Source organism: Kribbella sp. NPDC050459 (assembly GCF_040655315.1).
GTDB lineage: Bacteria > Actinomycetota > Actinomycetes > Propionibacteriales > Kribbellaceae > Kribbella.
The window spans coordinates 1-57,671 of the sequence record NZ_JBFAJQ010000020.1; the positions used below are offsets into that span (position 1 = coordinate 1).

The following is a 57,671-nucleotide window of genomic DNA, read 5'->3' on the forward strand; positions in this document are numbered from 1 at the left end:
AAAACGCTCGGCTGGGACACCCCAGCCGAGCGCTTACGTGATCTACTCACCACCTAGAAACCAAGGCGGTGTTGCGACGACCCCTTGAAACCGCCAACTGCCGGGGCCTTTCGGTGTCTGCGACCTACTTCCAGGGTGGGAGCAGGGTCTGGATGATGCCCGGCAGGTTGATCAGCGGTGTCGTCGGGAACGGCCACGGCCAGGACGGCGTGGTCGGCGTCAGTGAAGGCAGCACCGTGGGCGTCGCAATCGGCGAGTTTGACGACGACGGCTGGGGTGGCGTCTTCAGGTTGGTCGGTGGTGCGGTGGACTCGCCCACGATGGTGGTGTTCGGCACCTTCGTCGGCAGGGTGGACGGCTCCTGGGTGCTCGAGCCGACCGGTGCCGGGATCGTCGTCGACGCCTTCGGGCTCGACGACGCCTTGACCGGGTTGCTCGACTCGGCGCCGGTGCCGGGCGTGGTGCGGCCCGGCTTGGTGTTGCTCGTGGTGCCGGTGCCCGGCGCGCCGGCCGGTTTCGGTGACGCGCACTTCGGGCACGCCGCCGAGGTGAGCTGCGTCAGCTGCTCGATCGTGGCCAGCGCCTCGACACCGGACTTCAAGGACTCCGGCGGGAGGTTCGGCGTCGCCGCCACCAAAGCCTGGCGGGCACTGGTGATGAACGAGGTGATCGCGATGATCGAGCTCTCGTCGCCGTTCTGCTGGTACGAGGCGAGCAGTCTGGACACACCCTTGCGGGCCTGTGCCGAGAAGTCGTCCAGGGTCGCGTTGATCGTGCCCACGGACCCGCCGTTGCCGGCCAGCTCGCGGACTTCGGACAGTCGGGTCATCGCGTGCTCGAGATCGCGCCGGCCGCGGGAGTCGTCGCCGACCCCGACATTGGTCGCCACGTTCTCGATGCTGCGCTTCATGCCGTACAACGTGTCGCCGGGCATGGCCTGCTGCGCGGCGGCGGCCGAACCGATGCCACCTCCGAGCAGCACCAGCGCGGCGGTGCTGGCCACCAGGCGGATCCTCCGGCCCTGGCGGCGACGGATAGCTGTCACGGACGCGCCAACGTCCTCGCTCCCCGGCGGCTCGTCCGAGTCGTCCGGTGCGGTGTGCACCGTCAGTGGAGTCGCAGTGGTCGCCGCGCGCGCCGCCGCCTGCTCCAGCAGGCGGTGCCGCAGCTCGGCACTGAACTCCGGTCGCGGTGCAACTGCGCCGGCGGTCCTCAGCCGTCCGACCAGTTCCACAGCTTCCAGTAACTCGGGGTCGTCGCCCAGTCGCGTGGAGTGACGGGGCCCGTGATCGACGGCGTGCGCGAAGGTCTCCGCGCGCGCTCGAGCCCTGTGTAGGTCACTCATGAGTTCTCGTTCTCCTCAATGGCCAGTCGGGGTCACCGACAGGTCCTCACCAGGCAAACGAGGTAACTCCCTGACGGGTTACGAAAGACGTTCGTTGTCATCCGCCTCATCTCAAGTCCTTGGGGATAACCTTCGCCAAGTGCCGTACGGCTCTCAGTTGCAGTTGCTTGACGGCGCCTTCGGATTTCTCCAGCGCCTTGGCCGTCTCGGCGATCGACAGACCGGCGAAGAACCGCATCGTCAGGCAGTCGCGCTGCTCGTCCGGCAGGCCGGCGACCGCGTCCCGGAGTACCTCGGCGGTGGCCGCGGCCAGCACGTCGATCTCCGGACCCTCGGTCTGCCGGTCGTGGGTCTCGATCTCGTCCGTGACCACTTCGAGCCGGACCCGGCCGGACTTGTAGTGGTCGGTGATCAGGTTCCGGGCGATCGTCACCAGCCAGGCGCCGAAGTCCCGGCCCTGCCAGCGGAACGAGTCCAGTGCGCGCAGCGCCCGGACGAAGGTCTCGCTGGTCAGGTCCTCCGCGAGTGCCGACGACGACACCCGCGCGTAGATGTAGCGATAGACGGTGAGCGAGTACTCGTCGTACAGCTCGCCGAAGGCACCGACGTCCCCGGCCTGGGCGCGATCGACGAGCTCCGCACGTCGCATCCCGTCCGGGCTTGGTTCCGGCGTGGTCAAGTGTTCTCCCCGTTCAACTGACACGTCGTTCGACACATCCGCGAATGGCCACAGCGACTGGACAGCACCGAACGTTACTGCTCGGGCACGTACTGTCAACAGGCTGGGGCGTGCCGCCTTCCGTCCGGTCCGATGGTCACGAATGCGCCAGCGGACTGCCTCCATCGACGGAGCAGCCTGCTGTCGGGGGTGTTGCATCGCGCATGAGGTCCCCGCGCGGCCGGGTTTCTGCAGTGTGAGGTTCAGCAGAAGCGCGCCCGCGAAGTCACCTGTATATCGGTGGTTACGCTCCGCTGCAACCATTCTGGGTAAGACGGTCGGTCCCGGGCCGGATCCCCGGCGTGACAGACTCGCCTGGTGATGGTGAATTTCGCGGACATTCTTCGTGACACAGCGCAACGTCACGGCGAGCGTCCCGCGCTGGTCGACGGGGATCGGCGGCTGACCTGGGGCGAGCTCGACCAGGCCGTCGACCGGACCGCGCAGGGCCTCGCCGCGGCCGGCCTGGTGCCCGGGTACCGGGTCCTGCTGTTGGTGGCCAACAGCATCGAGTTCGTCACGTCCTACCTGGGCATTCTCCGCGCCGGGCTGGTCGCCGTGCCGCTGAACACCGGGCTCACCGAGGCTGAGCTGGCGACCGTGGCGGCGCACTCCGGGGCCCGGCTCGCGATCGCCGGACCGGGGCTCGCGGACCGTTTCGTGGGCATCCGGACGGTGGCACCCGACGAGCTCCAGGGTGACGCTCCGTTACTTCCGTCGATCGACCCCGAGACGCTCGCGGTGCTCCTCTACACCTCCGGAACCAGTGGAGATCCGCGCGCGGCGATGCTCACCCACCGGGCACTCGCGGCGAACGTGCGGAACCTCGGCGAGCTCGGCGAGGACCGGATGGGCCCCGACGACGTGGTGCTCGGCGTGCTGCCGATGTTCCACGCGTTCGGTCTGAACGCGGTCCTCGGCTGGGCGGTCGCGACCGGTGCCGCGCTCGTCGTCGAGCAGCGCTTCGACCCCGAGCAGACCCTCGACCTGATCCGCAGGTACGGCGTGACGCGGCTGCCGCTGGCTCCGCCGGCGCTGCACGCTTTGCTGACCCGGACCGATCTGCGCGACGCGCTCGAGACAGTCAAGGTCGTGCTGACCGGCGCGTCCACCCTGGACCGGACGCTCGCGGACCGCTTCGAGCAGGCCAGCGGCCACCATGTCCACCAGGGGTACGGCCTGACCGAGGCGTCCCCGGGGGTCACCACGACGCTGGGCGAGGCAGAGCCGAAGCCGGGCTCGGTCGGTCGCGCTTTGCCGAACGTCGAGATCCGCATCGCCGACGAGCAGGGCGAGGACGTGGAGGGCGACGACCCCGGCGAGATCCTGATCCGCGGCGGCAACCTGTTCTCCGGCTACTGGCCGGACGGCGTGGACGGCCCGGACGCGGAGGGCTGGTACCGGACCGGCGACGTCGGATTCCTGGACGGCGACGGCGACCTGTTCCTGGTGGACCGGTTGCGCGAGCTGATCATCGTGTCCGGGTTCAACGTCTTCCCCAGCGAGGTGGAGGACGTGCTGGTCGCGGCTCCGGGGGTCCGGGAGGCCGCGGTCATCGGCGTACCGTCCGAGGAGACCGGCGAGGCGGTGAAGGCGTTCGTGGTGCCGTTGCCGGACGCATCGGTCGACGTCGCAGCGGTCCGCGAGTACGCCGGGAGCCGGCTGGCGCGGTTCAAGTGCCCGGTCGAGATCGAGGTGGTGGAGAACCTGCCGCACTCGGTCACCGGCAAGGTCGCGAAGGGCCGGCTGCGGGGGGCGGAGCGATGAGCCGGGTGGTGATGTACGGAAAGCCGGGCTGTCATCTGTGCGACGACGCCCGGGAGATCATCCGGGCCGTCTGCGCCGAGACCGGTGTGGAGTGGAGCGAGGTCGACATCACCCAGGACGACCGTCTGTTCACGCAGTACGGCGAACAGATCCCGGTCACCTTCGTCGACGGCAAGCAGCACGACTTCTGGCGGGTAGACCCCGCCCGACTACGCAACGCCCTGATGAGCTAGCTCACTTCCACCGATTTTGTTCTCACGTTCACAAGCTCCTAGAGTAAGAGAGCCGCCGGCCGTCAGACCGCGGTGAACCAACCGCTCCCAGGAGAATTGTGACGCGTGCCAGCAGCCGTCGCCCCGGCCCGCCGACGAGAACCGAACGCGGCATCCCCGAGGCGACTGTCGCGCGCTTGCCGGTCTACCTGCGGGCCCTGACCGCGCTCTCGGACAGTGGCATCGCGACCGCGTCGAGCGAGGACCTGGCGACTGCCGCCGGCGTCAACTCGGCCAAGCTCCGCAAGGACCTGTCCTACCTGGGCTCCTACGGCACCCGCGGCGTCGGCTACGACGTGGAGTACCTGCGGTACCAGATCGCCCGCGAGATCGGCGTCACCCAGGACTGGGCCGTGGTCATCGTCGGGATCGGAAACCTGGGTCACGCGCTGGCCAACTACTCCGGCTTCGGCACCCGCGGCTTCCGGATCGTCGCCCTGCTCGACGCCGACCCGAACCTGGTCGGCGAGCGGATCGGCGACATGGAGGTCCGCGACTTCGCCCAGCTCGAGGAGATCGTCGAGGCCGACCGGGTCTCGATCGGGGTGATCACCACGCCCGCCGGTCCGGCGCAGGAGGTGTGCGACCGGCTGGTCGCCGCCGGCGTCACCAGCATCCTGAACTTCGCGCCGGTCGTGCTGTCCGTGCCCGACGGCGTCGACATCCGCAAGGTGGACCTCTCGATCGAGCTCCAGATCCTGGCGTACCACGAACAACGAAAGTCCGGAGAGGCGGCGCTCCCCCAGGTGCCCGAACTACCAGCGATGAACGGTCTGACGGATCTCCCGAGCGTCGGGGGAGGTGTCGGGGCATGAGCTACCTGGTGGTCGGCATCAGTCATCGTTCCGCTGCCATCGACGTGCTGGAGCGGGTCGCCCTCGACGCCGAGGCGGCCACCAAGCTCGCCCTCGCGGTCGGCAGTTCCACGTCCGTCGCGGAGTCGGCGGTGCTTGCCACCTGCAACCGCACCGAGGTGTACGCGACGGTCGACCGGTTCCACGCCGGGATGGACGAGGTCACCGCGATCCTGTCCGACATCACCGGCGTACCGCTGCTGGACCTGGCCGAGCACCTCTACGTGCACTTCGAGGAAGGCGCCGTCGCGCACCTGTTCCAGGTCGCGGTCGGGCTGGACTCGATGGTCGTCGGCGAGAGCCAGATCCTCGGCCAGGTGAAGGAGACGCTGCGCGTCGGCCAGGACCTGGAGACCGTCAGCACCGACCTGAACGCCCTGTTCCAGCACGCGTTGCGGGTCGGCAAGCGGGCCCGCACCGAGACCGGGATCGACGCGGCCGGCCGCTCGGTGGTCTCGGCCGGCCTGGACGCGGTCGGCGGCTTCGAGGGCCGCCGGGCGCTGATCGTCGGCGCCGGCTCGATGGCCTCCCTCGCCGCGCAGACCCTGGCGAACGGCGGCGCCCGCAGCGTGACCGTTGCCAACCGCAATTACGACCGCGCGGTCGCGCTCGCGGACCGGATCGGCGGTACGGCGGTCCGCCTGGCCGATGTACCGGCCGCGCTGCACGACGCCGACCTGGTCGTGTCCTGCACCGGCGCGCGCGGCGTCGTCCTGACCGAGGAGATGATCCGCTCCGCCGCGGACGGCCGGCCGCTCGGCGTGCTGGACGTCGCGCTGCCGCGGGACGTCGCCCCTGAGGCGGCCCGGATCCCGGGCGTCACCCTGATCACCCTGGCCGACCTGATCGGTACGGCGGGCGGCAGCCAGGCCGACATCGACGAAGTCCGCCGGATCGTCGGCGAGGAGACCGGTGCGTTCGAGGCGACCCGCCGGGCCGCCTCGGTGGCGCCGACCGTGGTCGCGCTGCGGGCGATGGCGAGTTCGCTGGTCGACGCCGAGCTGGCCCGCCTCGAGCGGCGGCTGCCCGGCCTCGACGAGCACGAGCGGCACGAGGTCGAGCGGACCATCCGCCGCGTCGTCGACAAGGTGCTGCACAACCCGACCGTCCGGGTGAAGGAGCTCGGCGGCGATCCGGGCGGACCGACGTACGCCGACGCGCTGCGGCAGCTGTTCGCGCTCGACCAGGCGACTGTGGAAGCCGTCACCACGCCGAAGGGGAGTGAGCAGGCATGATCCGCCTCGGTACCCGCCGCTCCAAGCTGGCGACCGCGCAGTCGACCATCGTCGCCGACCAGCTGCGGGCCCTCGGCCACGAGGTCGAGCTCGTGCTGATCACGACCACCGGCGACGTCAACCGCGCACCGGTCGAGCAGATCGGCGGCACCGGCATCTTCGTCAGCGCCTTGCGGGACGCCTTGCTGGCGCACGAGATCGACATCGCGGTGCACTCCTTGAAGGACCTGCCGACCCAGCCGGTCGACGGCCTGACGCTCGGCGCGATCCCGGTCCGCGAGGACCCGCGCGACGTCCTCGTCGCCCGCGACGGCCTGACCCTCGGCGAGCTGCCGCACGGCGCCCTGATCGGCACCGGCGCGGCCCGCCGGGTCGCCCAGATCGACGCGCTCGGCCTCGGGGTCGAGTGCACCGGGATCCGCGGCAACGTGGACACCCGGATCGGGCTGGTCACCGACGGCAAGCTGGACGCGGTGGTGATCGCGCGGGCGGGGCTGGCCCGGCTGGGACGGCTCGGCGAGGTGACCGAGACGCTGGACCCGATCCAGGTGCTGCCCGCCCCGGGGCAGGGCGCGCTGGCGATCGAGTGCCGCGCGGGCGACACCGGCGTACTGGCTGCGCTGGCTCCGCTGGAGGACCCGGCCACCCGCGCGGCGGTGACGGCCGAACGGCAGCTGCTGGCCACTCTCGAGGCAGGGTGCACGGCTCCGGTCGGCGCGCTCGCCGAGGTGGTCGAGGGTGAGGACGGCCCCGAGTTGTGGCTGCGGGGCGCGCTCGGCCAGGACGACGGCGTACGGCGGCTCAGCGCCAACGGGCCGGTGGACGACCCGGCGTCTCTCGGCAAGGCGCTGGCGAACGAGTTGCTGGAGCGAACATGACACCGGCACAGGGCACGAGTACTGCGGCCCATCAGGCGGCCAAGAAGACGGCCCACAGGACGAGCAGGAAAACGACGAGGGCGAAGGCAGACGTGAGCGCGAAGACAGCCGCCACCGCGGCACCGCAGAAGGCCGCGACCAGTACCGTCAAGCAGACCAAACCGCTCGGCCACGTGACATTCGTCGGCGTCGGTCCCGGTGACCCGGCACTGCTGACGCTGGCCGGCCGCGACGTGCTCGCGAACGCCGACGCGGTCGTCGTCGAGGGCCCCGAGCACGACGCGTTCCTGAGCTACTGCAGGGCGGGCGTCGAGGTCGTGGACGGCTCCGGCGCCGAGGGCAGCCGCGCGCTGCGCGTCGCCGCCCGGGCCCGGCTGGTCGTGAAGACCGCCAAGTCCGCGGCGAACGTCGTCCGGCTGCTGAGCGGCGACCCGTTCACCTTCTCCAGCGGCGCCGAGGAGGCGGCCGCCTGCAAGAAGGCGGGCATCGCCTTCAACGTCGTCCCGGGTGTCAGCGAGGTGAGCGCGGTCCCGACGTACGCCGGGATCCCGCTGACCATGAAGGGCGACCGCGAGGTCACCGTCGTCGACCTCGCCGAGAACAAGCTCGACCTGACCCGCCTGCAGCCGAAGCAGACGCTCGTCCTGCTGAACGCGATGGACGTCCTGAAGGAGACCGTCGGCGCGCTGGTCGAGGCCGGCTTCGACGCTGCCACGCCGGTCGCCCTGACCGTCGGCGGTACGACGACGTCGCAGACCAGCGTGGTCGGAACGCTCGAGACCATCGTCGCCGACCTGCGCGCGGCGAAGGTGACCGGCGAGGCCGTGGTGGTGGTCGGCGCGGTCGTCGAGCAGCGCGAGGCGCTGTCGTGGTTCGAGACCAAGCCGCTGTTCGGCTGGCGGATCCTGGTGCCGCGCACCAAGGACCAGGCCGGTCCGCTGATGGACCGCCTGCGCCGGTACGGCGCGATGCCGGAAGAGGTCCCGACGATCTCGGTCGAGCCGCCGCGCAACCCGCAGCAGATGGACAAGGCGATCCGCGGCCTGGTCGAGGGACGCTACGAATGGGTCGCGTTCACGTCGGTCAACGCGGTCAAGGCGGTCCGGGAGAAGTTCGACGAGTACGGGCTGGACGCGCGGGCGTTCTCCGGGCTGAAGATCGCGGCGGTCGGCGACAAGACCGCCGAGGCGATCGGTGCCTGGGGCATCCGTCCGGACCTGGTCCCGTCCGGTGAGCAGTCGGCCGCCGGGCTGGTCGAGGACTGGCCGCCGTTCGACGAGGTGCTGGACCCGATCAACCGGGTCTTCCTGCCGCGCGCCGACATCGCCACCGAGACCCTGGTCGCGGGCCTGACCGATCTCGGCTGGGAGGTCGACGACGTCACGGCGTACCGGACCGTGCGGGCCGCCCCGCCGCCCGCGCCGACCCGTGAGGCGATCAAGTCCGGCAAGTTCGACGCGGTCGTGTTCACCTCGTCCTCGACGGTGCGCAACCTGGTGGGCATCGCCGGCAAGCCGCACGCGTCGACGGTGATCGCAGTGATCGGCCCGGCGACGCTGAAGACCGCCGAGGAGCACGGCCTGCGGGTCGACGCGATGGCCGAGACGCCGTCCGTCGAGGAGCTAGCCGACGCTCTCGCCCGGTTCGGCGCCGACCGGCGTGACACCATGGTGGAGGCCGGGGAGCCGGTCACCCGTCCGTCCGAGCGTCGCCCGGGTTCTCGTAGGAAGAGCTGATTCTGTGCCTGGTTTCCCGGAAGTGAGGCCCCGGCGGCTCCGGTCGTCGGCGGCGGTGCGCAGGCTGGTCGCGGAGACCACGCTCGAACCGCGGCAGCTGATCCTGCCGATGTTCGTCCGGGAAGACGCCCGCGAGCCGATCGCGATCAGCTCGATGCCGGGCGTCGTGCAGCACACCCGGGACACCGCCCGCAAGGCGATCGCGGAGGCGGCGCAACTCGGCCTCGGCGGCGTGATGCTGTTCGGCGTACCGTCCTCGAAGGACCCTGTCGGCTCCGGTGCACTTGATCCCGACGGGATCCTCAACGTCGCGATCCGCGACGCGGTGTCCGAGGTCGGCGACGCACTGCTGATCATGTCCGACCTCTGCCTGGACGAGTTCACGTCACACGGACACTGCGGCGTCCTCGACTCCGCAGGACGCGTGGACAACGACGCAACCCTGAAGATCTACGCCGAGATGGGCGTCGCACAGGCCTCCGCCGGCGCGCACGTCGTGGGCACGTCCGGCTGTATGGACGGTCAGGTCGGCGTTGTGCGGTCGGCGCTCGACGCGGCCGGGCACCTGGACACGATCATCCTGGCGTACGCCGTCAAGTACGCCTCTGCCTTCTACGGCCCGTTCCGCGAGGCGGTCGACTCTTCGCTGACCGGCGATCGGAAGACGTACCAGCAGGACAATGCGAACGCCCGTGAGGCAATCCGCGAGGTCGACCTGGACCTTGCCGAAGGTGCCGACATCGTCATGGTGAAGCCGGCCCTCGCCTATCTGGACATCATCCGCCAGGTCCGCGACCACGTGAACGTGCCTGTTGCCGCCTACAACATCTCCGGCGAGTACGCGATGGTCGAGGCCGCCGCCGCCAACGGCTGGATCGACCGCGACCGGGCGATCCTGGAAACCCTGACAAGCATCCACCGTGCCGGCGCCGACATCATCCTCACCTACTGGGCCGCAGAGGCTGTCCACCTCCTCGGCGGTCGCTGAGACGAGCCGGCTCTCACAGGTCAATGGAATGCTGGATGCTGACCCGCGTGGCGTCGGCGACCGTTTCCAGGAACTCGATCGGCGCGCCCCCTGCGTAGTAGGAGATGCGCTCGACCGCAAGCGCGGGTGCCCCCTTCGGCAGTTGCAGGGCCTTACGTTCGGCATCCGCGGCGGGCCGTGACCGGACGGTCTCGACGGCACGCGTGACCCTGTGGCCGATTTCGCGGAGTACGGCGTACGTGCCCTCCGGCATCATGACCGGCCCGGCCAACCGGGTGCCATCGGCGATTCTGGCGGGGATCCACGAGACTGACAGTGCCGCGGGCTGGCCGTCGGCGGACATCAGTCGGTCGCGCCGGATCATCTCCTCGCTGAAGACCTCAGCGACATACTCCGGCAGGTCGGTCACTCGCACCACTCGAAGCAACTTCACGGTCGGGGACATACCGGCATTGGCTACGGCGACCGACCACGGTCCGCCGGCCTTGGCGCCACGGGCAGCAGCGGAGTGGCGACTGGTGTGCAGCAGGATCGGGCGCGAGTCACGGGTGACGGTCCCATGACCCCTGACGCGTGTGACGAAGCCCTGACTGGCCAGGTGCTGCAGCGCTTGGGCGACGGTCATCTTGGCGACGCCGTACGACTCGGCCAGGTCAGCTTCCGCTGGCATAGGACTGCCCGGAGGTAGCGATTGGAGATCGGCGTGAATCGTCTCCGCAAGCTGTTGCCATCGCGCTTGGGCCATCTTACCTCCGTAAACCTAGGTTTGCGTTGACAGCCCGAGAGTGCTCGGGCACACTCGGAACTACCAGTGCAACCCTAGGCTTTCACAAGCCGCAGCCCAAGGTTTGGAGGGGACCGCGCCGGAGTCGACGCTGCTCGAAAACCGACCCGCGGACAGCCTGCGGAGCACCCGTGTCCAGGTCTGGTTCGGATCGCACATCGTCTGCAACAACCGTGCACGGGCGCGGCGGCCGGACCATCATCGACTGGACCGACAGAGTACCGACCGACTGCGCGACCGACTCCGAGATCGAAATCATCGACGGCGCGATCTGGCTGCACTAGTTGGCCGCTGAAGCCGCGTCCGGTCCGCCCTTCCACCGACACCGCCGCGCCGCGGACCTCGTCCGCCGGTGAGCCGGTTTGTTCTCGAGGCCGCACCCGCTCTACGTCCCGCACGCCTACCGGGTGCGGCCGCCGCCCACGTGCCAGATCGGAGTACAAGCCGATGTCCTCAGTACAGGAACGTAAGAACAAGCTCACCAAGAGATTCACCCGGGCCCGGAAGCCTGCGAATGCTCTGGTGCTCGTCGCATTGCTTGTACCGACAGCCAAGGCTTGCGCTGCCGACAACCCGCCGCCTGGTTCCGGCTCGCACACTGTGCATTCCTGCTCGCCGAACTACACCGACGAGAACAAGCTCGGACGGCTATCCATCCAGCAGAAGGGCCCGGCGACGTCCATCCAATGGGGCACATACCCAAGGCTTCCGGCCGATCGCTACATCGTGAGCATCTACGTCGGTGCCAAGAAAGTCGACGGCAAGAAACAGAGCTATCCGCCGCACGGATCACTGCCGGCCCGGACGTGGGACAAATCCAAGAATCGCTACGTGCCGACGTACAAGTCCGGTCAGATCTTCAAAATCACCGGCACGTCTTACGACACCAAAGGGACGGTCGTGCAGAAGTTCTATATCAGGTGCAAACTTGTCTGACCGACGACCTGGGAGCTGTTGATGGGCACCTCGACCGAGAACGGCACGAACGCGGCGAAGGAGTTCGTTGCCGAGCGGCTGAACGCCGACTTCGCAGGCACTGGGCTGCAACAGGTCGAGATCCGTGAGGTGGCTGCCTGGACGGGGACGCCCGGCGATGATCTCATCCTGATCGCCGGTGGACACGAGTTTCCGCTAGAGCTCGGACAGGGCGGAGCAGAGCAGGCATGTGCCTACGCTGCGTACCAATTGCAGTCCGACGCGATGGGCGAACTGAACCGCCCTTGGCCCGAGGTGATCACCTCAACCGGTGAGTCCGCGGGTGTCCTCATCGCACCGTCCGAGACCGCAGGCGTCGCGATCTGGGAGCTTTCCGGCAGGCCGTTCTGTGCCATCGGACACCTGCACAGAGCCGTCGAAGCTGCCGGGCTGCGGATCAAATAACCGTCCCTTCTTCGTTGTCGCGTCTTCCCGCCATCTCTTTGCCGGTCAGGGCCGGCACTCGCGCTCCTGGACATCCGGTTGGTCCGCGACCACAACCGGCGCCGACAGGATCCTCTCCGACTGGCGCGCCCTGGCCGTTTGCCTCCTGAACACCGGGAGTTTCGCGTCGCGCTCACCCGTGCCATCGTGGATGTGGGGGTGGGATTGATGAGGCGGCTTGTGGAGTTTCCGCTGGACCAGGGTGGGACGGTCCTGGTCGAGGTGGACGAGGGCGGGCCGGTGATGCGCGGGATCGCGAAGGATCGGGCGGCGCTGGTCGAGGAGGCGAACCGGACCTTCGAGGCCGCGACGTCGGTGGTGGCGCCGGCTGCGCGGAGTTTGATTGCCCGGCTGCGGGGGATGGACGACGCGCCGGACGAGGTCGGTATCGAGTTCGGGTTGCAGCTCAGCGCACAGACCGGGGCGTTCATCGCGTCGGCCGCGGCGCAGGCCAACTTCAAGATCACCGTGACCTGGCGGAGCCGCGAGGGCTGAGGTCGTGCAAGCGCTGCTGAACTTCGACCTGGCGATCGAGGCCCGGGCGGACGGATACCGCGCCAGGGTGATGGCCTCACCGGCCGGTGAGGCGGAAGGCAGCTTCGAGCTTCCGTTCTCGGAGAAGGATCTGCAGATCCTGGTCCTGAAGGTCATCGGATCGGTCGGACGGAGGCGTCGCAAGCTCCGGCGCTTCGAGTCGGTGGAACGCCGGATGCTGGAGGACTTCGGCGGTCAGCTGTTCCAGGCTGTGTTCGCGGGCAGCGTGCGCAGCTGTCTGGAGCGCAGCCTCGCGGCCGCTGAAGGTGAAGATGCCGGGCTGCGCATCCGTCTGCGGTTGGCGCCGTCGCTGGAGAACGTCCCGTGGGAGTACCTCTACGACCGGGACTACGGGTTCCTGTGCTTGTCCCCGGAGACGCCGCTGGTGCGGTACGTCGAGATCCCGCGGCCGGTGCGGCCCTTCCCGGTCCGTCCGCCGTTGCGGATCCTGGCGATGATCGCCGCGCCCACCGACGTACAGGCACTCCAGAACGAGGAGGAGTGGAACAAGCTCAACGGTTCGCTCGGTGAGCTGATCGAGCGGGGGATGGTTCAGCTCGACCGGTTGCCGGTCGGGTCGCTCGCGGCATTGCAGCGTCCGTTGCGGCAGCGGGAGTACCACGTGCTGCACTTCGTCGGGCATGGGCTGTACGACGAGGACGCCGAGGACGGGGCGCTCGTACTCGAGGACGAGAGCGGGCAGGGGCGGCTGGTGACGGGCCGCGATCTCGGCACGATGCTTCGTGGTCATCGGTCGCTGCGTCTGGTTGTGCTGAATGCTTGTGAGGGTGCGCGGAGTGCGGTCGATGATCCGTTCGGTGGGGTGGCGCAGGCGTTGGTGCGGCAGGGGGTGCCGGCGGTGATCGCCATGCAGTTCGAGATCTCTGATCCGGTCGCTGTGGTTTTCAGTCAGTCGTTCTATCAGGCGCTCGCGGATCTGCTGCCTGCCGATGAGGCGATGGTCGAGGCACGGCGGGCGATCTTTGCCGCCGACAACGAAGTCGAATGGGCGACGCCGGTGATCTACCTTCGCGCACCCGACGGCCGGATCTTCGCCGAGGTCCCGGTCGACGAAGAGAAAGAACAACGCGAACGCGAGGAGACCGAGCGGCGGGAGCGGGAGTCGGCTGAACGCCGGGAGCGGGAAGCGGCGGAACGGCTGGCGCGGGAAGAAGAGGAGCGTCGGCGGGAGGAGGCTGAGCGGCGACAGCGGGAGGAAGAGGAGCGGCGGGAGCGGGATCGGCGGGTGGGGGAGTGGAACGAGGTGGCGGCGGGGGCGTTGCGGGAGGGGCGGTGGGACGACGCGGTTAGGGTGCTGGAGCAGCTGGTGAATGCGGGCCAGAACGATCCGGCGACCATGCAACGTCTGCGGTCTGCGCAGGCTCAGCAGCAGCGTGCCGGGCTGGTTGCCGAGGCTCGCCGGTTGTACTCGGCGGGTCAGTGGGCGGATGTGCTCACGGTGGCCGAGCAGCTGGATCGGCTCGGCGCCACGGACAAGGAAACAGCCCGCCTGACCGCGTCCGCGAAATCCAAGCTCGAAACCGCCGCTCGCAAACAAGCCCGCGAACAAGCGCGGGCCGCGGGCCGTCCACTGGTCGCCGACATGCGCGACCGTCTGTTCGCCCGGCTCGTCGACCTAGGCATCTATCTGATCCCGTTCCTGCTTCTGACCCCGCGGTACGCGCCGGAATCCGGCGAACAGATCAGCACAGGCGACACGCTGCGTCTCGGAGGCATCATCCTGGCCATCGCGACCTACGAGGTCGTACTCACCGCCATCTGGGGCAGAACCCTGGGAAAGCGCCTCCTGCGACTGCAAGTGGTTCGCAGCGACGACCGCGGCCCGGTCGGCTGGAGCGAATCGTTGCTGCGCTGGTTCATCCAGCTCCTCGCCTGGGCAACCTGCACCTTCGTGCTTCTCTACCTGACCCCGTACTGGGACAAGTCCGGCCGCCGCCAGGGCCTGCACGATCGCGTCGCAGGCACCCTCGTCGTCAAACTCCCACCACGCTGACGATGAATCTGGTGCGGACCGACGACAGGGCAGGACCGTCGAGTTGACGGTGTTCAGCCGTCCGCTGCCGGGTCTCGCCACGCTGTTCGCGGCGCTCCCGCCGCGGGTTTCCGCCCGGCGTCGAGGGCCGCTCGTCGGCGGGCTGGTGGCGGGCGTGGCGCGGCCGCTCGCTTTCGCCTTCCGTACGGCGGATCGGCTCGCGCCGCGCTTTCTCTAGCGCACGACGGTGTAGTCGGACTGGGTGAAGCCGGCCTTCAGGGTCCGGGTGGCGTTGTGGTTGAGGGGGATGTCGGCCGGGACGGGGCCGAAGAGCGGGATGCCGGCGCCCAGGAGGACGGGGGCTGTGGTGATGGTGAGCTCGTTCAGGAGGCCGGCCGCGAGAAAGGTCTGGATGGTGGCCGCGCCGTCGGCGTAGATGCGTTGGGCGCCGCGGTCGTCGAGTGTCTCGACCAGGGCGTCCAGGGTGCGGTGGACGAGGATGCGGTCGTCGGTGTCCGGGTCGAGCGTGGTGCTCAGCACCTCGACCTGCTTGCCTTCGTACGGCCAGCTGTCGAAGGTGCAGGCCAGCTGGTACGTGTTCCGTCCGACGACGACGGTGTCCACCGACGCCAGGAACTCGTCGTACCCGGTCTCGCCGGCGTGCTCGGCCCGGCTGGTGAGCCAGTCGATGGAACCGTCGGTACGCGCGATGTACCCGTCGAGGCTGGTGGCGATGAACGCGGCCGCATGGAAACTCACAGACCCATTTTTCCACGCGGGCGCGAGCCGTTCCCTCGCCGGTGGCCGGTCGGCACAATGGCAACCGGGGAGGAGACGGTGGCGGCTGAGTTGTTGCCGATCGTGGCTGACACGCCGAGCGAGCAGCCCACGATGGGGTTCCAGGCGTACGCGGAGGCGATCGCGGCCGCGATCCGGGGCGGGTCGCCGCCGCAGTTCACCGTGGGCATCTACGGGTCCTGGGGCAGCGGGAAGTCGTCGCTGCTGAACGCGATCCGGGCCGAGCTCGCGAAGGACGCCGGTGTGCTGACGGTGCCGTTCGACGCCTGGCGGTACGAGCGGGCCGAGCACATCGTCGTACCGATGCTCAACGCGATCTACAGCGCCAGCCCGGGGCTCAACGACCCGAAGCTGACCGAGAAGGTCCGGTCGGCGCTGGCGTCGGTGGTCCGCAGCGTGACGATCAGCCTCGGCCCGGTGAAGGTCGACCCCGGCGCGGCGTTCGCCCCGGCGGCGCCCGACGCGGGGTACGCCGCGGCGCTCGACTCGGCCTACGTCCGGCCGTACCAGGACCTGAGGGCGATCGCCGGCGCGCTCGGGAAGCGCCGGATCGTGGTGCTCGTCGACGATCTGGACCGGTGCTCGCCGGCCAAGGTGGTGTCGTTGCTGGAGGCGATCAACCTGGTGCTGGACGTGCCGGGGTTCGTGTTCGTCCTGGCCCTCGACTACGACGTCCTGGTCCGCGCGGTTGCCGCGAAGTACCCGTACGCGTCGGGGCACGTGTTCATCGAGAAGATGGTGCAGGTCCCGTTCCGGGTGCCGCGGCTGGACATCCAGGCCGGCGTCTTCCTGAACGAGCTGGTGCCGGGGTGGAGCCCGCCGAAGGGTTCGCTGCCCGACGACTTCGGCGCTATCGCGTACGACGTCGCCACGCTGGGGCTCGCGGTGAACCCGCGGCAGGTCAAGCGCTTCATCAACTCGTTCCTGCTGCTGCTCCGGATCGCCGGCGTCCGCGCCATCTCGGCGAACCCGCGGCTGATCGCCGGGCTCGTCGGACTGCAGTTGCGCTGGCCGGCGGAGTATCAGGACCTGACCGACGCGGTGTACGCCGAGGACGACGACCCGCTGTCCGCACTGCAGTCGACCGACCAGCCCGATCTGGTCAGGTACGCGAAGGCGTTCTTCGATCCGGCGCCGCGCGTGGAGGAGCTGCGGGCGGTGCTGCACCTGACTGAATCGGTGGCGCAGCCCGAGTCCGCCAGCGGTTTCCAGACCGGTGAGTACGACGTCTCGCACGTCAGTGCCCAGGATCTCCGTGACATGGCGGCCAGGGAGATCCGGGCGTCCCTGCTCGAGAAGGGCTTCACCGAGTCCGCGCGCGCCGCCGGAGTGTATTTGCACGAGAACCTGCCGTACCACCGCGTGCGGATCGGCAAGACCGTCGTCCGGTTCGAGGTCAAGGACGTGACCGGCAGGTGGTCGCTCGGCCTGTCCTTGTGGCTGACGAAGGCCATGCCCGAAGCAGTCGACCTGATCGGCAACTTCGCGGTCCTGCGGCGGCGGACGAACAAGGGCGCGCGCAGGATCCGCGAGCTGCCCCCGGAGGCCGAGCGCGACTTCGGCTGACGGTCAGCCCTTCAGACCGGTCTGGGCCAGGCCTTCGACGAACTGGCGCTGGGCCAGGACGAAGATGATCAGGACGGGCAGCGCGGACAGGGTCGCGGCGGCGAGCTGGGTGTTCCACATCGGCCCGCCGTACGCGTCGACGTACTGGGTGAGGGCCTGCGGGACGGTGAACTTCTGCTTCGAGGACAGGAACACGATCGGTTCGAGGTAGAGGTTCCAGCTGTGCAGGAACGTGAAGATCGACACCGCCCCGATCGCCGGCCGGGCCAGCGGGAGGCAGACCCGCCAGAACAGGCCGAAGCGACCCAGCCCGTCGACCCTGCCGGCCTCCTCCAGTTCGGAGGGCAGGGTGATGAAGAACTGCCGCATGATGAACGTCGCCAGCACGCTCGGCGCGCCGAGCATCGGGATCAGGATCAGCGGCCAGTGCGTGTCCACCAGGCCGAAGGCGTCGAACATCCGGTACAGCGGGATGATCGTCACCTCGTTCGGCACGAGGAGACCGCTCAGCACGATCACGAACACGATCCCGGCGCCGCGGAACCGGATCCGCGCGAACGCGTACCCGGCGAGCGCCGACACGGCCAGCGTCCCGAGGGTGACGACCAGCGCGATGTAGAGGCTGTTCAGGTACTGGCGGCCGAACGGCTGCAACGCGAACACCTGGCGATAGGCGTCCAACGTCGGCGATCCCGGGACCAGCGAGGGCGGGAACGCGAAGATCTCGGACACCGGTTTCAGCGACGTCGTCGCCATCCACCAGATCGGGAACACGAACGGCACACAGCACACCAGCAGTACGCCGTACACCACCAACTTAAGCCTCATGGAACACCCACCTACGACGCATCCGCCATTGGACGACGGTCAGCACCAGGACGATGAAGAACAGCAGCAGCGAGAGCGTCGCGCCGTAGCCGAAGTGATGGAACTGGAACGCCTGCTGGTACAGGTAGTAGACGAGCACGGTCGTCGACGTCTCCGGCCCGCCCTGGGTCAGTACGGCGATCTGCGCGAACACCTGCAGCGAGCCGACGATGGTCAGGATCATCGTCAGCAGGATCGTCGGACTGATCAGCGGCACGGTCACCCGCCGGAACCGTGCCCACGCGGACGCGCCGTCGATCCGGGCCGCTTCGTACAGCTCCGCGGGGACACCCTGCAGCGCGGCCAGGAACAGCACCATGTTGAGGCCGACGTTCTTGAACAGCTGGACGACGATCACCGACGCCATCGCCGTGCCGCCGGACCGCAGCCAGTTCGGCCCGTCGACGCCCAGGAAATTCAGGAAACCGTTGATTCCGCCGTTGTCCTGGAGCAGGAAACCCCAGACGATCGTCCAGGCCACCAGCGTCACCACGACCGGCGAGAAGAACAGGGTCCGGAAAATCACCGTTCCGCGCAGTTTCTGGTTCAGCAGCACGGCCAGGAACAGCGCGAGGCTGAGGTTCAGCACGACCAGACCGACCGAGAACAACCCCGTTGCCCTGAGCACCGGACCCAGGCGGGCGTCGGACGCCAGCGCCGCGTAGTTGTCGCCGCCGACGAACTCGAACGTCCCGCCGAGCACGTTCCACTCGTGCACGCTGTACCAGACCACCAGCCCGAGCGGCACGAGGACGAAGGCCACGATCCCGGCGAGCTGCGGCAGGACCATCAGCCAGCCGGCCAACGTGTCCCGCCGCCGCATCGTCCAGTACGGCGCGCGCTCCGCCGGCGCCACCGGAGGCGCCGACTTGTCGAGGAGCAAGGTCATTTCGCCAGCAGGGGGTTGATCTTCGAGCAGACACCGGACAGCACGCTCTTGACGTCCGCGTCCGGCTTCCACAGCGGATCGAGCGCGGCGCGGACGGTCTGCTGCACCTCGGCGTACCCGGTGTGGCTGGGCTTGATCGTGCCGTTCTCGATGCCCTTGACCACGACGCTGTCCAGCTGGGCCGGCTTGAGCAGCGGGTTGGCCTTGGCCAGCGTGGCCGAGTTCAGCTGGGACTTGCGCGGCGGCGGGAAGAACTGCGCGAGCTTCGCCGAGTTCTCAGCGTTGCTGAAGTACGCCAGGAACTGCTTGGCCGCGTCGGCGTGCTTGCCGCGCTTGAAGACACCGATTCCGGCCTGCCCGACGACGGAGTACCCACCCGACGGGCCCTTGGGCAACGGCACCAGATCCCACTGGAACTTGGCCTTCTCCAGCAGGGCGGCGCGGCTGATCTGCGTCACGACCATCGCCGAGTCGCCGGCGTAGAAGTCCTTCGTCACACCGGGACCCGGCATGCCCTTGTCGGTGAAGATCAGCTTGTGGACGAACGTCATCGCGTCCACCATCGCCGGCTGGTCGAACTGGCAGGTCTTGCCGTCCTCGCTCCACGGCCGCGCGCCCCATCCTGCCCAGATCGCGTTCAGCGTGTCCCAGCCCTTGTAGTCGAAGTCGCCGACCACGACACCGCCCTTGCCGCGCGCCTGGACGGCGGCCGCGGTCTTGGCGGCCTCCTCCCAGGTCCACGTCCCGGAGGCGATCTGCTGGGCCGGAGCCGGCCGCCCCGCCGCCTTCACCAGGTCGGTGTTCACGAACACCCCCAGCGGCGAGGTGGAGAACGGGTACGCGTACAGCTTGCCGTCCTTCTCCCAGTTGGCCGTCGTGCTCGGCAGCAGGTCGGCGTCCTTGTCGATCGGCTCGAGCGCGCCCGAGCTGACGAAGTCCGGCGCGTTGCTCTCGAAGATCCACGCCAGGTCGGGCACGTTGCCGCCGCCGATCTGCGTGGTCAGGGTGGTCGTGTAGCTGTCGAACGGGATCGACTCGAAGGTGATCTTGCCGATCTCCGGATGGTCCTTCTTGTAGGCGGCGGCGATCTGGTCGAACAGCGCGACGTGCTTGGCGTTCGCGCTCCAGATCGTCATCCGCAGGTCGATCGGCCCGCTGTCACCCGAGCCCGAGCCGGAGCCGGATCCGCCCCCGCAGCCGGCCGCCGTCAGCAGTGCCGCGGCGGTCAACGCCGCTGTCAGGATCTTCATGGGAGTCCTCCATCAGTAGCCGGCGACGGCCGGCCAGGCGAGTTCGATGCCCTGAGCAACCAGGCGGTCCTGGAACTCGGCGAGCAGCGCAGGGGTGTTGCGGACCGCCCGCGGCGCGACGCCGCGGTCCAGGCAGTACGCCGCGAGCGCGCCGGCGGACTCGCCGATGTTCCACTCGACGGGGTGCAGCCGGTAACAGCCGTTGGTGATGTGGGTGGTGCCGAGGTTCTTGTTCGCGGGCAGCAGGTTCTCCACCCGCTCCGGGAGCAGCGCGCCGAGCGGGATCCGGAACGGGCTGCTCGCCACGTCGATGTAGTTGTCGCCGCCGGTCGACGGGTGCAGGTCGATCCGGTACATGCCGACGCCGACGCTGTCGTCGTACTCGACCGCGCCGCGCTCACCGCGGACCGCGACCGACAGGTCCTGCTCGACGACGGTGTACTCCGCCTTGATCCGCCGGGACTCGCGGATGTACGGCGCCTGCGCCAGACCGTCCGCGGAGCCGACCACATCCGCGCGCAACCGGAGACCGGGAAAGCCGGTGCCGCCGTCGGGCCGCGGCGCCTCGGTCTGCAGCCAGTAGAGGACGGAGTGCGAGAGTTCGCGCGCCGCCGCGAGATGCTTCGCCGCGTCCGGTACGTCGATCACCGGGCCCTCGAAGTAGTCGATCATCGGCCAGTTCACCAGGCAGATGTCGCTCGCGTACGTCCCCGGGACGAAGTGCCGGCGGGCCGCGATCCGGCGGAACGTCCACAGGTTCGTGTCACCGCCCGTCCGCCGCTGGTCCGCGACCACCGCGAGCGGATCGTCGTCGGGGTTGGGCGTGAAGGTCCGCCGCGAGCTCTCCAGGGTGCGCGGGTTCGGCGCGGTCCAGGACAGCAGCCGATCACCCCAGAACGACGGCTGGTAGTTCCGCCAGAAGGCGTAGTTCGCCGGCTTGTCCCCGACCATGTCGACACCGTCGCCGTCCACATGGTCGACCGCGAAACAGTACGAGACCGCCTGCATGTTCAGCAGTTGCGCCTCGGCGGGCGCACTCGGCTCACCGGTCTGGCTCTGCGCCTCGAAGCCGGTGACGTACTCCGTCCCGGTCAGCGGCAGCAGCTCGCCCGTCTCGGTCGCGTCGAGGATGTACGGCGCGGTCAGCGTCAGCCGCTCCTCGGTGTCGCGATGCTGCACCGTGACCGCGGTGACCCGATCGCCGTCGGTGTCGGCCGCGACCGGACGGTACGGCTGCAGGACCTGGAGCCGGCGACCGGCCCGGTACGGCGCGAGCATCGCCTCCAGCACCGCGAGCGCGACACGTGGCTCGTGGCAGAGCCTGGACACGTAACCGGCGCCCGGGTTGAGGTGAGCAGCGGCCCGCGACGCCTCGGTCAGCGGGTAGTGGCGGCGGTAGTAGTCACGGATGCCGTCACGCAGCGCCCGGTACGACGCCGTGACGCCGAACTGCTCGACCCACGTGTGCTCGTCCGGCGGGACGGCCTGGCTGGTCAGCTGGCCGCCGAGCCAGTCGAACTCCTCGGTCATGATCACCGAGCGACCGGCACGCAGCGCGGCGAGAGCCGCGGCGACGCCGCCGAGTCCGCCGCCGATCACAAGGACATCGGTATGCATTCAGGCACCTTCGGGTGGAGTGAGTGTGATTCCGTCGGTCAGTTCGCAGGGCAGCAGCAGTTGCTGCTCGGTGGCCGTGCCGCTGAGGACTGCCTCGAGCAGCTCGACCGCGCGGACGCCCATCGCCCGCCGCGGGACGTGGAAGCCGGAGAAGTCCAGGTCGCTGGCCGCCGCTCGGGTGGCGTCGCCGAGCGCGACCACGGACAGGTCACCCGGTACGTCGACCCCGCGCTCGGCCGCCGCGGCGTACAGCGCGATCGCGTCCGCGCGCTCCTCGACGAACGCGGCGGTGATCCGGCGGTCCAGCAGGTCGTCGAGCACCTCGCCGGGCGTTCGGTCGAGCGTCGGCAGGTGCGGCGCGCGCGGGCCGGCCGCCTCCCGGAAGCCGCGCAACCGGTCCGCCGACGACTCGGCGCCCTCGCCGAGCCCGACGAACGCGATCCGCCGGTGACCGAGCGCCTGTGCCCGCTCCGCGACCGTCCGCGTGGCTGTGCCGTAGTCGGCGCCGACGTACGGCACCGGGCCGCCGGCGTCGTCGCGGCGGCCGACCGAGACGAACGGGTAGTCCTCGGCGATCAACCGGGCCAGCTCGTCGGCCGGGATCTCGCGCCCGAGCAGCAGGCAGCCGTCGGCGATCCGGAGCCGGTTGTTCTCGTGGAAGATCCGCCGGTGGCCGTCGGTCACCGGCGCACTGGTGAACAGCAACAGATCCCACCCGAGCCGCTCGGCGCGATCCTCGATACCGGCCAGGAACGGGTGGTAGAAGTCGCCGCTCGCACTCGGGAACACCGACTCGTAGGTGAACACGCCGAGGATCTGGTTGCGCTGCTTGGTCATCCGGCGGGCCAGCGGATCGGCCTGGTAGCCGGTCTCGCGGATCACCTTCAGCACCCGGTCGCGGGTCTCGGCCGGGATCCGCGCGCTCGCGTCGCTGCGGTTGTTCAGCACCAGCGAGACGGTCGTCTGGCTGACCTTGGCCAGCCGCGCGATGTCGCGCTGGGTGAGTCGGGCGGTCGCCTTGTCCGGCATCGATCGATCCTTCGCAGTAATACGGATTGCCGGGGACACTAGAACAGCTGCCCGAGCGGCGTCAAGAGCTCGCCGACGCTGCTAATTCGGATTACTAAAGCCGAGGCCTTGACCACAGCTGCTGCGGCGCAGAAAACTCGCCGCAGTCCCGATCGTCGCGAGGAGAGCGCCCATGCTGAGTCGCCGCACGACGTGCCGGGCGGCGACCCCGGCACCACGTACAAGGGCAAACACAAGTACGGCGTCTGGGTTCGCGGCGTACGAGCTCTCGATCGAGCATCAACAGCACCGCGAGGTCGTCCTCCGGCAGGTCTCCGGCTGGCAGTCGCGGGCCCTCGAGCTCGACCGCTGCCACCACCTGCGCCCGATCCCGAGTTCGCCGTTCTCACCGTCCGCTGAAAACTACTTCAGGAGCTCACTCATGCACGTCAAACGTCGTACCGTGCTGCTCGGTGCCGTCGGCGCCGGTCTGGTCCCCGCTGTGACGGCCGCCCCGGCCCGTGCCGCTGGGCTGCCGTTGCTGGCGGGTCTGCCGGCCGGGGCGCCGGACCGGCGACTGTTCACGCCCGGCGAGCAGCGGTTCGCGGGGTACCTGGTGATCCTCGCGCCGATGACGAACGACATCGTCGACACCGACCCGTACGGCTTCATGGGCGGCGGCTGGTGGCGGACGCCGGCCCAGCCGTACAACTCCCGGGTCCAGGAACACGTTTTCACGCTCAGCTGGTTCTACGCCAACCAACGTGCCTGGAACCCGTACTACCGCGACAGCGCACTCCTCGGCCGGCTCGACGCCGCGCTACAGCACTATCTGGGTCTGCAGAACCCGGACGGTTCGTGGCCGGAGTACTCCCCAGGCGAGCGCGGAAAAGCATCCAGCGGTTTCGGAATCGGCTACCTGGCCAAGACACTGGCCAATCTGCGCCAGGCGAAGGCCTTGCCGACCCGGCGGACCCAGCTGGAAGGTGCCCTGCGCAAGGGCGTCGACTGGTACCTGGACCCGGGCAACTCGGTCGTCTGGGACGACCCGTTCGAGTACACGAACCAGGCCGTCGCCGGAGTGGCCGGCTCGGCACTGACGCTGCGGCTGCTGCCCGACCAGGCCCGGTGGCTCAAGCTGCAGGACCGGATCCGGTTCGTCGCGAAGTGGGCGCAGAGTCCGGCCGGGTTCTTCTATGACCCGCGCGGCATGGATATCAACTACAACTTCGAGGTCATGCTGCCGGAGATGGCCGAGCTCTACCTGCAGACCAGGAACCCGCTGCTGGTCTCGATGACGCGCAAGTTCACCGACTGGTTCGGCTACAACCTGCTCCGCGAGCCCGACGGCTCCGGCTGGCTGACGTACTACGCGGTCTCCGACCGGACCTCGGTCGCGTACTACGACGACGTGATCCCGGACCCCGACCGGAGCATCCTCGGCTCGCACTTCGTCCCGGCCGTCCCGAACCTCGGGGCGTTCTTCACCTCCCGCGAGGACAAGGCCGCGACCCGCCAGTCGTGGGCCGCCGAGCCGGCGCCGGTGCCGGCCCTGGCCAAGCAGGACACGTCGCCGCGCATCATCGCGCACGCGCCGTACGGCGAGACGCTGCCGACCCGGTCCGCCAAGCGCGCCGCGATCGCGAACATCCCGTACCTGAGCCGCGACAACTTCACCGAGCGCCGCCACGAGAACGACGGCAACCAGGACTACCTCTACGTCCGCCGGCCCGGTCTGTACCTCGGCGCGTTCTTCGGCGAGCGGCAAGGCAGCGCGGTGAAAGCCGGGACCGGCTTCCTGTGGCACCCGGCAGCAGGCACCGTGATCCACGCGCAGCAGACCGCGACCGGCTGCTGGGGCACGATCCGCGCCGGCAAGGCGGATGCCGAAACCAACCTGGTCGCGGAATACCCGTCGAATGACCTGGTCCGCTACCGCACGCCCGACAGCTCGGTGTCGACGGAGCTCGTCATCGGCTCGCACTCGGTCAGCCGCCGGGTCACCGCGACGGGCGCCGCAACGGAGCAGATCCCGTTGGTGCTGCAGCCGGGCGACGAGGTGGTGTTCTCGGACGGCACCGTCGTGCCGTACGGCGAGACGCGGACGGCGAGCGCCGACGGCATCGTGATCCGCCGCGGCGCGGCCACGATCGCCATCACCTGGTCGGCACGCCGTCCGGCGACGCTCAGCACGTCGTCGCGGACGTATCTGCGGGACCAGCGGCGGCGCGTTCACGTACTGCGGATTCCGCACGACGGCTCGCTGGAAACCGTCGTGCGGACCGCTTGATCAGGACGTGCGCAGCCGGAGCACCTGACGCCCCGGTGTCCGGCCGGTCAGGTACACGCGCAGGCCGTCCGGGGTGAGGCTGCCGCCCAGGTAGGTGTAGCGCTCGCCCGGGTCCATCGCGACCCGGGCGGCGCCGTTGCCCGGGCCGAACTCGATCCGGTCCGTGCCGACGGTGTAGCTGCCGGTCCCCGACGCCAGCTGGTAGTTGCCTGCGGCATCCAACTGGTCCACGCCGCTCAGGGTGCCGCCCGGGCGGAAGCAGAGCTCGACGGCGTAGCCGGTCTCGTCTCCGGCGAAGTCGAACGTCAGGTCGTAGCCGGACGGAACCTCGGCGACGGTGATCTCGGTCCGCAGTACCCGGTACTGCTTCGGGCGGTGCGGGAAGTCCATGGATGCGTAGAAACGGCCCTCAGGAGTGAGTGCGTAGCGGCCGTCCGCCCGGCGGTAGCGCTTCGGGAGCGGCAGGTGGTACGGGACCTGCACCTCCTGCTGCAGCTTGAACGTACCGGGCGCCGTACGCCGCAGCCCGTCGCTGCGGAAATGACCGGTGCTGAAGAACTGCGGTGACAGCCGGACCGAGTCGAGGATCGCCGCACCGTTGCGGAGCTTGAAGAAGGTCGGGTTCGTCGACAGGCCCGACGAGATCACCGGGATGTCGTGGAAGTCGGTGCCGCCGAAAACGGTTGCCGTCCGAGCCCGGTGGCGGATCCGCGCCGAGGCCTGCGACGGGTAGTGCTGCACGAAGTCCGTAGGCGCCGGGGTCGCGGCCGGCAGTACCGCGGACAGCTCCGGCCGCTCCAGCACCTCGGCGAGGAAATCCCCGAGTTCACCGGTTCCGCGCGCCTCGATGCTCTTGGCGACGGTCGTGAACCGGCCGTCTCCGGTGTGCAGCGCCAGCTCGCGGAACTGCGTCAGGTACCACCAGACCTCGCGGATGCCCTTCTGGTCCTGCCGGCGCGACGCGGTCGTGTCCACCTCGCCGTTCGGCTCGAGCAGGTACAGCGTGACGTCGAGATTCCGCTGCACGTAGTCGAGCAGAGCCGGCTTGTCGTACAGCCAGGCGATCGTCAGCAGGCACGGGTTCGTCACCTCGGCGGCGTACGTCGAGCTGCGCTCGCTGTAGATCCCGTCCGGGGTCGCGTCGATGCCCTCGTCGAGCCAGTCGTCGATCCGCGCCGCGTACCGCCGGTCCGGGAAGAGGCGGTGCGCCCGGGCCAGTGCCGCGGACACCTCCCACCGGTGGTTGGGCGTGTGGACGCCGCCCGACGCCAGCGCGGGTCCGGCCTTCTTGATCACCGAGGCCAGCGTCGCGCGCATCGACGCGGTCTCCGGCCGGCCGTCCGCGTCGAGCAGGGCGTACAGCATGCACACGTCCTGGATCGCGAAAGCGCTGTCCGGCGGCGAGTGCAGGTTGCCGACGTCGTACAGGCCGTCCTCGTGCTGCCGCGCGGCGAGCTGGTCGACGAGCCAGGCCAACGGCTCCAGGAGCGTGGCGTCGTGATGGTACGGCGACCGTCCCCACGCATAGCCGGAAACGAGCCGGCGGGCCTTGCGGGCCACGGTCCGGACACTGTCGGAAACGTTCTGAAAGTTGCCGAGCACGATCGGAATCTGTTTCCGGTTCGCCTCGGTCAGCAGGGTCAGGAAGTCCTCGTCCACGGCTGCCACCTCAGCACGAGCCGCACCTGGATGCAGCGCGCCGAGCGCGACCGTGGTCAGCGAACCGGTGAGAAAAGTACGTCGCAGCATCGGGATCTCCGTCGGTAAGCGGTTGCCAAATGCTCAGAACTGTCGCGTCGGAACTTTGTCCTGTCAATAGCTCGCAAGCGGTCCGGATCCGGCCCTTTCCTTCATCGATGAACTCTTGCGGGAACCGGTTTCTTGTACTAGCTTGACCGCCCAAGGCAAGCGCTTTCCTAAGCGTCGGGCCGAAGGCCGACGGGGACGGAAGAGAGGTGACCATTGAGTGCGCTGGGTGAGCTGGGCAGTCTGAGGGGCAAGAAGACGGCAGGTCAGAAGAAGGACAACCTGGCCGGCTATCTGTTCCTGGCGCCGTGGTTGCTGGGTCTGTTCCTGATCACGATCGGGCCGATGCTGGCCTCGCTGTACCTGTCCTTCACGGACTACAACCTGATCCAGGCCCCGAAGTGGATCGGCCTGGAGAACTTCACCCGGATGCTGTCCGACGAGCGGCTGCACAACTCGCTGCGCGTGACGTTCACCTACGTGTTCGTCTCGGTGCCGCTGCAGCTGGCGATCGCGCTGCTGCTGGCCGTCGTCCTCGACCGCGGCGTCCGCGGGATGGCGTTCTACCGCTCGGTGTTCTACCTGCCGTCACTGCTCGGCTCGAGTGTCGCGATCGCGATCCTCTGGCGGCAGGTGTTCGGCACCACCGGCCTGCTCAACCAGGTGCTGGACGTGTTCGGCATCGAGGGCAAGGGCTGGATCTCCGACCCGAGCACCGCACTCGGCACGCTCGTCGTCCTGAACGTCTGGACGTTCGGGTCGCCGATGGTGATCTTCCTGGCCGGGCTGCGGCAGATCCCGACGATGTACTACGAGGCGGCGTCGGTCGACGGCGCCGGCGTCCTGCGGCGGTTCTTCAGCATCACGCTGCCGCTGCTGACGCCGATCATCTTCTTCAACCTGGTGCTGCAGATCATCCACGCGTTCCAGTCGTTCACCCAGGCGTTCGTCGTCTCCGGGGGCAGCGGCGGGCCGTCGGACTCGACGATGTTCTTCACGCTGTACCTCTACGACCGGGGCTTCGGGAACTTCGACATGGGCTACGCCTCCGCGATGGCGTGGTTCCTGCTCGTGATCATCGGGGTCTTCACCGCCGCGAACTTCTTCGCCTCGAAGTACTGGGTGTTCTATGACGACTGAGACGACGACCGAGACGCTGACCCGCACCGTCGCCACCCGCCGGTCCTCGGCCGTCACCTGGTCCCGGATCCGGCCGCTGGTGATCCACGTCGTGCTGGCCGGCTCCGCGCTGGTGATGCTGTACCCGGTGATCTGGATGGTGGTCAGCTCGCTGCGCCCGGGCAACGAGATCTTCCGCGACCCCGGGATCCTGGTGAAGGACCTGCGGATCGAGAACTACCGGGTCGGCTGGCACGCGCTGACCGAGCCGTTCACCCGCTACCTGCTGAACTCGGCGCTGGTGGTGCTCGGCTCGATCGTCGGCAACCTGGTGTCCTGCTCGATGGCGGCCTACGCGTTCGCCCGGCTGGAGTTCACCGCGAAGAAGTTCTGGTTCGCGATCATGCTGCTCAGCATCATGCTGCCGATCCACGTGGTGATCGTGCCGCAGTACATCCTGTTCTCGAACCTGGGCTGGATCAACACGGTGCTGCCGCTGGTCGTGCCGAAGCTGCTGGCCACCGACGCGTTCTTCGTGTTCTTGATGGTGCAGTTCATCCGTGGCATCCCGCGCGAGCTGGACGAGGCCGCCCGGATCGACGGCTGCGGCAAGGCCTCGATCTTCCTGCGGATCATCCTGCCGCTGATGGTGCCGGCCCTGGCCACCACGACGATCTTCACGTTCATCTGGACCTGGAACGACTTCTTCAGCCAGCTGATCTACCTGACCGACCCGCACATGTACACCGTCCCGGTCGCGCTGCGGTCGTTCGTCGACTCGACCTCCAGCTCGTCGTGGGGATCGATGTTCGCGATGTCGGTCGTCTCCCTCGTCCCGGTCTTCCTCGCCTTCCTGCTGGGCCAGCGGTTCCTGATCAAGGGCATCGCGACCACCGGCATCAAGTAACTCCCTGAAAGGTGCACTTCATGAGGCACATCCCACGCGCCCTGACGGCCCTGGCGCTGGCCACCACGTTGCTGGCGGCCAGTGCCTGCGGCGGCGACTCCGGCGGCCCGGGCGGGTCGTCCGACGCCGGCGGCAAGGTCACGCTCCGATTCACCTGGTGGGGATCGGACACCCGGACCAAACTCACCCAGCAGGTGATCGACGCGTACCAGAAGGACCATCCGAACGTCACGATCAAGGGTGAGTTCGGCGAGTGGTCCGGCTACTGGGACAAGCTCGCCACCACGGTCGCGGCGAACGACGCGCCGGACATCATCCAGATGGACGAGAAGTACCTGCGGGAGTACGCCGACCGCGGCGCGCTGCTCGACCTGAAGAAGGCGCAGGGCCTGGACACCGGTAAGTTCGAGCCGGACACGCTCGGCGCCGGCGAGTTCGACGGCGGCCTGTACGGGCTGAACGCCGGCATCAACTCGTTCGCCGTGGTCGTGAACCCGGCGGCCTTCAAGACCGCCGGCGTGGCGATCCCGGACGACACCACGTGGACCTGGGACGACTTCTCCCGGATCGCCGCGGAGATCACCACCAAGACCGGCGGCAAGATCACCGGGACCGGCGCGCTGGGCACCAACGAGGCCGGCCTGAACCTGTGGGCCCGGCAGAACGGCGAGTCGCTCTGGACGAAGGACGGCAAGCTCGGCGTCTCGCCGGAGAAGACCACCGACTTCTTCAAGTACGTGCTGAAGCTGCGCGACGCGAAGGCGATCCCGTCGGCCGAGGCGATCTCCCAGGACATGAACGCGTCGCTCGACCAGTCGGCGTTCGCGACCGGCAAGCTGGCGATGAGCTTCATCTGGAGCAACCAGCTGGTGGCCTTCAGCAAGGCGACCGGCCAGCAGCTGAAGCTGCTGCGGATCCCGAGCGCCGATGGCAAGGCCGCCGACAACGGCTCGTACTACAAGGGTTCGATGTTCTGGTCGATCTCGGCGCGGTCCAAGCAGCAGAAGGAGGCCGCGGAGTTCGTCAACTACCTGGCCAACAACACCGCCGCCGGCGACGTACTGCTCGCCGAGCGGGGCGTGCCGCCGAACACCGAGGTGCGCGCCTCGGTGACGCCGAAGCTGCAGCCGGCCGACGCCGCGTCCGCGAAGTTCATCCAGGACATCGGCAAGGACCTCGGCGACCCCTCGCCGGCCCCGCCGGTCGGCGGCGGTCAGGTGGAGAAGATCATCCAGCGGTACACGACCGAGGTGCTGTTCGGCCGGCAGGCGCCGGACGCGGCCGCCAAGGCCTTCCTGGACGAGGTCAACGGGGAGCTCAAATAGTGTTGCTGACGGCAACTGATTGTCGATGACGGGGGACCGCGTGGCCGTGGTGGGAATCCACGGCCACGGCGCCTCCCATGTCCGTAACGCCGCCCGGCTGGCGCAGGCCGGCCGGGCCGAGCTGGTGGCGGTCGCCGATCCCCGGGGCGGCGGCGACCTGCCGCCGGGCGTCCGGGTCTTCGGCGGCCTGGACGAGCTGCTCGCGGCGACCGAGGTCGACGTCGTGGTGATCTGTACGCCGATCCAGACGCACGTCCCGCTGGCCGAGCTGGCGATGCGCGCGGGCGCCGACGTACTGCTGGAGAAGCCGCCGACCGCGTCCATGGCCGAGTTCGAGCAACTGTCCGCGGTCGTGGCCGAGACCGGGCGGGCGTTGCAGGTCGGGTTCCAGGCGCAGGCGTCGGAGGCCACGCTGAAGCTCGCGGCGATGATCGCCGAAGGGCAGCTCGGCGAGATCCGCGGGATCAGCGCGGTGGGGAAGTGGGTGCGGACGGCGCGGTACTTCCAGCGCGCGCGCTGGTCCGGCAAGCGGCGGCTCGACGGTGTGGACGTCGTCGACGGGGCGGTGACGAATCCGCTCGCGCACGCGACCGCGGCGGCGCTGCTGCTGGACGGTTCGACCGGCGTGGACGACGTACGGTCGATCGAGACCGAGCTGTACCGGGCGAACCCGATCGAGTCCGACGACACCTCGTCGGTGCGGATCACGACCGCGCACGGTACGCCGATCCTGATCGCGGTCACGTTGTGCGCGGCCGAGCACCTCGAGGCGACGGTGATCGTGCACGGATCGGAGGGCCGCGCGGTCCTCACATACCAGTCGGATCTGATCGGCGACACGAAGTACGGCCGGGCTGACCTGCTGGAGAACCTGCTCGCGCACCGGGCCGACCCCGCGGTGCCGCTGTACGTGCCGCTGGCCGCGACAGGTGGGTTCACCCGCGTGGTCGAGGCGGTCCGCACGGCGCCGGACCCGGCACCGATCGCGCCGGAGCTGGTGCGCTGGGAGGGCGAAGGACTCGAGCGCCGGCCGATCCTCCTCGACGTCGAGCAATGGATCGACCGGGCCTCGGACGAGCTGGCGCTGTTCAGCGAGATCGGGGCGCCCTGGACCGGACAACGGGAGAGCTGAATGTCGCAGAACCTCGGCTGCAACCACGCCGTCAACCAGTCGATCCAGGTGACGGCGGGCGGCGGCGAGCTGTTCACCTATGTCTACAACGCGGACGACCCGCAGTACGAGTCGCCGCGGCCGTACTTCCACCCGATCCGGACACTGACCGGCGACCTGGTCAGCGTCTACCGCCCGTGGGACCACCTCTGGCACAAGGGCCTGTCCTGGTCGCTGCCGCACTTCGGGCACGACAACTTCTGGGGCGGGCCGACGTACGCGCATGAGGACGGGTATCAGCCACGCGACAACAACGGCTCGCAGGACCACGACCGGGTCGACGCGCTCGACGTGTCCGACGACGAGGTCCGGTTCGCCCACCACCTGTCGTGGCACCGGCAGAGCGGTGAGCACGTCGTCGACGAGTCCCGCACGATCACCGCGCGGCTCGCGGACGACGGCTGGGTGCTGGTCTACGACACCGCGATGACGAACGTGTCTGGCGAGACGATCCAGATCGGCAGCCCGACCACCGCCGGCCGCCCGAACGCCGGGTACGGCGGACTGTTCTGGCGCGGGCCGCGGGCGTTCACCAACGGCACCATCCTCGCCCCGCAGGGCAGCGGCCGCGACGAGCTCCGCGGTCAGCGCGCGCCGTGGATGGGCTTCACCGCCCGCCAGGACGAGACCGACACCGCGTCGACGATCATCGTCGCCGACGCCGCCGACAACGTTCGCCACCCACCGGAGTGGTTCGTCCGCTCGGAAGACTTCGCGGCGGTCTGCCCCGCCCCGTTCTTCTCCGAGGAACTCCCGTTCCCCGCCGGCGACACCCTCCGCCTCCGTTACGCCGTCCTGATCGCCGACGGCCTCTCCGACGACAACCGCGCCGCCATCCTCGCGGCCCAGGCCACCAAGGCACTCGCCGCGAGCTGACGCGGATCTCCAGGCCATCACAATTCGTGGGCTGCGGCCCGTTCCCGCCTGGCGATGGCCGCGGGTGGCGATTGTGATGGCCTGGAGATCCGCCTCACGCGGGCAACGCCAGCGTGAACGACGTGCTGCCCGGGGCCGAGCTCAGGGTCAGCGTGCCGTTGTGGGCCTCGGTGATGGATCGGGCCAGGGACAGGCCGAGGCCGGTGCCGCCGGTGGCGCGCGTTCGGGCGGTGTCGGCGCGGGTGAAGCGCTGGAAGACATTGGGCAGCAGGTCGGCGGGGATGCCGGGGCCGTCGTCGTGGACGGTGAGCAAGGCGGAGTGGTCGCTGCGGTCGGCCGTGACGGTGACAGTGGTGCCGGGTGGGGTGTGCCGGCGCGCGTTCGCCAGGAGGTTGGCGAGGACCTGGTGCAGGCGTTGCTCGTCGCCGATGACGACGATCGGCTCGGCGGGCAGGTCCAGCTCCCAATGGTGGCTGGGGGCAACGATCCGGGCGTCGGTGACCGCGTCGAGGGCCAGCCTCGACAGGTCGACCGAGCGGCTGTCGAGCGGCCGCCCGGCGTCCAGCCGGGCAAGCAGCAGGAGGTCCTCGACCAGCGACGCCATCCGGGTGGTCTCGACCATCACCTTGCCCATCGCGTGCGCGAACAGATCGGGATCGCGCTGGTGCAGGCTCAGCTGGGCGTAACCGTGGATCGTCGTCAGCGGCGTCCGCAGCTCGTGCGACGCGTCCGCCACGAACTGCCGGACCTGCTGCTCGCTGCGGTGCCTGGCGTCGAGCGCACCTTCCATGTGCCCGAGCAACGTGTTGAGCGCGACGGCGACCTGTCCCACCTCGGTCCGTTCGTCGGTGAGCTGGTCGGGCACCCGGGCGGTCACCCCGATCTCGCCGGTGTCGAGCGGTAGCGCCGCCACCTCGCGGGCCGTCTGCGCGACGCGGCGCAGCGGCCGCAACTGACGCCGTACGACGAACACCGCGACGCCGCCCGCGGTGAGTACGCCGATCCCGCCGAACAACGCCTCCCACCCGATCAGGCTGTTGATCGTGTCCTCGATGTCCTTGGTCGGCAGCCCGGTGATCACGGTGACCTGGTCGATGCTCGCCGCGCGCACCCGGTACTCGCCGAGGCCGGGCAGGTCGACCGTGCTGGTCCGACCGGCCGCGAGGTTGTCGAGCTTGCCGACGACCACGTCGGTGAGGTCGGTGACGTTGCCTTCGGCAGTGACCACTGTCCCGGCCGCATTGCCGCCCTGCGCGTAGACCGTCACCGTGCCGGCGTCCTGCCCGTGCGGCGCGTCCGGTGGTGGTCCCCACGACCCGTTGTTCAACGCGCCCATCGCGCGCCCTTGGGCGGCCATCACCTTGCCGTCGAGCTGCCCGGTCAGGTACGAGCCGATCGCTGCGGTCGTCAGTACGCCGATCACGATGCTCACCACCGCGACCAGCGCCACCATCGCCGCCGCGACCCGCACACTCAACGAACGCGCCGCGACCCTCATGCCCCCAGGATGTGCGGCCGGCCATCGGACCCGCTGCACGTTTCCTGTCATCTTGCTGTGAACCGCGATGCCGGGGTAATTTCCTGCTTCGTCAATAAATCCGTTCTGCAAAGAATTCATAGGTTAGAACCGGGACCGGAACGGGGAGGTTCGAGACGTTTCCGGATTCGCCTCCCCTTTCGGGGCCGGAAACCGGTAGCCTCGTGCAGCGCGCTATGGGGGCCGCCGTACCACCCACCCGACGAACTGCCGGAGAGCCCAAACCGGTCAGGAGTGCACGTCTTGCAGGAGAACACCAGCACAACCAGTACTGGCGAACTGGTCAACGTACCCCTCACCGGTGCGGACAAAGTCGCCTACGCTTTCTACGCGACCGCGGCTGCCGCGGCGCTGGTCGGCCAGGTCTGGGCCGGCGTGACCCATATCCCGTGGCCGGACAGCGGCTTCTCGACGCTGCTCAAGATCGTCCTCGTCACGCCCGCGGTCGCGGTGCTCGAGCTCGGTGGCGTCGCCACCGCGGCGCTCGCGGACCTGCGCCGCCGCAAGGGCGAGCAGGCCTACGCGTACCGGGCGATGTCGTTCTTCGCGGCGCTCGTCGCGGTCGTCTTCAACGTGGTCGGCCACTGGCGTCCGGAGGAGCGGTTCCTGGCCTTCGGCTTCGGCGGCCTGTCCGCGTTCGCCTACGTGCTCTGGCTGATCCACAGCTCGGCCCGGCGCCGTGACGCGTTGCGTCGCGCGGGCCAGATGCGCGACACCGGTCCGGTGTACGGCATCGTGCAGTGGATCCGTGAGCCGAAGACGACCTGGCTCGCGCGCTCGCTGGCGATCGAGCACGGCTACTCGCTCTACGAGAGCCTGCGCGCCGCGCAGCACCAGATCCGCAACCGCAGCCGCCGTGAGGCGATCGCCGGGACCGTTGCCGAGTACATCCGGTCCGAGCACCAGGACGAGCGGCTGGCGAAGATCGCCGAGACGACGTACGACCCGGACCGGCTGGCCGGGATGCTCGAGGAGCGGATCAACTACGAGGTCATCACCAACAAGCTGACCAAGGCGATCTCGCCGCCGCCGGAGCAGCCCGAGGAACGTCCCGCCGTACCGGCGGCCGTCTGGGTGCTGGAGGGCGGCCAGCCGCGGCGTGCGGACAGCACCGGCGTCGGACTGCGCGACGACGACGCGTGGACCGGTGAGCTGATGGCGATCGTCGACCAGGGACCGGAGACCGACGAGTCGGTCGCCGAGGCGGTCGTGGTCGAGGACGCCGGCGAGCCGCAGCACGTGGTCAACGGCAACGGTGCCGTGAACGGGAAGCTGAAGCCGTTCGCGCCGCAGCCGAAGGCCGAGCCGATGGTGGAGAAGCCGAAGCCGCCGTCGCCGTTCGCGGGCCCGGCGGACCCGCAGCCTCCCGCGCTGATCACCACCCCGAAGGTCGAGCCGGTCCTGCCGGATCCGGCGCCGGTCGTCGTCCAGAAGGCCGAGCCGGAGCCGGAGGAAGACAAGCCGGAGCCGACGGCGCTGGAGAAGAAGCGGATGCGGGCCTACGCGCTGCTGGCCGACTGGCCGGCCGGTCGCGAGCGCAGCGCGAAGACGCTGGCCGACGCGATCGCGTCCAGCGAGCCGATGGCCGCGCGGTTCATCGAGCAGTACGAGACCGAGCACGGAGTCGTGTTCGCCTCACAGAACTGATTCATCGAGCTGCCGGTGGACCTCACAGGTTGAGGTTCACCGGCAGTTCTGCGAGACCGCTGACCAGCACGCGCCGCCACTCGAGCTCTTCGGCCGGCTTCGCGAGGCTCATCCGCGGAAACCTTCGGACGAGGGCCGCCAGCGACTCCTGCAGCTCGATCCGCGCCAGTTGTGCGCCGAGGCAGAAGTGCGGACCGAAGCCGAACGACAGGTGCTTGTTGTCCGGCCGATCCAGCCGCAGCTCGTCCGGTGCGTCGTACGCCCGCGGGTCCCGGTTCGCGGAGTTGAGCGCCGCCATCACGCCGTCACCGGCCTTGATGTGTACGCCGTGCAGCTCGATGTCCTCGACCGCGACGCGGAGCTGCCCGACCTCGCTGAACCGGTTGAACCGCAGCAGTTCCTCGATCGCCGACGGGATCAGCCCGGGCTCGGCGACCAGCCGGGCCCAGTTCTCCGGCCAGCGCAGCAGGGTGGCGACGCAGCTCGAGATCTGGTTCGCCGACGTCTCGTGCCCGGCGACGAGCAGGTTCACGCCGAACGCGATCAGCTCGTCCTGGCTGAGCCGGTCGCCCTCCTCGCGGGCGCGAACGAGCTCGTCGAGCAGGTCCTCGGCGGGCTGGTCGGTGTTCGCGAGCTTCTTGGTGACCAGGTCCTCGATGTACGCCGTCAGGTTGGTCATCGCGTCCTCGACCAGATCCTTCTCGGCCATCTTCATGCTGTACCCCAGCTCGGTCCACTCCCGGAACTGCGCGCGGTCCGCGTACGGTACGCCGAGCAGCTGGCAGATCACCTGGATCGGCAGCGGCAACGCCACCAGCTGCCGGATGTCGGCGCCGTCGCCGGCCCGCGCCACGTCCTCGGCGAGCTGCGCGGACAGCTCTGCGACCCACGGCCGGGTCTGCTCGATCTTCCGGTGCGCGAACGTTGGTACCACCAATCGTCGCAGCCGGCTGTGCTCCGGCGGGTCGGTGGTGGTCAGGCTGTTCGGCATCGGCTTGGCCAGCGCGACCCGGGGTGCTCCCTGCTTCACTACCGCGGCGCGCGAGAAGCGCGGATCGGCGAGCACCAGTTTCACGTCGTCGTACCGGGTGACCAGCCAGACCTCGGCGCCGGCCAGCGTCCGCACCCGCGCCACCGGGCGGTCCTCCCGCAACGCGGCGAACGTCGGCGACGGATCGAACCGAAACGCGTCCTCGAACGGAATCTGCAAGACCGGCTCAGTCATACCCCGACCCTAGGCAACTTAGGTAACCCTTGCTTCGGGTTCCGGCGCGTCGAGAGTGTTACAGCCGGCCGTTCGGCCCTCTGTCCGCCACGCCGCACGGCCGTACCGTCAGGACCTCAGTGGTCGGCTCGGTAAGTTCGTCGGGGCCTGGCCGCGCGGACCCCGGTGTGTCTGCGGCGTGTCGGCGCCGGTGCGTGCAAGCTCGACAGGTAGTGCACGGCGGGACGGTGTACGCCTCGCGCTGGGGTGCACTAGGTAAGGTCCGGCAGGTCCTGTGCAGAGTGCACATCCACCCTCCGCCGAAGCCCGCCCAACCCCCGACGAACTTGTGGCGCGGACCTTTAAGCCTGAATCCGTGGATTGGCCGGGTGGCACCTGTCAGCCGGCTGAGCAGCACCGGCAATCCCAAGGGGTTGTCCGGTCGCGTTGGGGGTTCTCTGCTGGTATCCGAGCGAAGAACCCCCAACAGGGGTGGAGAACCGCTGAGGTGAAGCCGATCCCCGGCGCGCCGACGGGCGAGCGCAGCAGCGCGGCACGGCGGGATCGGAGCGCGCAGCACCCGGGGCGGCCGGCCGCACTTTGGGAGGTTCACCCGCCAACTCGTCCCTTTGCCCACGGTGTGCAGGGGGTGAAGGGACACTTTCAGAGGTGAACCCCTGAAAGTTCTCCGGCGGGTGGCGTGCCCGGCCGTCCGTCCCGCCGACCCGTCCACGGATTCAGGCTGAGGTACGGCTGTACCGCGGCGACTACTTGGTGCCGAAGGAGTAGACGGTGGTGGACTTGTAGGTCTCGCCGGGGCGCAGGACCGTGGGCGGGAAGTTCGCGTGGTTCGGCGAGTCCGGGAAGTGCTGGGTCTCGAACGCGAACGCGTCGCCCTGCCGGTAGGCCTTGTTGCCGATGCCGAGGAACGTGCCGTCGAGGAAGTTCCCGCTGTAGAACTGGACGCCCGGCTGGTCGGTGAGCACCTCGATCGTGCGGCCGTGCTCGGGCTCCCAGAAGCGGCCCGCGAGCCGCAGGCCGTCGTCGTCCGGCTCGCCGCCGATGACGAAGTTGTGGTCGTATCCGCGGCCGAAGATCAGCTGCTGGTGGTCGCCGCGCAGCCGCTTGCCGATCGCCGTCGGCCGGCTGAAGTCGAACGGGGTCCCGGCGACCGGGGCGATCTCGCCGGTCGGGATCAGCGTCGCGTCGACCGGCGTGTACTTCGGCGCGTTCAGCTCGAGCACGTGGTCGTAGATGGTGCCGTTGCCCTCGCCGAGCAGGTTGAAGTACACGTGGTTGGTGAGGTTCACGATCGTCGGCTTGCCGGCGACCGTCGCGTGGTAATCGATCCGCAGGTTGTCGCGCCGGTCCAGCGTGTACGTGACGGTGCTGGTGAGCTCACCGGGGAAGCCCATCTCGCCGTCCGGGCTGACGTAGGTGAAGGCGACGCCGACGGCCTTGTCGCTCTGCACGACCTTGGCCTTCCAGACCTTCTTGTCGAAGCCGACGGTGCCGCCGTGCAACGCGTTCTCGCCGTTGTTGACCGGGATCTGGTACGTCGTCCCGTCGAGCGTGAACCGCCCCTTCGCGATCCGGTTGCCGTACCGGCCGATGGTGGCGCCGAAGTACGGGCTGAGCTTCGCGTAGTCGGGCAGGTTGTCGAAGCCGAGGCTGATGTTCGTGGTCCGGCCGCGGCGGTCCGGCGTCTCGACGCGCTGGATCGTCGCGCCCCAGGTGAGCATCGAGATCGTCACCCGGCCGTTGGTGAACGTGTACACGTCGACCTGCTGACCGTCCGGTGTGGTGCCGAACGGGGCCTTGGTGATCTCGAGCTTGCCGTGGTGTCCGCGCATGCCGGTCAATCTATCCGGCGTACCAGTGGCCGAACCGGTTCGGGCGGCGTCGGTGCCGGCTTGGGCGGTGCTGGTGAGTGCGCCCGCGGCGGCGGCACCGAGGCCCAGGGCGCCGGCGGTCCGCAGGACCTGGCGGCGGGGCAGGTGATCGGGCATCGCAATCCCCTCAATCGTTGTAGAGACCAGACCCGGGCACGATAAGCACGCCAGACCAGTGTTTGGAACAGTTCGGAAGGGTGTGAATTCGTCCGATCTCTCCGCGCTGACCGGATCGTTCCGGTCCCGGCCCCGATCGAGCCTTCAGCCGGGCGCCGGGCGCGGGCCATCCTGGGGGCATGAGCCGAACCGCACTGATCGTGATCGACGTCCAGGAATCGTTCCGGATCCGCCCGAACTGGCAGCTGGTGAACCATCCCGACATCGCCGACCGGGTGGACCGGCTGGTGCGCGCGGCCCGCGAGGCCGGCGACCTCGTCGTCTGGGTGCTGCACACCGAACCCGGGACCGGCGGCGCCTTCGACCCGGCGACCGGGCACGTCCGGCTGATCGACGGTCTCGAACCGTTGCCGACGGAAACGACGATCCGGAAAACGTCGCACAACGCTTTCACCACCACGAATCTGCAGCAACTGCTCACACAGAACGGCGTTTCCGAAATCGTTGTCTGCGGCATCCGGACCGAGCAGTGCTGTGAGACCACCGCGCGGGTCGGGTCCGACCTCGGGTACGACGTGGTGTTCGTCTCCGAGGCGACCGCGACGATGGCGCTGGCGCACCCCTCGATCCGCGACGAGGCGACCGTCGAGGAGATCCTCGCCGATCCGCGGACCCTGACCGCGGAGCAGGTCGTCGAGCGGACGGAGTACGTGCTGGCCGGCCGGTTCGCCACCATCCGGACCCTCGACGAGCTCACCGGCGTACCCGTGGCATCCTGACCGGATGCGTCCCACCCGGGTGGTCTTCGTGCTCGTGCCGAAGCTGCATCTGCTCGATCTGGCCGGCCCGGCGCAGGTGTTCACGACCGCGAACGACTTCGGGTACGGGTACGAGGTGTCGTACGTGGCCGAATCCGACGAGATCGCGACCGCCCAGGGCGTGCCGTTGCGGACCGCGTCGGTGTGGCCGGAGCTCGATCCGGGCGACCTGGTCGTGGTCCCGGGATGGCGGTCGCCGCGGCTGTCCCCGGAGCCGCCGATCGGGCCGGGGTTCCGGCAGCGGCTGCGGGCGCATCACGCGAGCGGCGGGTCGGTGGCGAGCGTCTGCTCCGGCGCCGACGCGCTCGGCTGGGCCGGCCTCCTCGACGGGCGCCGGTTCACCACCCACCACGACCTGACCGACGAACTGGCCGCCCGCTACCCGCGGGCGACCATCGTGCGTGACGTGCTGTACGTCGAGGACGACCGCGTCATCACCTCCGCCGGGATCGCCAGCGGGATCGACCTGGCGCTGCACCTGGTCGCGGTCGGCCGGGGCGCCGAGGCGGCCGCGCGGGTCGCGCGCGAGATGGTCGTCTACGCCCGGCGCAACGGCGACGAGCTGCAGGAGTCCGTGATGCTGCGGCACCGGGACCATCTCAACGATCTGGCGCACCGCGTCCAGGACGTCATCGACGTCCGCTACGCCGACCGGCTCCCGCTGGCCGACCTGGCCGGGCAGGTCGGCGTCAGCGAGCGCACGCTGACCCGCCTCTTCACCGCCTCCACCGGTCTCACCCCGCTGCGGTACCAGCAGCTCCTCCGGCTGGAGCGGGCCGAACATCTGATCGGCCACGGCGCCACCGTCGAGTCCGCCGCCCGGACCGTCGGTTTCGAGGACGCCCGGATGCTGCGCCGCCTGCGTAGCCGGAATTCCGTCTAGTCCGGAACAACTTTTTCCGGAACCCGTACGTCTACTCGTGCACAACCAACGACGAGGGGGACGGAACATGAGGTTTGTTGCTCGGGGCATGCGCCGGGGTGTGGTTGCGACCGGTGCGGCGGCCGGCGTGCTGGCCGTGGGACTCACCGTGCTGGCGGCGCCGGGGGCGGACGCCGGTACGACGTCGGCGACCTCCGCGACCTCGGCGACCGCGCTGAGCCGGTCGCAGATGCTGACCGTCGCCGAGGTGCGCAAGGCGGACGCGCGGGCGGGCTGGCTGCGGCAGGTGGACAGGGGAATCCTGCCGAGGACCTACTGCGGACCAGCCTCGACCGAGGGCAAGCGGGTCGCGGCGCGGATGGCGCGCGGGTTCAGCAACGACATGGACTCCTACGGCGCGCAGTACGTCAGCCAGTACGCCAACGCGGCGAGTGCGCGGGCGGCGTACAACTCGATCATCGCGACGCTGAAGAGCTGCACGTACAGCAAGCCGGCGCCGACGCACGCGCGGAAGATCACCGAGAACCGCGTGGTGAAGGGCGCCTCGGGCGACCTCACGCAGGTGATCCGCTGGTACGACTACCCGAAGCCGAACGACCCGGGCAGCGAGGCCGGCGGGTTCCCGTACGCCGTCACGCTGAAGGGCCGCAACGTCTCGGTGCTGGCGTTCAGCGAGATGGGCCCGGGGATGCCCGCGCCGAACTTCGACAAGCTCGCTCGGCAGGCAGCGGCCAAGATCAGCCGCTAGGAGCCCAGCCGGGGGGAAGGCGCTGGGCGGGGACGTGCCGGCCGGGACGGATGAGGGGTCACCGTCCCGGCCGGCACTTGTACTACCTGGTCGCGGCTGTCAGCTTGGCGACCGCCGTACTCAGCTGACCGCTGAGGAGGGCGTGGTCGGCGTCGGAGACGAGCTTCGACGTGGACTCGTCCAGGTTCTGCCCGATGTGGTTCTGCGCGATCCAGCGGGCCACGCCGACCACCGCGTCGTCCTCGGCGAACGTGTCCGCCTTCGTACGCTCCAGGAACGCGGCGGACCGAGCGGCAGCGGCCAGTGCGACAGTTGCCTGCGGCCCCGACCAGTCGCGGATCCCGAGCGCGACGCTCGCCGTCGCCGCGGCCGCCACCGCGTACGGGTCGTGCTTGCGCAGCAGGCTGTTGCGCGCTTCGGTCAACGCCTGCCGGGCGGCCGCCTGGGTGCTGAGGCCCCAGCCGAACGGGTACTGCGGGTCGTACGACGCATCGCCTACGTTGAGCGGCTGCTGGTCCTCGGTGCGCGGCCAGCTGACCGGCAGCCGGCCGCTGAACGGGACCTTGCCGAACAGCACGTCCGCGACACCGGCGCCTTCGGTCCCCGGAAGCCAGGAGGCGACGAGCGCGTCGACCTCGCCGAGTTGGTCGGCGATGACCTGCGGCCGGCCGGACACGATCAGCACGACGCACTTCATCGCGCCGCAGACCTTGTCGACGGCCGCCTTGTCGGCAGCCGAGAGCAGCAGGTCGTGGCCGTTGCCGACGTCGCCGATCCCTTCGGCGTACGGGCGTTCGCCGACCACGACCACGCCGACATCATGACCAGCGAGCGGTGCCGACGCGTCCGCGCTGAAGGTCGCATCAGGGACCACCTGCTTGATTCCGTCGAGGATCGTCGTACCGGTGGTGGTCGTGCCCGATCCGCCCTGCCAGCTGATGCTCCAGCCGCCCATCTGGTTGCCCAGGTCTGCTGCGTTGCTGCCTGCGACGTACACCTTGCTGGTCGATGTCAACGGCAACAGGTTGTCCTGGTTCTTCAGCAGCACCTGGGACTTCGCCGCGGCCTCGCGCCCGACGGTGCGGTGTGCGGCCGATCCGACCGACGCGGCGTTGGTCGTGTCGGCGTACGGGTGCTCGAACAGGCCGAGCTTGAACTTCTCGGTCAGGATCCGGCGGACCGCGTCGTCGATCCGCGGCATCGGGATCCGGCCGGCGTCGATCTCCGCGGTCAGGCCCTGGGTGAAGCCCTGGTAGTTCGTCGGCACCATGATCATGTCCAGGCCGGCGTTGACCGACGTCCGGATGTCGCTCGCGTAGTCGCCCGGGAGCTGGTCGATCGCCTGCCAGTCGCTGATCACGAACCCGTCGAAGCCCATCCGCTGCTTCAGCACGCCGTTGATCAGCTCGCCGTTGCCGTGCATCTTGACCGGCGTCGCGCCGTCGACCGACAGGCTCGAGTACGACGGCATCACGGTGCCGACGCCGAGGTCCACGGCGGTCTTGAACGGTGCGAGGTGGATGGCCTCCAGCTGCTGGCGGGTGACCTGTGTGACGCCTTGGTCGATCTTGTACGAGCCCGTGGTCGAGCTGCCGTACGTCGTGCCGCCGTCACCGACGAAGTGCTTCGCGGTCGCGAGCACGTGGTTGTTGCGCGCGAGCTGGCTGCCGTCGGCCTTGCCCTGCAGCCCGGTCACGACGGGCGCCATCGACTGGACCAGCGCCGGGTCCTCGCCGTACCCCTCGTAGGCACGCCCCCAGCGGTCGTCGCGGACCACGCACACGCACGGCGCGAAGTCCCACGGGATGCCGGTGGCGCGGACCTCGGTCGCGGTGACCTCGCCGGTCCGCTGGGCCAGGTCGGGATCGCGGGTGGCGCCGATCGCGATGTTGTGCGGGAGGATCGTCGCGCCGACCACGTTGTTGTGCCCGTGGACGGCGTCGACGCCGTAGATCAGCGGGATCTGCAGGCGGGTGGCCTGCGCGTTCCGCTGGAAGGTGTCGATCATCGCGGCCCAGGCGGCCGGCGTGTTCGGGGTCGGGACGGAGCCGCCGCCGGACAGCAGCGAGCCGAGCGCGTAGGACGCGATGTCGGAACGGGACCGGAGCGCGTTCCGCTCGGCCTGGGTCATCTGGCCGACCTTTTCCGCCACCGTCATCCGGGCGAGCAGATCGTCGACGCGGTTGCGGATCGGGAGTTTCCGGTCCAGGTACGGCAGGTCGTGCGCGTCGATCACCACGACGGGCTGGGTCTGCGGGGCCTTCGCGCCGGTCACCGTGAGCTCGAGGGGAACGGTTTCCGCAACTTCTGCGGAACTGTCTTTCCGGGTGGTCACGGAAACGTTCTGCGACGTTCCGGAAACCGTTCCGGCCGGAAACGTGAGCGTTCCGGAAACCGGTGTGTAGTCGTCGGCGCCGGCCGTTCCGTCTCCGGTCCGGTAGGCGACGGTGACCGGCTCGTCGAGCGGCGTGCCGCCGGTCGTCGCGACCGTGACCTTCACCTGCGCGGTCCCGCCCTCCTTGACCGGGTAGACGTCGGCGTCGGTGACCACACTGTTCTTCAGCGCCGGGTCGGCCTTGCCGTAGACCTCGACCTGGTCGATCGCGAACTCACCCGGCGAACCGGCCGGCATCGTGAACGCGTAGCCCCACATCTGCGTCAGGTTCAGCACGTGGTCGATACCGCCGACCGGCTGGTAGTCGCCGCGGTACACGAGCTCGCTGAACGGGATCTCGACCTGGTGCCAGCCCTGCCAGTCGTCGGTGAAGCTCGTGTTCCACAGCTCCGACGCCTCGGCGTTCGCACCGCCGTCCTTGATTTCGAAGAAGATCCGCTTCCCCGAGCCGGGCGGCAACGGAGCGGTGTTCTGCCCGTACCACCAGAAGCGGATCCCTTTGTACGGCGACCAGTCGCCCGGGTTCACGTCGTACGTCACGTCGTGGCTGAACCCGCCCCAGCCGCTGATGTCGTAGGTCCCGTGCAGCACCTTCTCGCCCGCGGGCGCGTCCGCCCGGGCCTGGAGTTCGAGCGTCGGCGGATCGTCCGCGTCACTGCCCCAGGTGAAGATCCCGGCGTTCGGCGGCGCGGCGAACGGCTCGCCGCCCTCGAACGCCGCCAGCGTCACCGGCGCCGGATCATCGGCCACCGCCTCCAACGGCAGCATCCCCGCCACCAGCGCCGCCACCACAACCACACCAACCCGCCGCCACCCACGCATGGCCGCTCCCTCCCGGAACCCGGGCCCGACGCCCACGTCCGGCCCCGACTCTCAAACACCCACCCTCCGCGGTCAAGACCTCACCGGTTCCGGAACTAGAGCGCTCTCACAGACGCGCCGGGCGCATGTGGGGACGCGGTCGGAGGTGGTGGTCGGAGCGGACCAGGTCGGCGGTGGGGATGGTGGTGGTGCCGACGGGGAGGTGACGGCGGGACTTGACCCAGGTGACCAGGTCTTCGCGGTAGGTGATGTCTTCGGTGAAGTGGAGGAGGTTGAGGTACCAGATGTCGCGGCGGTCGGGTTCGTGCCAGGCGTCGGGGCCGAGTTCGGCGGTGAGGTGGTCGCTGAAGGTGTCGGCGGTGGTGTCGACCGGCTCGGCGCAGGCCATGACGGTGCCGGGGGTGAGGGTGAGGCCGGTGACGCGGAAGCCGATCGGCCAGGGGCTGCGGGCGGCCGCGCGGCCGAGGGCCGACCGGTAGCGGGTCAGAGCCGGGTCGTCGGGCGGGATCAGCTCGCGGCGCGGCTCCAGAGCCCGCACGGTCAAGTGGGCTGATCCGAGCTGCCCGGTCTGCCAGTGACCCGGCCCCGCCAGTTCGGCGGCTTCCTGGGTCAGCGCGTCGAGGGCGTACGCGAGAGGCCCGGGCGAGGGGCGCAGTACGACGCTGACGGGCCAGCGGCCGCCGTCGCGCGGGATCTCGTCGCGCTGGTGTGTCCCGGCGCTGATCTGCGGGGCGGCGAGGGCGAACAACTGATCGAACTTCGTGGTGTCGATGATCCTGCCTCCTTCGCTCGGGTACGACGCGAGGTCTGGACAGGTGGTTCGTCGGTGGGTGACTGTTGTGCCCGGCGTCGAGTGGGGAGGAATCGATGAAGCTCCGTTATGTCCTGAGCAGCGTGGCACTGATGGTCCCGATGGCGGTGGTCGCAGTCGTGACACCGGCCGCCGCGGGACCGGCTCAGAGCTCTGCTGCAAGCCCCGGTGCATCCGCGAAGGTCCCGTCGCTGTTGCGGGACGCCGCGAAGGCGGCCGCGGCCAAACAGACCGGTGTGAAGGCGCGCGCACTGAGCGCCGACGCGAGCGGCCAGCGTCTCGGCGTACAGGTGTACGCGGCGCAGCCGGTCACTTCGCAGCAGCGGGCCGACCTGGCGTCCTTGGGCGTGTCGGTCCTGAAGAACTCTGCCGACTTCAAGAAGGTCCCAGGCGTCGACATGCCGAGCACCGGGCTCGTGTCCGCCTCGGTGCCGTACGACAAGCTCGACGCCGTCGCCGCGCTCGGCTGGGTGACCGCGCTGCGGCCCTCGCTGCGCCCGGCCGTCGACGTCGGACCGATTACCGCCGAAGGCGTCACGTTGCACAAGGCCGACCTGGCCCAGGCGCGCGGCCTGACCGGACGCGGGCAGAAGGTCGGCGCGATCTCCGGCGATGTCGACCACATCGCCGACTCGATCGCGCAGGGTGAGCTACCGGCCGACGTCCAGGTGCTGCAGCAGGCGGCGTCGTACGAGGACGACGAGGGCACCGCGATGCTCGAGATCATCCACGACCTGGCGCCGGGCGCGAAGCTCGCCTTCGCCAGCACGCAGGACACGACCGCGCAGTACGTCGAGGCGTTCCACACGCTGGCCGCCGCCGGCGTCACGATGATCGCCGAGGACATCGCGCTCGACGACGAGCCCGCGTTCCAGCAGGGCATCGGCGCGGCGACGGCGGAGAGCCTCGCCAAACACGGCATCTGGGTCAGCTCGTCGGCCGGGAACCTCGGCAACCGGCACGCGCCGCGGGTCAAGGCGATCGGCACGGGCAGCGGACCGGACGGCGCCACCGGCCCGTTCACCGGCTGCCCGAACGCCCCCGACAACGTCGTGCAGATGCGCGGCACCGACACGACGTACAACCTCAACCTGCTGCCCGGTGCGACCGTGATGCCGACGCTGCAGTGGAGCGAGCCGCGGGCCGTCTACCCGACGGCGGGCCAGGGCGGCTTCACCGACCTGAACCTGTACCTGATGGACGCCGCCGGTACGACGTGCCTCGCGTCCAGCACCGGCGTCCAGGCGAACGGCGTCGGCGACACGATCGAGCAGTTCATCTACGAGAACACGACCGGTGTGGCGCAGCCCGCCAAGCTGGTCGTCGACGTCCAGGGCACGTCGTCGGCCGTGACGCCGCCGATCCTCGACCTGCGCTGGCGGGCGCTCTCGGCCGGCGTCCAGACGATCGACCCGCCGGAGCGCGCCGGCTCGATGAACCCGGACTCGAACTACCTGGGCTTCGCCACCAGCGCCGGCGCCGTCAACGCCAGCGTGTCGGTCGACCCGGCCGTCGCCCCGCTGGAGGCGTACAGCGCGGCGGGCCCGACGCAGGTCGTGACCACGACGCGGTGTGCGGGCGGCAAGCCGGGCCCGTGCCGCGGCATCGCCGGCCCGGGGGCCAGGACCTTCCCGGCGCCGTACTGGGTGGCGTCGGACGGCGTCTCCGTGAGCGGCGCGGGCGGCTTCGGCTCCGGCACCTGCCCGACCACCGTGCAGGGCGCGTGCCGTTTCTTCGGTACGTCGGCCAGCGCGCCGACCGCGGCGGGCGTCGCGGCCCTGACCAGGCAGGAGTTCGGCGGCAAGCTCTCCCCGGTGACCCTGAACGTGATCCTCGCGGCCCGGGCGAAGCACCGCACCGGCCCCGAGTTCGGCGCGGGGGTGTTGAGCGCCCGCTGATTCAGAAGCTGCAGTGGTCCGATTGAGAACGAATTCAGTACTCGTAGTCATGGACCGATGCCGCCATCCCCGGAAAGGATGGCGGCATGACTACACGTTTCGGGGTCTTCGTACCGCAGGGCTGGAAGATGGACCTGGCCGGGATCGCCGACCCGATCGAGCAGTGGGAGGCGATGACGGCCGTCGCCCAGCGCGCCGACGAGCAGTCCTGGGACTCGATCTGGCTGTTCGACCACTTCCACACGGTGCCGGAGCCGAGTGACAACACCACCTTCGAGTGCTGGAGCGCCACCGCGGCGCTGGCCCGCGACACCAAGCGGGTGAACATCGGCCAGATGGTCGGCTGCAACGGGTACCGCAACCCCTCGCTCTACGCGAAGATCGCCTCCACCGTCGACGTCGCCAGCCACGGCCGCCTGTACGCCGGGATCGGCGCGGGCTGGTACGAGCACGAGTGGAAGGCGTACGGCTACGAGTGGACCGACATCCCGCAGCGGATGGCCGCGTTCCGCGAGGCGACCGAGATCATCTACAAGATGTGGACCGAGGACAAGCCGGTCTACAACGGCAAGTACTACTCGATCGATGCCCCGATCAACGAGCCGAAGGGCGTCCGGAAGCCGCACCCGAGCTTCTGGATCGGCGGCGGCGGCCCGAAGGTCACGCTGAAGCTGGTCGCGCAGTACGCCGACGCGGCGAACATCGGCGGCGGCAACCCGGAGACCTTCAAGGAGAAGGCGGACATCCTCCGCGGGCACTGCCAGAAGGTCGGCCGCGACTACGACGAGATCATCAAGTCGACGAACTTCAACGTGTTCCCGATCGACAAGGGCGACGACCCGCAGAAGGCGACCGAGAAGGCGCTCGGCCCGATGAACCGGGAGAAGTTCGACCGGGACAACCTGATCGCCACCGAGGACGAGATCGCCGACAAGGTCGAGGCGGTCCTCGAGGCCGGCGCCGACTACGTGATCTTCTACGTCCCCGGCGTCGCCTACGACCTCGACCTGCTGGAGCGCGTCGAGAACATCACGAAGCGCTTCGCCTGAGCCTGCCTGACCGGAACCGGTCATGGCGGATGTAGGTCAGTGGTAGTGGTGGACCGGGGCTGAGGGCAACTGTCAGGCTCTCGGCGACGGCCTCGCGTGGGTCGGGCTGTCGGGAGGTGTCCACCTGTGCCGTATTGGAAGACAACTGTCCGATCGTCCCGGACCGCGGCGGGCCTGCTCGCCGCGGTGGTCGCCGGTTCCCTGCTGCTGACGACCACCACGGCGAGTGCCGCTCCACCAGCCGGTCCACCCACCGGGTCCGCACCGGGCGCCCAGGCGACGCCCGGTGCGGGCAGCAAGCGGATCACGCTGGTCACCGGCGACGTCGCCGAGCTCACCACGAGCTCGAACGGCCAGGTGTCGGCCCGCCTGCTCGGTGACGAGCCGTACTACTTCGGCACGTTCGACGGAGACCTCACGCTGGTCCCGGCCGACGCGTATCCGCTGCTCACCACGGGCCGGCTCGACAAGCGCCTCTTCAACCTGACCGAGCTCGCCGCGCAGGGGTACGACGACGCGAGCAGCGACCAGTTGCCGCTGCTGATCTCCGGCTCCGCGACGTTGCGCAGTACGGCGGCCACGCTCCGCCGTACGCTGCCCAGCGTCGGAAGCAGCGCGGTCTCCGTACGGAAGGCCGACGCGAAGACCTTCTGGGACGGCATCAGCGGCCCGACCACGTTCAAGAGCAGCCAGGTGACCAAGATCTGGCTCGACGGCCGCACACACGCCACCCTCGACCGCTCCACGAAGCAGATCGGCGCCCCGACCGCCTGGAAGCAGGGGTACGACGGCAACGGCGTCAAGGTCGCCGTGCTCGACACCGGGTACGACGCCGGCCACCCGGACCTCGCGAAGCAGGTCGTCGCGTCGCAGAGCTTCGTCCCCGACGAGGCCGTCCAGGACCTGCACGGCCACGGCACGCACACCGCGTCGATCGTCGCGGGCCTCGGTACGGCGTCCGGCGGCGTCCGGAAGGGTGTCGCGCCGGGGGCGGACCTGCTGATCGGCAAGGTGCTCGACAACAACGGCGGCGGGTACGACTCCGAGGCGATCGCCGGGATGGAGTGGGCCGTCCAGCAGGGCGCGAAGGTGGTCAGCATGAGCCTCGGCGGCTGGCCGTCCGACGGCACCGACCCGATGAGCGAGGCCGTCGACCGGCTGTCGAAGTCGAGCGGCGCGCTGTTCGTGATCGCGGCCGGCAACTCCGGCGCCGAGGAAACCGTCGGTTCTCCGGGGACGGCGTCCGAGGCGCTGACCGTCGGCGCGGTCGACCGCGACGACAGCCTGGCGAGCTTCTCCAGCCGCGGCCCGCGGCTCGGTGACGGCGCCCTCAAACCCGAGGTCACCGCTCCGGGAGTCGAGATCGCCGCCGCCCGCGCGGCCGGCACCGAGCAGGGGCACGTCCTCGGCCAGTACTACACGGCGATGAGCGGTACGTCGATGGCGACGCCGCATGTCGCCGGCGCCGCGGCGATCCTCGCGCAGCGGCATCCCGACTGGACCGGTCCGCAGCTGAAGGCCGCGCTGGCCTCGACGGCCGTCCCGTCCGCGGGCGCCCGCACCGACCAGCAGGGGCTCGGCCGGGTCGACATCCCGAACGCGCTCGACCCCAAGGTCCTGCCGGACACCGCCAACCTGTTCTTCGGCGACCTGTCCTGGACGGGGACGACCGCACCCGCCCCAGTCAGCCGCAAGGTTGCCTATCACAACAACTCGAGCCGGCCGGTGACGCTGACCCTGTCGGTCGAGGCACAGTCTCCGGCGGGGGTGGCGGCCGGGCTGACGGTGAGCCCGGCCCGGCTGACCATCCCCGCCGGTGGTACGGCGTCCGCGACCGTCACACTCGATCTGACGAAGACCCAGCCGGCCAAGTACGCCGGTGTACTGACGGCCCGCGCCGGCGCCACGGCCTACCGGACCGGCCTCGGGTTCGCGGCCGGTGGGCGGCTGAACCAGGTGACCGTGAAGGCGATCGGCCGCGACGGGCAGCCCGCCACGACCAGGGCCGGCGCGAGCGGCGTCCAGCTGTGGAACCAGGACACCGGCGACGTGAACGCGATCGCGTTCGACGAGACCGGCAGCCGCACCCTCGACGTGCCGACCGGGCGCTACAGCGTGATGGCGTACGCCGTCGGCGGCGACGAGGCGGACTGGGCGAACTCGATCACGCTGCTCGGTGATCCGGACGAGTGGATCGACCGCGACCGGACGTTCACCTTCGACGCCCGGACCGCGCACAAGGTGACGATCAAGACGCCACGACCGGCCGAGGCGCAGAGCATCGGGGTCGCCTGGCACCGCAAGGTCGGCGACCGGGACGCCGTGTCCGGCTGGGCGTACAACGGCCGGGTCGCCGACGGCGTCTACGTGCAGGACTTCGGAAAGGTTGCCAACGGCACCTTCCAGGTCGTGCAGCGCTGGGACCTCGCGCAGCCGAAGCTGACCGTGGACGTCAACGGCGCCCGCCTGGCCACACCGGCCGAGGGCTCGCAGCGGACCGTGTACGTCGGGAACGAGAAGCTCCCGCTCTACAACGGCGGCGACGGCACGGCGGATGAGCTGACCGGCGCCAAGGACAAGGCCGTGCTCATCCGGTGGGGCGGCTTCGACGCGACCACCGAACAGGTGAAGGCGGCGAAGGCGGCCGGCGCGAAGGTGGTGTTCCTCTACAACGAGGCCCCCGGCTACTGGTCGACCGGAGCCGAGGAGGGCGTCCCGCTCTACCTGCTGCGCGCCGAGCAGGGCAAGCAGTTGCTCAACCAGCTGAGCGCGGGCCCGGTCTCGCTGCAGCTCACCGGCCTGCTCGACAGCACCTACCGGTACGACGTCGCGCTCGCCCCGTCGGTCGTGAAGGGCGCGCTGACGTACGACGTCGCCAAGATGCGCCCGGCCGTCGTGACGACCGACTTCCAGCGCAACGACGCGTTCTGGCTGCACCGGGACCAGCGGATCGCCCACCTGCCGGGGATCGCCACCGGTCTGAGCGCGTCGCGGCTGATCGCCGGTGCGGTCAAGCGGACCGACTACCTCGTGACGGATCAGAAGGGCGTCACCTGGGACGAGACGACATCCGCGGGCGAGTGGAACGAGAGCGGCTTCGAGTCGACGATCACGCGGGCGTACCGACCGGGCAAGCAGGTCACGCGCGGCTGGTGGGAGTCGCTGACGCGGCCCGCCGTACCGGGGTTGTCGGACGCCTCCAGTGACGAGGCGCAGGGCTGGCCGCCGGCGCGGTTCGAGAACGCGTTGCGGATCGCGATCCCGCAGTACGTCAGCGGCGACCGGACGGTGTTCGGCTGGGGCGACCGCGGCGACGTGACGAGCCTGAAGCTGAGCAGCAACGGCGTCGAACTCGGCAGCAAGAACTGGTCGGTCGCCCAGTTCGCGGTCCCCGCGAAGGCTGCCTGGTACGACCTCACGCTGGACCAGAAGCGCGGGCCGAACAGCTGGGCGAAGACATCCACGTCGACGCACACCCAGTGGCACTTCGTGTCGGCGCCCTCGAAGACCCGTGCGGTCCTGCCGCTCGTCCAGGTCGACTACAAGCACACCGACGGCCGGCTCGAGCTCACGCCGCGCTACCAGCCGGGCGTGCGCGGCCTGGGGGTCTTCCGGACGACGGCCGAGATCTCGTACGACGGGAAGACCTGGACGAAGCTGGCGCTGCGCGGGATCGGCACCGTGCGGGCGCAGGTCCCGGCCGGCGCGTACCCGAGTCTCCGGGTGACCGCGACGGACCTGATCGGCAACAGCATCACCCAGACGATCGACCGGGCCTGGGCGAGCTGAACGTTAAAAAGGCGACGCCACGAAGCGGGGGGATTGCTTCGTGGCGTCGCCAGGGGCGCGCCTAGGGAGGGGTGGGGGCAGGCGCGCCGGTTCAGTGAGGTTCAGCTGCCGAGGATGCCTCCGCCCAGGATGCCCAGCAGTCCGAGGGCGGACAGGAGACCGCGGATGACCTGGTCGACAGCCTTCGCGCCGCCGGTCTGGTAGGCAGTCACGCACTTCTGCAGCTGCGCCTGGGTCGGCTTGGTGATCGTCACCTTCGCCATCTCGCTCTGGCAGTACGTCGTGGCCTTCTGCAGCTCCTGCAGCGTGCTGCCGACCGTGCCGACGATCACACCGACGGCGGTGGTGAGGCTGGTGAGCCCCGGCGTCGTGGTCGTGGTGGTCGGAACCGTCGGCTTGGCCGTCGTCGGCTTCGAGGGCGACGGCTTCGACGTCGGCGTCGCGGTCGGCCGGCTGCTCGGCGTCGCGGTCGGCTCGGCGGTCGGCCGGGTCGTCTCGCGGGTGCCGCCGCGGCCGTCGGTCAGCGTCGGGGTCGGCGTGGCCGTCGGCGTCGGGATGTCGATCGCCTGCGGCAGGTCCTTGTCGGACGGCGCGTCGATCGTCGAGTCGCCGATCTGGTCGCCGGCCTCGTCGACGTCGTCACCCGCGGTGCCGTTGCCGACCGCGATCCAGCTGCCGCCGGCGTACGCCTTGGCGATGCTCGTCACCAGGTCGACGTACTGCTGGGAGTGGTTGTAGCGCAGGATCGCGGCGTTCAGGTCGCTCGCGTCGGCGAGGTCGGTCTTGCCGGAGCACAGGTACACCCCGGTCGACATCGCCGCGTCGTCGATGTCCTGCGGGTTCCGCACGCCGTCGCCGTCGCCGTCCACGCCCATCGCCCGCCAGGTGCCGGGGATGAACTGCATCGGCCCGACCGCGCGGTCGAACGCGCCGTCACCGTCGAACGAGCCCGCGTCGGTGTCCGAGATCCGGGCCATGCCGGACGAGCCGTCCAGCCGCGGGCCGAAGATGCCCGGGATCGCGACGCCCTGCGCGTTCAGCGCGTTGCCGCCGAAGCGGCCGTGGTTGGACTCGACGCGGCCGATCGCGGCCACCAGCGTCCACGGCAGGTGGCACGACGGGTCCGCCTGGGCGAGCACCTGCTGGGCCCGCGAGTACGCCTTCAGCGCGGCGTTCGGGATGCCGTTGCGGGACAGACCCGAGACCACCTGGGTCGGCTGCTCGCCGGGGTCGACGCCATGGCCGACCACGCCCGGCACCGGCACGTTGGCCGGCTCGCGGACCGGCTGCTTCGGTACGACGACCGGGCTGCCGCCGGACAGGCCGTTCTCCAGCGACGCGGTCGCGATCGCCGGGTCGTCCGTGGCGCTGACGGTGAACGCGCTCGCGAACAGCGCCAACGGGATCAGCGGCGCCACCTGACGCCAGCCGCTACCCGTGGCGCGGCGCTTGCCCTTCGCCATCGATTAGTCCCCTCCGTGACTCATCGACCAGCCCGGCCCCACGCTGCGGACAGTCTTTGTGTCGTTGTCGGTTGCCCGTCGTCATAGGTCTAACGTCCGCCCCGTTGCGTGGGTTACGCGTCGGAAGTAGGCCGTGTACGTGCGGTGACCGGGTACCCATACTGGCGCGTAACAAAGCGCCTGTGAACCCCTCGGGAACGATCGGTACCAGGAATTGGCCCGGCCCTGCCCGCCGGGCCGCTCGCCCGGTCGGGGAGAATGGCCCGGTGAGTGACCTTGGGCCCGACCACACAGAACAGTCCGCCGCGCTCTTCGACAGGGCCTCCGCCGTGACGCCGGGCGGGGTCAACTCTCCCGTCCGCGCGTTCCGCGCCGTCGGCGGCGTGCCGCGTTTCATGGCCTCCGGTGACGGATGTCACATGACCGATGTCGACGGCAACCGCTACCTCGACCTGGTCTCCTCCTGGGGCCCGCTGCTGCTCGGCCACGCACACCCGGAGGTGATCGCCGCCGTCCAGGCCGCCGTCGGCCGCGGCACGTCGTACGGGACGCCGACCGAGACCGAGGTCCTGCTCGGCGAGGAGATCGTCGCGCGGACGCCGGTCGACAAGGTCCGGCTGGTGTCGTCCGGGACCGAGGCGACGATGTCCGCGCTCCGGCTGGCCCGCGGGTTCACCGGGCGCGCCAAGATCGTGAAGTTCGCCGGCTGCTACCACGGCCATGTGGACGCGCTGCTGGCCCAGGCCGGTTCCGGCGTCCTGACGCTGGGCATCCCCGGGACGCCGGGCGTCACCGAGGCGACCACGGCCGACACCATCGTGCTGCCGTACAACGACCAGGCGGCCGTCACGGCAGCGTTTTCCGAGTATGGCGAGCAGATCGCGGCCGTGATCACCGAGGCGTCGCCGGGCAACATGGGCGTCGTTCCGCCGCGTGACGGCTTCAACGCGTTCCTCGCCCGGATCTGCAAGGAAAACGGTGCGCTGTTCATTTCCGACGAGGTCATGACCGGCTTCCGGATCACCCGCTCGGGCTGGTACGGCGTCGACGGCGTGCGGCCGGATCTGATGACGTTCGGAAAGGTGATGGGCGGCGGTTTTCCGGCCGCGGCGTTCGGCGGCCGCGCCGACGTGATGGCGCACCTGGCGCCGGAGGGCTCGGTCTACCAGGCCGGCACGCTGTCCGGGAACCCGATCGCCACCACCGCCGGCCTGACCACGCTGCGGCTGGCCACCGACGAGGTGTACGCCAAGCTCGACGAGACCTCGCTGACCATCCAGCGGCTGGTGTCGACCGCGCTGGACAAGGAAGGTGTGCCGCACGTCATCTCGGCGGCCGGGAACCTCTTCAGCGTCTTCTTCGTGGAGTCCTCGGAGGGACCTGCCGAGATCCGGGACTTCGCCGGGGCCAACGCCCAGGTGCTGCCCCGGTTCACGGCGTTCTTCCATGCCATGCTGGACGCCGGTGTCTACCTGCCACCGAGCGCGTTCGAGGCCTGGTTCGTGAGCGCGGCGATCGACGACGACGCGCTCACCGAGCTCGAGTCCGCCCTGGCACCGGCAGCCCGCGCGGCAGCCGCCGTACGAGAGTGAAGGGACAGCGGTGACCGAAACGACGGTCGTGCACCTGATGCGTCACGGCGAGGTGCACAACCCGACCGGCGTGCTCTACGGCCGGATCCCCGACTTCCACCTGTCCGAGCTCGGCCGGGCGATGGCCGAGCGGGTGGCCGAGCACGTCAAGGGGCGCGACATCGTGCACCTGGTCAGCTCGCCGCTGGAGCGGGCCCAGGAGACGATGCGGCCGATCGCCGAGGTGTTCGGGATCACGCCGGACATCGACGAGCGGGTGATCGAGGCGGCGAACCTGTTCGAGGGCAAGAAGTTCGGCGTCGGTGACGGTGCGCTGCGCCAGCCGAGCGCCTGGTGGCTGCTGCGGAACCCGTGGAAGCCGTCCTGGGGCGAGCCGTACAACCAGCTCGTCCGCCGGATGCGGGACGCGATCGAGACCGCCCGGCAGAAGGCCGCGGGCCACGAGGCGCTGATCGTGTCGCACCAGCTGCCGATCTGGATCGTGCGGTCCGCGATCGAGGGCCGCCGGATGCTGCACGACCCGCGCAAGCGGCAGTGCAGCCTGGCCAGCCTGACCTCGTTCACGTTCCACGGCGAGGAGATCGTCTCGGTCGGATACTCCGAGCCGGCCAAGGACCTGCTCCCGGTGAAGAACCCGAAGAAGTTCGTCGGAGGGGCCTGATGCGTCGCCGCGTCGTCGTGCTGGTCGCCGGTCTGCTGCTGGCGGTGACCGCCTGCTCGTCGGGGCAGCAGTCCGCGCAGAACCGCGAGGGCCAGGCCGGATTCGTCAGCGGCAACGGCAACGTGTCGATGTTCGCTCCGAGCGACCGGAAGCCCGCGCCGCAGCTCACCGGTCAGACCTTGGACGGCAAGACCTGGACCCTGTCGGACCAGGTCGGCAAGGTGGTCGTCCTCAACGTATGGGGTTCGTGGTGCCCGCCGTGCCGCAAGGAGGCTCCTGATCTGGTGGCGGCCTCGAAGGAGCTGGGGCCCTCGGTGCAATTCATCGGATTGAACACCCGCGACCTGGACAAGGCCCCGGCGAAGAAGTTCGTCCAGGAGTTCGGCGTACCGTTCCCGAGCATCTACGACCCGAACGGCAAGGCGCTGCTGCGGTTCCGCGGCCAGATCTCGCCGGCCGCGATCCCGACCACGCTGGTGATCGACAAGTCCGGCAAGGTCGCCGGCCGCGTCGTCGGTGAAGTCACGAAGCAGACGCTTCTGGGAATGGTGAAAGACGCAGCCTGATGGGACAGTGGTTCGCCGACTCGATGACGGGTTCGATGCTGGTCGCACTGCCGATCGCGGTGCTGGCCGGTGCGATCTCGTTCTTCTCACCGTGCGTCGTACCGCTGCTGCCCGGCTACCTCTCCTACGTCACCGGCCTGTCCGCGGCCGAGCTCGGCTCCGAGAAACGCGGCCGGATGCTCGCCGGTACGGCGTTGTTCGTGGCCGGCTTCTCCGCGGTGTTCATCCTCACCGGCGTGGTGTTCGGGACCGCGGGCGACCTGCTGATCGACCACCAGGCGACGATCACGAAGGTGCTCGGCGCGCTGACCATCGTCCTCGGGCTGGTCTTCCTCGGCGGGTTCGGGTTCCTGCAGAAGGATCTGCGGGTGCACCGGGTGCCCGCGGTCGGGATCGCGGCGGCGCCGCTGCTCGGCGTACTGTTCGGCTTCGGGTGGACGCCGTGTATCGGGCCGACGCTCGGGACCGTGATGACGCTGGCCACGACCGAGGGCAGTACCGGCCGCGGCGCGGCGCTCGCGCTGGTGTTCAGCCTCGGCCTGGGGATCCCGTTCATCGTGGCGGCACTGGCGTTCCGCCGGATGCTGGCCGCGGTCGCGTGGGTCCGCAAGCACCAGCTGCTGGTGATCCGGATCGGCGGCGTACTGATGATCGCGGTGGGACTGCTGCTGCTGACGGGAGTGTGGGATGCGATGACCGCGGACCTGCGGCAGTGGGTCGCCAACTTCGGATCGGCGGTCTGACATGTCGGAAGTGAAGGACCGCATCGCGGCCGCCTCCGGCCCCGAGGAGCCGGGAACCCCGCCCGCGCTCGGCCTGGTCGGCTGGCTGCGCTGGATGTGGCGGCAGCTGACGTCGATGAAGACGGCGCTGGTGCTGCTGTTCCTGCTGGCGCTCGGCGCGGTGCCGGGATCGCTGATCCCGCAGACGCCGATCGACCCGATCAAGGTGTCGGACTTCCTCGCCGCGCACCCGAAGCTCGGCCCGCTGTACGACAAGCTCGGCCTGTTCGACGTCTACAAGTCGGCGTGGTTCTCGGCGATCTACCTGTTGCTGTTCATCTCGCTGATCGGCTGCGTCGTCCCGCGGCTGTCCGTCTACCTGAAGGGTCTGCGGGCGCGGCCGCCGAAGCCGCCGCGGAACCTGAACCGGCTGCCCGGCTACGAGCGCTTCGAGATCCCCGAGGCCGGCGACGTCCTCGAGGTCGCGACCCGCGAGCTGCGCAAGCGCCGTTTCCGGGTGCAGGCGTACGACGGCGCGGTCGGTGCGGAGCGCGGCTACCTGCGCGAGGCGGGCAACCTGCTCTTCCACTTCTCGCTGATCCTGGCGCTGGTCGGGGTCGCCTGGGGATCGCTGTTCGGCTACCGCGGCACCGTGCTGGTTGTCGTGGGCAACGGTTTCTCCAACTCCGTCGCGCAGTACGACGACTTCACGCCCGGTCGCGCGTTCAGCGGTGACGACGACCTGCCGCCGTTCTCGCTGACCGTCAAGGACTTCCAGGCGAAGTTCCAGGAGGACGGTCCGCAGAAGGGCGCAGCGCGCGAGTTCAAGGCGCAGCTGACGTACCAGGAGACGCCGGACGCGCCCGAGAAGCCGTACCTCCTCGAGGTCAACCACCCGCTTCGGGTCGACGGCAGCGACGTCTTCCTGCTCGGTCACGGGTACGCGCCGCGAGTGACGGTCCGCGACGGGCAGGGCAACGTGGCCTTCTCCGGTCCGGCGCCGTTCCTGCCGCAGGACGCCAACTTCTCGTCGTTCGGCGTGATCAAGGCGCCGGACGCGCGACCGGCGACCCTCGGGTTCGAGGGCTTCTTCCTGCCCACGGCC

Annotated in this window: 47 protein-coding genes (1 of these 47 running past the window's edge); 31 read left to right on the plus strand and 16 right to left on the minus strand. The window is 69.5% G+C overall.

Going from position 1 to position 57,671, the window contains the following annotated elements:
• Positions 1 to 124 precede the first annotated feature (124 nt).
• Positions 125 to 1,345, minus strand: coding sequence for a DUF5667 domain-containing protein (locus AB0I12_RS39685; protein ID WP_359940691.1), 1,221 nt, complete (start codon positions 1,343 to 1,345; stop codon positions 125 to 127).
• 106 nt (positions 1,346 to 1,451) lie between these two features.
• A complete protein-coding gene (locus tag AB0I12_RS39690; protein WP_238332099.1) occupies positions 1,452 to 2,024 on the minus strand; it encodes a sigma-70 family RNA polymerase sigma factor in 573 nt (190 codons plus the stop codon).
• A gap of 360 nt (positions 2,025 to 2,384) precedes the next feature.
• Between AB0I12_RS39690 and AB0I12_RS39695 the strand changes: the two genes are divergently transcribed.
• From AB0I12_RS39695 to hemB, 7 genes are all read left to right on the plus strand, one after another.
• Entirely contained in the window at positions 2,385 to 3,830 is a 1,446-nt protein-coding gene (locus tag AB0I12_RS39695) for an AMP-binding protein (protein WP_359941049.1), read from the plus strand.
• Positions 3,827 to 4,063 carry a glutaredoxin family protein gene (locus tag AB0I12_RS39700; RefSeq protein WP_359940695.1) on the plus strand — a complete coding sequence of 79 codons (237 nt, stop codon included), beginning with the start codon at positions 3,827 to 3,829 and terminating at the stop codon, positions 4,061 to 4,063. The genes AB0I12_RS39695 and AB0I12_RS39700 overlap by 4 nt, the downstream gene beginning before the upstream one ends.
• A 98-nt stretch (positions 4,064 to 4,161) precedes the next feature.
• The gene (locus AB0I12_RS39705) at positions 4,162 to 4,917 is read left to right on the plus strand and encodes a redox-sensing transcriptional repressor Rex (protein ID WP_355694665.1); all 756 of its coding nucleotides are present in this window, start codon (positions 4,162 to 4,164) and stop codon (positions 4,915 to 4,917) included.
• The gene (locus tag AB0I12_RS39710) at positions 4,914 to 6,191 is read left to right on the plus strand and encodes a glutamyl-tRNA reductase (RefSeq protein WP_359940698.1); all 1,278 of its coding nucleotides are present in this window, start codon (positions 4,914 to 4,916) and stop codon (positions 6,189 to 6,191) included. The genes AB0I12_RS39705 and AB0I12_RS39710 overlap by 4 nt, the downstream gene beginning before the upstream one ends.
• Positions 6,188 to 7,069: a hydroxymethylbilane synthase gene (gene hemC, locus AB0I12_RS39715; RefSeq protein ID WP_359940701.1), complete on the plus strand. Its 882-nt coding sequence runs from the start codon at positions 6,188 to 6,190 to the stop codon at positions 7,067 to 7,069. The genes AB0I12_RS39710 and hemC overlap by 4 nt, the downstream gene beginning before the upstream one ends.
• Positions 7,066 to 8,805: a uroporphyrinogen-III synthase gene (locus AB0I12_RS39720; RefSeq protein WP_359940704.1), complete on the plus strand. Its 1,740-nt coding sequence runs from the start codon at positions 7,066 to 7,068 to the stop codon at positions 8,803 to 8,805. Before hemC ends, AB0I12_RS39720 begins: the two co-directional genes overlap by 4 nt.
• A 22-nt stretch (positions 8,806 to 8,827) precedes the next feature.
• Positions 8,828 to 9,793: a porphobilinogen synthase gene (hemB, locus tag AB0I12_RS39725; RefSeq protein WP_359940707.1), complete on the plus strand. Its 966-nt coding sequence runs from the start codon at positions 8,828 to 8,830 to the stop codon at positions 9,791 to 9,793.
• 13 nt (positions 9,794 to 9,806) lie between these two features.
• Here hemB and AB0I12_RS39730 read toward each other — a convergent pair whose 3' ends face one another.
• Positions 9,807 to 10,538 (minus strand): GntR family transcriptional regulator, encoded by a 732-nt coding sequence (locus tag AB0I12_RS39730; protein ID WP_359940710.1) that lies wholly within the window; start codon positions 10,536 to 10,538, stop codon positions 9,807 to 9,809.
• Positions 10,539 to 11,024: 486 nt separating this feature from the next.
• Here AB0I12_RS39730 and AB0I12_RS39735 point away from each other — a divergent pair, with 486 nt between their 5' ends.
• The 5 genes from AB0I12_RS39735 to AB0I12_RS39755 all read left to right on the plus strand — a co-directional run bounded on the left by AB0I12_RS39735 (position 11,025) and on the right by AB0I12_RS39755 (position 14,761).
• Positions 11,025 to 11,513, plus strand: coding sequence for a hypothetical protein (locus AB0I12_RS39735; RefSeq protein WP_359940713.1), 489 nt, complete (start codon positions 11,025 to 11,027; stop codon positions 11,511 to 11,513).
• 21 nt (positions 11,514 to 11,534) lie between these two features.
• Complete coding sequence (locus tag AB0I12_RS39740) at positions 11,535 to 11,957, plus strand: hypothetical protein (RefSeq protein ID WP_359940716.1); 423 nt, start codon at positions 11,535 to 11,537, stop codon at positions 11,955 to 11,957.
• 207 nt (positions 11,958 to 12,164) lie between these two features.
• A complete protein-coding gene (locus AB0I12_RS39745; RefSeq protein ID WP_359940718.1) occupies positions 12,165 to 12,491 on the plus strand; it encodes a CU044_2847 family protein in 327 nt (108 codons plus the stop codon).
• A 4-nt stretch (positions 12,492 to 12,495) separates the two neighbouring features.
• Positions 12,496 to 14,544, plus strand: a complete 2,049-nt coding sequence (locus AB0I12_RS39750) for a CHAT domain-containing protein (RefSeq protein ID WP_359940721.1) — start codon at positions 12,496 to 12,498, stop codon at positions 14,542 to 14,544.
• Between the two features lie 43 nt (positions 14,545 to 14,587).
• Complete coding sequence (locus tag AB0I12_RS39755; protein ID WP_359940724.1) at positions 14,588 to 14,761, plus strand: hypothetical protein; 174 nt, start codon at positions 14,588 to 14,590, stop codon at positions 14,759 to 14,761.
• Here AB0I12_RS39755 and AB0I12_RS39760 read toward each other — a convergent pair.
• Positions 14,758 to 15,282 (minus strand): dihydrofolate reductase family protein, encoded by a 525-nt coding sequence (locus tag AB0I12_RS39760; protein ID WP_359940727.1) that lies wholly within the window; start codon positions 15,280 to 15,282, stop codon positions 14,758 to 14,760. The two genes, AB0I12_RS39755 and AB0I12_RS39760, sit on opposite strands and share 4 nt — an antisense overlap.
• A gap of 78 nt (positions 15,283 to 15,360) precedes the next feature.
• On the opposite strand from AB0I12_RS39760, the gene AB0I12_RS39765 reads away from it, so the two are divergent.
• A complete protein-coding gene (locus tag AB0I12_RS39765; RefSeq protein ID WP_359940730.1) occupies positions 15,361 to 16,887 on the plus strand; it encodes a P-loop NTPase fold protein in 1,527 nt (508 codons plus the stop codon).
• Between the two features lie 3 nt (positions 16,888 to 16,890).
• Here AB0I12_RS39765 and AB0I12_RS39770 read toward each other — a convergent pair whose 3' ends face one another.
• Genes AB0I12_RS39770 through AB0I12_RS39790 form a run of 5 tightly spaced genes read right to left on the minus strand, consistent with a single transcriptional unit; the run spans position 16,891 to position 22,539 of the window.
• Positions 16,891 to 17,715: a carbohydrate ABC transporter permease gene (locus AB0I12_RS39770; protein ID WP_359940733.1), complete on the minus strand. Its 825-nt coding sequence runs from the start codon at positions 17,713 to 17,715 to the stop codon at positions 16,891 to 16,893.
• Entirely contained in the window at positions 17,705 to 18,643 is a 939-nt protein-coding gene (locus tag AB0I12_RS39775) for a sugar ABC transporter permease (protein ID WP_359940736.1), read from the minus strand. The genes AB0I12_RS39770 and AB0I12_RS39775 overlap by 11 nt, the downstream gene beginning before the upstream one ends.
• A complete protein-coding gene (locus AB0I12_RS39780; protein ID WP_359940738.1) occupies positions 18,640 to 19,893 on the minus strand; it encodes a sugar ABC transporter substrate-binding protein in 1,254 nt (417 codons plus the stop codon). Before AB0I12_RS39780 ends, AB0I12_RS39775 begins: the two co-directional genes overlap by 4 nt.
• 12 nt (positions 19,894 to 19,905) lie before the next feature.
• A complete protein-coding gene (locus AB0I12_RS39785) occupies positions 19,906 to 21,510 on the minus strand; it encodes an FAD-dependent oxidoreductase (protein WP_359940741.1) in 1,605 nt (534 codons plus the stop codon).
• Positions 21,511 to 22,539 (minus strand): LacI family DNA-binding transcriptional regulator, encoded by a 1,029-nt coding sequence (locus AB0I12_RS39790; RefSeq protein ID WP_359940744.1) that lies wholly within the window; start codon positions 22,537 to 22,539, stop codon positions 21,511 to 21,513.
• A 421-nt stretch (positions 22,540 to 22,960) separates the two neighbouring features.
• Here AB0I12_RS39790 and AB0I12_RS39795 point away from each other — a divergent pair, with 421 nt between their 5' ends.
• Positions 22,961 to 24,808, plus strand: coding sequence for a hypothetical protein (locus tag AB0I12_RS39795; protein WP_359940747.1), 1,848 nt, complete (start codon positions 22,961 to 22,963; stop codon positions 24,806 to 24,808).
• On the opposite strand, the gene AB0I12_RS39800 is transcribed toward AB0I12_RS39795, so the two are convergent.
• A complete protein-coding gene (locus AB0I12_RS39800; protein ID WP_359940750.1) occupies positions 24,809 to 26,557 on the minus strand; it encodes a hypothetical protein in 1,749 nt (582 codons plus the stop codon).
• A 213-nt stretch (positions 26,558 to 26,770) separates the two neighbouring features.
• Between AB0I12_RS39800 and AB0I12_RS39805 the strand changes: the two genes are divergently transcribed.
• The 5 genes from AB0I12_RS39805 to AB0I12_RS39825 are packed head-to-tail and all read left to right on the plus strand — an operon-like array spanning position 26,771 to position 31,952.
• Positions 26,771 to 27,694 (plus strand): sugar ABC transporter permease, encoded by a 924-nt coding sequence (locus AB0I12_RS39805; RefSeq protein WP_359940752.1) that lies wholly within the window; start codon positions 26,771 to 26,773, stop codon positions 27,692 to 27,694.
• Positions 27,684 to 28,580 carry a carbohydrate ABC transporter permease gene (locus AB0I12_RS39810; protein ID WP_359940754.1) on the plus strand — a complete coding sequence of 299 codons (897 nt, stop codon included), beginning with the start codon at positions 27,684 to 27,686 and terminating at the stop codon, positions 28,578 to 28,580. The genes AB0I12_RS39805 and AB0I12_RS39810 overlap by 11 nt, the downstream gene beginning before the upstream one ends.
• Before the next feature lie 20 nt (positions 28,581 to 28,600).
• Positions 28,601 to 29,905 carry a sugar ABC transporter substrate-binding protein gene (locus AB0I12_RS39815; protein WP_359940757.1) on the plus strand — a complete coding sequence of 435 codons (1,305 nt, stop codon included), beginning with the start codon at positions 28,601 to 28,603 and terminating at the stop codon, positions 29,903 to 29,905.
• Positions 29,906 to 29,930: 25 nt separating this feature from the next.
• On the plus strand, positions 29,931 to 31,037 hold the full coding sequence (locus AB0I12_RS39820) for a Gfo/Idh/MocA family oxidoreductase (protein ID WP_359940760.1): 1,107 nt from the start codon (positions 29,931 to 29,933) through the stop codon (positions 31,035 to 31,037).
• Positions 31,038 to 31,952, plus strand: a complete 915-nt coding sequence (locus AB0I12_RS39825; RefSeq protein WP_359940763.1) for a PmoA family protein — start codon at positions 31,038 to 31,040, stop codon at positions 31,950 to 31,952. It begins immediately after the preceding gene.
• Between the two features lie 94 nt (positions 31,953 to 32,046).
• On the opposite strand, the gene AB0I12_RS39830 is transcribed toward AB0I12_RS39825, so the two are convergent.
• Positions 32,047 to 33,450 carry a HAMP domain-containing sensor histidine kinase gene (locus AB0I12_RS39830; RefSeq protein ID WP_359940766.1) on the minus strand — a complete coding sequence of 468 codons (1,404 nt, stop codon included), beginning with the start codon at positions 33,448 to 33,450 and terminating at the stop codon, positions 32,047 to 32,049.
• 282 nt (positions 33,451 to 33,732) lie between these two features.
• On the opposite strand from AB0I12_RS39830, the gene AB0I12_RS39835 reads away from it, so the two are divergent.
• Positions 33,733 to 35,136 carry a hypothetical protein gene (locus AB0I12_RS39835; protein ID WP_359940769.1) on the plus strand — a complete coding sequence of 468 codons (1,404 nt, stop codon included), beginning with the start codon at positions 33,733 to 33,735 and terminating at the stop codon, positions 35,134 to 35,136.
• Positions 35,137 to 35,158: 22 nt separating this feature from the next.
• Here AB0I12_RS39835 and AB0I12_RS39840 read toward each other — a convergent pair whose 3' ends face one another.
• A complete protein-coding gene (locus AB0I12_RS39840; protein WP_359940772.1) occupies positions 35,159 to 36,361 on the minus strand; it encodes a cytochrome P450 in 1,203 nt (400 codons plus the stop codon).
• A gap of 746 nt (positions 36,362 to 37,107) precedes the next feature.
• A complete protein-coding gene (locus AB0I12_RS39845) occupies positions 37,108 to 38,349 on the minus strand; it encodes an aldose epimerase family protein (RefSeq protein ID WP_359940775.1) in 1,242 nt (413 codons plus the stop codon).
• Positions 38,350 to 38,528: 179 nt separating this feature from the next.
• Here AB0I12_RS39845 and AB0I12_RS39850 point away from each other — a divergent pair, with 179 nt between their 5' ends.
• The 3 genes from AB0I12_RS39850 (at position 38,529) to AB0I12_RS39860 (ending at position 40,798) form a co-directional block, all read left to right on the plus strand.
• Positions 38,529 to 39,128, plus strand: a complete 600-nt coding sequence (locus AB0I12_RS39850; protein ID WP_359940778.1) for a cysteine hydrolase family protein — start codon at positions 38,529 to 38,531, stop codon at positions 39,126 to 39,128.
• A 4-nt stretch (positions 39,129 to 39,132) separates the two neighbouring features.
• On the plus strand, positions 39,133 to 40,050 hold the full coding sequence (locus AB0I12_RS39855) for a DJ-1/PfpI family protein (RefSeq protein WP_359940781.1): 918 nt from the start codon (positions 39,133 to 39,135) through the stop codon (positions 40,048 to 40,050).
• A gap of 67 nt (positions 40,051 to 40,117) precedes the next feature.
• Positions 40,118 to 40,798, plus strand: coding sequence for a hypothetical protein (locus tag AB0I12_RS39860; RefSeq protein ID WP_359940784.1), 681 nt, complete (start codon positions 40,118 to 40,120; stop codon positions 40,796 to 40,798).
• A gap of 82 nt (positions 40,799 to 40,880) precedes the next feature.
• Here the strand turns inward: AB0I12_RS39860 and AB0I12_RS39865 are convergent, their stop codons facing one another.
• Both AB0I12_RS39865 and AB0I12_RS39870 read right to left on the minus strand, forming a co-directional pair.
• Positions 40,881 to 44,015 carry a glycoside hydrolase family 3 N-terminal domain-containing protein gene (locus AB0I12_RS39865; protein WP_359940787.1) on the minus strand — a complete coding sequence of 1,045 codons (3,135 nt, stop codon included), beginning with the start codon at positions 44,013 to 44,015 and terminating at the stop codon, positions 40,881 to 40,883.
• 106 nt (positions 44,016 to 44,121) lie between these two features.
• The gene (locus AB0I12_RS39870; protein ID WP_359940790.1) at positions 44,122 to 44,763 is read right to left on the minus strand and encodes a hypothetical protein; all 642 of its coding nucleotides are present in this window, start codon (positions 44,761 to 44,763) and stop codon (positions 44,122 to 44,124) included.
• Positions 44,764 to 44,882: 119 nt separating this feature from the next.
• Between AB0I12_RS39870 and AB0I12_RS39875 the strand changes: the two genes are divergently transcribed.
• The 3 genes from AB0I12_RS39875 (at position 44,883) to AB0I12_RS39885 (ending at position 51,562) form a co-directional block, all read left to right on the plus strand.
• Positions 44,883 to 46,724 (plus strand): S8 family serine peptidase, encoded by a 1,842-nt coding sequence (locus AB0I12_RS39875; RefSeq protein ID WP_359940793.1) that lies wholly within the window; start codon positions 44,883 to 44,885, stop codon positions 46,722 to 46,724.
• An 86-nt stretch (positions 46,725 to 46,810) separates the two neighbouring features.
• Positions 46,811 to 47,773 carry an LLM class F420-dependent oxidoreductase gene (locus AB0I12_RS39880; RefSeq protein ID WP_359940796.1) on the plus strand — a complete coding sequence of 321 codons (963 nt, stop codon included), beginning with the start codon at positions 46,811 to 46,813 and terminating at the stop codon, positions 47,771 to 47,773.
• A 126-nt stretch (positions 47,774 to 47,899) separates the two neighbouring features.
• On the plus strand, positions 47,900 to 51,562 hold the full coding sequence (locus AB0I12_RS39885) for a S8 family peptidase (protein WP_359940799.1): 3,663 nt from the start codon (positions 47,900 to 47,902) through the stop codon (positions 51,560 to 51,562).
• Positions 51,563 to 51,663: 101 nt separating this feature from the next.
• Here the strand turns inward: AB0I12_RS39885 and AB0I12_RS39890 are convergent, their stop codons facing one another.
• The gene (locus AB0I12_RS39890) at positions 51,664 to 53,025 is read right to left on the minus strand and encodes a lytic murein transglycosylase (protein ID WP_359940802.1); all 1,362 of its coding nucleotides are present in this window, start codon (positions 53,023 to 53,025) and stop codon (positions 51,664 to 51,666) included.
• A gap of 266 nt (positions 53,026 to 53,291) precedes the next feature.
• Here AB0I12_RS39890 and hemL point away from each other — a divergent pair, with 266 nt between their 5' ends.
• The 5 genes in view from hemL to AB0I12_RS39915 are tightly spaced (at most 37 nt apart) and all read left to right on the plus strand, a layout consistent with a single transcriptional unit that may run on beyond the window.
• A complete protein-coding gene (gene hemL, locus AB0I12_RS39895) occupies positions 53,292 to 54,617 on the plus strand; it encodes a glutamate-1-semialdehyde 2,1-aminomutase (RefSeq protein ID WP_359940805.1) in 1,326 nt (441 codons plus the stop codon).
• A 37-nt stretch (positions 54,618 to 54,654) separates the two neighbouring features.
• Positions 54,655 to 55,278 (plus strand): histidine phosphatase family protein, encoded by a 624-nt coding sequence (locus AB0I12_RS39900; RefSeq protein ID WP_359941051.1) that lies wholly within the window; start codon positions 54,655 to 54,657, stop codon positions 55,276 to 55,278.
• Entirely contained in the window at positions 55,278 to 55,844 is a 567-nt protein-coding gene (locus tag AB0I12_RS39905) for a TlpA disulfide reductase family protein (protein WP_359940808.1), read from the plus strand. The genes AB0I12_RS39900 and AB0I12_RS39905 overlap by 1 nt, the downstream gene beginning before the upstream one ends.
• Complete coding sequence (locus tag AB0I12_RS39910; protein WP_359940811.1) at positions 55,844 to 56,587, plus strand: cytochrome c biogenesis protein CcdA; 744 nt, start codon at positions 55,844 to 55,846, stop codon at positions 56,585 to 56,587. The genes AB0I12_RS39905 and AB0I12_RS39910 overlap by 1 nt, the downstream gene beginning before the upstream one ends.
• Before the next feature lies 1 nt (position 56,588).
• Positions 56,589 to 57,671, plus strand: the 5' portion of a protein-coding gene (locus AB0I12_RS39915; protein WP_359940814.1) for a cytochrome c biogenesis protein ResB. 489 nt of this gene lie beyond the right edge of the window; only the first 1,083 of its 1,572 coding nucleotides appear in the window; its start codon is at positions 56,589 to 56,591; the stop codon falls past the right edge of the window.

Excerpts from the sequence above, each read along its gene's own strand:
- AB0I12_RS39740 (WP_359940716.1), top strand. The coding sequence starts at position 11,535 with ATGGGCACCTCGACCGAGAACGGCACGAACGCGGCGAAGGAGTTCGTT.
- AB0I12_RS39845 (WP_359940775.1), bottom strand. The coding sequence starts at position 38,349 with ATGCCCGATCACCTGCCCCGCCGCCAGGTCCTGCGGACCGCCGGCGCC.
- AB0I12_RS39795 (WP_359940747.1), top strand. The coding sequence starts at position 22,961 with ATGCACGTCAAACGTCGTACCGTGCTGCTCGGTGCCGTCGGCGCCGGT.
- AB0I12_RS39720 (WP_359940704.1), top strand. The coding sequence starts at position 7,066 with ATGACACCGGCACAGGGCACGAGTACTGCGGCCCATCAGGCGGCCAAG.
- AB0I12_RS39800 (WP_359940750.1), bottom strand. The coding sequence starts at position 26,557 with ATGCTGCGACGTACTTTTCTCACCGGTTCGCTGACCACGGTCGCGCTC.
- AB0I12_RS39820 (WP_359940760.1), top strand. The coding sequence starts at position 29,931 with ATGACGGGGGACCGCGTGGCCGTGGTGGGAATCCACGGCCACGGCGCC.
- AB0I12_RS39710 (WP_359940698.1), top strand. The coding sequence starts at position 4,914 with ATGAGCTACCTGGTGGTCGGCATCAGTCATCGTTCCGCTGCCATCGAC.
- AB0I12_RS39850 (WP_359940778.1), top strand. The coding sequence starts at position 38,529 with ATGAGCCGAACCGCACTGATCGTGATCGACGTCCAGGAATCGTTCCGG.
- AB0I12_RS39735 (WP_359940713.1), top strand. The coding sequence starts at position 11,025 with ATGTCCTCAGTACAGGAACGTAAGAACAAGCTCACCAAGAGATTCACC.
- AB0I12_RS39875 (WP_359940793.1), top strand. The coding sequence starts at position 44,883 with ATGAAGCTCCGTTATGTCCTGAGCAGCGTGGCACTGATGGTCCCGATG.
- AB0I12_RS39815 (WP_359940757.1), top strand. The coding sequence starts at position 28,601 with ATGAGGCACATCCCACGCGCCCTGACGGCCCTGGCGCTGGCCACCACG.
- AB0I12_RS39770 (WP_359940733.1), bottom strand. The coding sequence starts at position 17,715 with ATGAGGCTTAAGTTGGTGGTGTACGGCGTACTGCTGGTGTGCTGTGTG.
- AB0I12_RS39825 (WP_359940763.1), top strand. The coding sequence starts at position 31,038 with ATGTCGCAGAACCTCGGCTGCAACCACGCCGTCAACCAGTCGATCCAG.
- AB0I12_RS39830 (WP_359940766.1), bottom strand. The coding sequence starts at position 33,450 with ATGAGGGTCGCGGCGCGTTCGTTGAGTGTGCGGGTCGCGGCGGCGATG.
- AB0I12_RS39910 (WP_359940811.1), top strand. The coding sequence starts at position 55,844 with ATGGGACAGTGGTTCGCCGACTCGATGACGGGTTCGATGCTGGTCGCA.
- AB0I12_RS39730 (WP_359940710.1), bottom strand. The coding sequence starts at position 10,538 with ATGGCCCAAGCGCGATGGCAACAGCTTGCGGAGACGATTCACGCCGAT.
- AB0I12_RS39785 (WP_359940741.1), bottom strand. The coding sequence starts at position 21,510 with ATGCATACCGATGTCCTTGTGATCGGCGGCGGACTCGGCGGCGTCGCC.
- AB0I12_RS39775 (WP_359940736.1), bottom strand. The coding sequence starts at position 18,643 with ATGACCTTGCTCCTCGACAAGTCGGCGCCTCCGGTGGCGCCGGCGGAG.
- hemC (WP_359940701.1), top strand. The coding sequence starts at position 6,188 with ATGATCCGCCTCGGTACCCGCCGCTCCAAGCTGGCGACCGCGCAGTCG.
- AB0I12_RS39810 (WP_359940754.1), top strand. The coding sequence starts at position 27,684 with ATGACGACTGAGACGACGACCGAGACGCTGACCCGCACCGTCGCCACC.
- AB0I12_RS39685 (WP_359940691.1), bottom strand. The coding sequence starts at position 1,345 with ATGAGTGACCTACACAGGGCTCGAGCGCGCGCGGAGACCTTCGCGCAC.
- AB0I12_RS39695 (WP_359941049.1), top strand. The coding sequence starts at position 2,385 with ATGGTGAATTTCGCGGACATTCTTCGTGACACAGCGCAACGTCACGGC.
- AB0I12_RS39890 (WP_359940802.1), bottom strand. The coding sequence starts at position 53,025 with ATGGCGAAGGGCAAGCGCCGCGCCACGGGTAGCGGCTGGCGTCAGGTG.
- AB0I12_RS39745 (WP_359940718.1), top strand. The coding sequence starts at position 12,165 with ATGAGGCGGCTTGTGGAGTTTCCGCTGGACCAGGGTGGGACGGTCCTG.
- AB0I12_RS39880 (WP_359940796.1), top strand. The coding sequence starts at position 46,811 with ATGACTACACGTTTCGGGGTCTTCGTACCGCAGGGCTGGAAGATGGAC.
- AB0I12_RS39905 (WP_359940808.1), top strand. The coding sequence starts at position 55,278 with ATGCGTCGCCGCGTCGTCGTGCTGGTCGCCGGTCTGCTGCTGGCGGTG.
- AB0I12_RS39780 (WP_359940738.1), bottom strand. The coding sequence starts at position 19,893 with ATGAAGATCCTGACAGCGGCGTTGACCGCCGCGGCACTGCTGACGGCG.
- AB0I12_RS39860 (WP_359940784.1), top strand. The coding sequence starts at position 40,118 with ATGAGGTTTGTTGCTCGGGGCATGCGCCGGGGTGTGGTTGCGACCGGT.
- AB0I12_RS39790 (WP_359940744.1), bottom strand. The coding sequence starts at position 22,539 with ATGCCGGACAAGGCGACCGCCCGACTCACCCAGCGCGACATCGCGCGG.
- AB0I12_RS39900 (WP_359941051.1), top strand. The coding sequence starts at position 54,655 with ATGCGTCACGGCGAGGTGCACAACCCGACCGGCGTGCTCTACGGCCGG.
- AB0I12_RS39855 (WP_359940781.1), top strand. The coding sequence starts at position 39,133 with ATGCGTCCCACCCGGGTGGTCTTCGTGCTCGTGCCGAAGCTGCATCTG.
- AB0I12_RS39840 (WP_359940772.1), bottom strand. The coding sequence starts at position 36,361 with ATGACTGAGCCGGTCTTGCAGATTCCGTTCGAGGACGCGTTTCGGTTC.
- AB0I12_RS39700 (WP_359940695.1), top strand. The coding sequence starts at position 3,827 with ATGAGCCGGGTGGTGATGTACGGAAAGCCGGGCTGTCATCTGTGCGAC.
- AB0I12_RS39865 (WP_359940787.1), bottom strand. The coding sequence starts at position 44,015 with ATGCGTGGGTGGCGGCGGGTTGGTGTGGTTGTGGTGGCGGCGCTGGTG.